Source organism: Bradyrhizobium sp. Arg237L (genome assembly GCF_029990105.1).
Lineage (GTDB): Bacteria > Pseudomonadota > Alphaproteobacteria > Rhizobiales > Xanthobacteraceae > Bradyrhizobium.
Genome location: NZ_JAQMIL010000055.1, coordinates 1 through 55,697 on the forward strand (window position 1 = coordinate 1; position 55,697 = coordinate 55,697).

Here is a 55,697-nt window from a genome sequence, read left to right on the forward strand (position 1 = left end):
GTCTCGATCGCTGCCAACACCACCTATGTCGCGTCCTATCACACAAACGGCGCGTATGCAGCCACCAGCAACTTCTTCACCAACGCGCTCACGAGCGGAGCCCTGACGGCGCCATCCAGCGCTACGTCAGGCGGCAATGGCGTCTATGCTTATGGAGGAACGAACTCGGCCGGACTCTTCCCAACCAACACCTTCAGCTCCTCCAACTACTACGCCGATGTGGTGTTTCAACCTCAGCTCGCAGCGTGAGTTCGCCGATTGAGCCAATCAGCTTCTACGCGCGCAGCGCCGATGTTGGTGAGCCCTGGTCGCACCACTCAGGAGAGGCGCGTGACATCAACGATGATTCGGTTGTGGTTGTCCGGGTCGACCAGGACGGGTAATTCGCACCCGGCGGTGGTGCGCTTTTCGCGGCGTTGGGAACTGCTGAAGGACATGCGGGTCACCGCTTGCCAACCCTGCCCACCGTTCGGGTGGTTCACCCAGAGGACGATGTCCCACGTCCCGCCTGGTGCACTGCTCGGTCCCACCTCGTGCGCGGACAACACTTTCGCCGTGGCCGGCACGAGCCCGAGGGCAGCGGCGCCGCCGGAAAGCGCGATCTCTGTCTGCTGCGGAGTGAGGCCGTTGACCAGCGTCGGCAACGACGCGGCATGCTCCACCTCCCGCCAGACGCGGGGAAACGCGTGATGGCCGGGCGCGTCAGCCAGCCGCTCGCTGAGTTGCCGGGCGCGTAAAGTCTCGGCGAGCCTTTCGGCGGCCTCTGGCCCGGTCGGCACCTGATCCCATTCGATCCTGAACCGGTTCGGATCGGCCAAGTCCACGGTGACGGGGAGCACCGCCCCAGGGCGGGGCCACTTCGGCTTAGGTACCTCGTAGCTGCTGTACTGCACCGCAGTCGCCGCGAGGCGCTCCGCGGTGATCACCCCGTCAATGTCGCACTTGGGACAGAGAATCGCCTCGCCAGCCGCGTCGGGGAACGGCGAACAGGCCACGACCTGCAACTGTCCGCCCACCGGGTTCGTGATCCGCACCCGCTTGCCCTCACTGAACCAACCCATCAACGTTCCCTCCAACAAACGGGCATGTCACGTCCGCTACATCGGATCGAAAGCGCGGATCGGCGGCAGATTGCCGTTGAACCGCTCCACCTCGACAGTCGTGAGCTGGCCGGTGCAGCCTTGCGCGAAGGATGAGGTGCCGATGTCGCGGGTGGGCACATTCGGATTGCCGTGAACGCAGAGCGGTGTCTCTTCCTCCGGATCCATCGGGTCGTACCACGCGCCGGTCGGTAGCTGGACAACACCGGGAGCGATGCCGTCGGTGATGTGCACCGCGGCAAGGCAGGCCCCGCATAAGGCCTGACTTCGAGTCCAGCCTCGCTGTGACGCGCCGAGAACATGCCCCAGTGCGAGGTGTGTGGCTTGAAGCCGTCCGACCGATCGAGGCCGGGATCGGGGTAGCCAATCGTATCGTTCATCGCGTCTTCCTTATGCCCCGGTCGGGCCGTTCCCGTCGCAATTTGCCGGCAAGTATACTGATCCACGCCCCAATGTCGTCGAGATCAGGGCCGACGGAAGCGCTACGATATCTCATCCAATCCTTCGCATGAGGCAGTTCATGAACCCATAGCAGGTTCAGCTCTTGCGCGCTTATGCTAAGGCCATGGCGGCATGACCGCCATCGGCATGAGCACCTTCATCTGTTCCAGCGATCATCTAGCTGGGGCCGTCCGACCCAGGCCCTGTTGAGACATCGGGTTGCCCAGTCGAGTTGCGGCTTTCCTTGTAGTCGCGCTTGCGCTTCCTGGTAGGGACCGACGTACCGAAGGCGAGTCGGTATTTTGGGATAGATGCGTCGTATGCGTGCAAACGCACGTTCGGCGGCTTTCCGGTCACGCTCGTGAGAGGTAAATCCGAAGCCCACGCGCAATCGGTCTGGCAGCAGATGGGCAGTCAGGGCCTGGTACCACTGCGGCGGCCGCAACCATGGCCGTGCGCCGGCAAAGATCTGTCCCGCCAGCTCGCGTGCGGTGGCGCTGACGGACAATGTATCCGATTGCATCATGCTTGTGCTGTAGGCAGCGAATGAAGCCCAATCCGCCGGTAGGTTGGTAGACGTCAGCCCGAACAACGCCCCAAACAGCCGGCTTTCGGCCCAATACCGCTCACGCTCTTCGACCGTGAGGGGAGGCAAGATCAGGTCGTGTACGATGAGAGCGCTCTCGACGAGCGTCGCGTGAACCCAGCGCAACGCTGCGACCTCGTTGGCGCAGTAGATTGAGCCACTCTCGAAGGGACCGATTGCTTCGGGCAAGCGGCCGACGATCGTGGCATGGCGGCGGTGGAGGTACCTTGCAGCAGCAAGGGCGCTGTCGAGTGAGCCGAACACCATTGTAAACATAACGTCAAAGGTCCGATGAAAGCGACCGATCGGATCCGCAAAGGTCCGCGAGTGCTCGGCCACGGCCGCGGCAATCCAGGGATGCGCCAGTTGAAGGAGCAACGCACGACCGGCGCCCAGGAAGATGACGGCCTCCCTGTCGATCCTCCATGTCATCGAGGCCGGACCAAAAATGCCCTCGACCGATCCGGCGGCCCGCGCCCGGAGGAATTCAAGAGCAGCCTCCAGGTCGTTCTCGGAGACCAAATGCGCACCTTTCAAAGCGAGCGTGGATAGGCTTATTCCACCCGTTCTGTGCAGTCTACCGCAATTCAGTAAGTCGAGGCCGCGTAGGCGCTGTCGCATTGCGGGATTTCCTTCCGCTCGAAACACGGCGGCTCGGAATTTCGTCATGCCACACGAAGCAAGGCTGCGATTTGCTGAACCGAGCGGTCGCCCGTTCGCTGAAGAAACAGCCGACGTAAAACGCGCGATCTTTCATCGTTCCCCTCGAGGGCGTATTGTTTCGATCGGCCGAGCTCAATCTGCGGCGCGCGCGTTCAGAAGATCTGTTTCGTCGATCCGAGCAACTATCGAAACCAACACGAGGAACGCTCATGACCGACACAAGGCTGAAACATTACGGTTGGGGGCGCGAAGGCGAAGGCATGAGCGAAGAGGAACGGAAGTTTGTCCTCGGCCGCTATCATGTCAAATTTGGAACTGACGAATTCGACACGGTCGCTGTTCCGGGCCTTGAAGAGCTCTCCTTGCGGGAGCCGCGCATAGTGCCGGCGCCCTCCCTCGCGCCCTTCTGCACGAGCGAACGTTACGATCGTGCCGCGCACACCTATGGCAAGTCCTATCCGGATTACGTTAGAGCAATGCTTGGCAATTACGATAGTGCGCCCGACGTCGTGGCCTATCCGCGTAACGAGTCGGAGATTTCCGCTGTGATGGACTGGGCGGGATCTGTTGGCGCTTCGCTGACACCTTTTGGAGGCGGATCGAGCGTGTGCGGCGGCGTCGAGCCGCGGGTTGACGGCATCAAGCACAAGGCTGCCGTCAGCCTCGATCTGCGCAATCTTTCCAAAGTCATCGAAGTGGATTCGTTATCGCGCGTCGCTTCGATCGAAGCTGGCGCCTATGGTCCGTTCCTGGAAAACCAGCTCAAGCCCCACAACTTCACCTTACGGCATTTTCCGCAGAGCTTCGAATACTCAACTCTGGGCGGCTGGATTGCGACACGATCGGGCGGCCATTTCGCCAGTCTTCATACCCATATCGACGATTTCGTCGAAAGCCTGCGCGTTGTGACGCCCGCTGGCGTGCTGGAGACGCGCAGACTTCCCGGCTCGGGTGCCGGACCGAGTCCCGACCGCATGTTCATTGGCTCGGAAGGGATTCTGGGGGTGATTTCGCGTGCCTGGATGCGATTGCAGCCCCGTCCAAAGTTCCGCGCTGGCGCATCGGTTCGCTTTCCCTCTTTCTTCGATGCCGCGTGCGCTGTGCGTGCGGTCGCGCAAGGCGGCCTCTATCCATCCAATTGCCGGATCCTGGACCCGCAGGAGGCCCTCAACACGGGGGCGGCTGACGGCAGCGCTGCAATCATGGTGCTCGCATTCGAATCGGGCGATCATCCTTTGGACGCCTGGTTCGCGCGTGCACTTGAGTGCTGCGCCGACCACCGCGGGACGCCGGAGCCCGCGACAGCCAGGGACGCGCATCTCCAAGGGGCGGCAGGCATCTGGCGCAACGCGTTTATTCGGATGCCCTATGCGCGCGAATTTCTGACGCCGGCGGGTCTCATCAACGATACGTTCGAGAGCGCCATCACCTGGGATCGGTTCGAAAGCTTTCACGACAAGGTCAAAACAGCAACCGAATGCGCGATTCTGGAAGCAACTGGGATCAAGGGTGAAGTCACCTGCCGCTTCACCCACGTCTACCCGGACGGTCCCGCGCCCTATTTCTCCTTCCACGCGCGCGGTCGCCACGGCGCGCTTCTCGAACAGTGGCAGGCCATCAAGAACGCGGCGAGCGACGCGCTGATCACGGCGGGCGGCACCATCACCCATCATCATGCCGTTGGTCGCGATCATAGACCCTGGTACGACCGACAGCGGCCAGCGCTCTTCGCCGCCGCATTGCGGGCAGCCAAGCGCGAATTGGATCCCCAAGGCATGCTCAATCCGGGCGTCCTGATTGATGCCTAAAGCGTGATGACTTTTCTTCGAATCGTCATCCTCTCTCATCGGCTCCCCACCTTGCCGGATCAAGCGCTCAAGCGTTTCGCGCGCAGTGGAACCGAACCGCACGCGAAAAGGTCCAAATGTCATGGGGCCAAACTACTTGCCCATCCGTTCGACCTTGCCTTTCTCCTTCACGTTCATTTCCTTCACCGTCGGATCGCGGCTGCCTTCGCCGGTGGTTTGGGTTCGCGTGGCTTTCGGCGCATTGCTTGGTACAGAGCTCTGATCCTTCGGCGTTTTTGCCGGCCGTGTAGCAGTGGCCGGCGGCGGGTTAGTCTGAGCGCTCGCAGCTTGCGCGCCCAAAAGAAAGGCGCCCGACAGTAGCGATAGCGCGAGCGCCGCTGAAATCTGTTTCATCGGTCCGTCTCCTGTCCAGACCGATGAAACGGTTGTTGCGAAGTTACGTTCCGCCTCACACTTCCAATTGCTTGCCGATCGGCAACGCCCGGATGCGCTTGCCGGTCGCGGCGAAGATCGCGTTGATCAGCGCCGGCGCGAACGGCGGCACGCCGGGTTCGCCGACACCGCTCGGCGGCGTATCGGGGCTGGCGGGCGGCACGATGTAGACGTTGGTGACCGCAGGCGATTCGTCGATCCGGATCACCGGGAAGTCGTCGTAATTGCCCTGCTGCACCCTGCCGTTCTTGAAGGTGATCTCGCCATGTTTGGCGAGGCTCATCCCCATGATCGCGGCGCCCTCGATCTGCGACTGGATGCGCTCGGGATTGACGTAGGTGCCGCAGTCGATGGCGGTATCGACCCGTGGCACCGTCAACTTGCCCTTGTCGTCGACAGCCACCTCAACGATGGTCGCGATATAGCTGACGAAGCTGCGGTGCGCCGCAATACCAAGGCCGTGGCCCTTGGGCACCTGCCGTCCCCAACCGCCCTTGTCGGCGACCAGCTCGACCACCTTGCGCAGCCGCGCGGTGTCGATCGGATAGCTGTCATAGGGCTCGCCATAGTTCCATAAATCCTTCACCGAGGTGAGGTTGAGGATCCGCGGCGCACCGATCAGCTCCAGCAGCATGTCCTTCGGGTCGCGGTTGGTGGCTTGGGCGATTTCGGCGACCATCGACTGCACCGCGAAGGCGCGCGGGACGTTTGACACCGAACGGAACCAGCCGATGCGGCTGTGCGCGGCCGCTTCCGGGTTCTCGCACTGGATGTTGGCGATCTCGAAGGGCATGTCGACCAGCCCCATGCCGAGCTCGAACGGCGCCTGGTGCACTGTGCCGGCCGCAAAGGTCGAGGCGATGCTTGGCGCGACGCTGCGATGCCGCCAGGCGATCACCTTGCCGCTCTTGTCGAGGCCCGCCTCGATGCGCTCCACGGAGACGGTGTGCAGGAAGCCGTTGCGGATATCGTCCTCCCGCGTCCACTGCACCTTGACCGGCGCGCCGAGCTCTTTCGAGAGCAGCGCGGCTTCGAGCGCGTAATCGCACTTCGACTTGCGCCCGAATCCGCCGCCGAGCAGGGTGACGTTGACGGTCACGTTCTCCTCGGGGATGCCGAGCGTCTTGGCGACGTCCTCGCGCGTTCCGCCCGGGCTCTGCACGGGGGCCCAGACTTCCGCCTTGTCACCCTTGACGTTGGCGACCGCGACCGGCGTCTCCATGGCGACATGGGCAAGATGGGGCAAATAGTACTCGCCCACGATCACCTTGTCGGCGCCTTTCAGCGTGGCTTCGGCGTCACCTTCCTTGCGTACGACGAGGCCGGGCTTGCGCGCCGCTTCCTCAAGCTCGGCCCGATAGGCGACCGAGTCATATTTGGCGTTGGCGCCGTCCTCCCAGGTGATCTTCAGCGCGTCGCGGCCCTTGATCGCCGCGCCGGTGTTGCGGGCGATCACGGCGACCCCGCCGAGCGGCTGGAATTTCGAGGGCCACGGCCATCCCTTCACTTCCATCACCTTCTCGACGCCGGAAACCTTCATCGCCTCCGCGCCGTCGAACGAGGCCACCTTGCCGCCAGTCACCGGCGGGCGGGCGATCACGGCATATTTCATGCCGGGCAACCGCACGTCGGCGCCGTATTGGGCCTTGCCCGTCGTGATGTCGTGGAGGTCGACGATGCTGATCTCGCCCTTGCCCAGGTAACGAAAATCCTTGGGATCCTTCAGCTTCAGGCCTTCAACGCTCGGCACCGACTCCTTGGCCGCATCGGCGGCCAATTCGCCAAAGCCGAGCTTGCGTCCGCTCGCGCTGTGGACGACTTCGTGATTGACGGCCTTTACCTCGGCTGCCGGCACGCCCCAACGTTTTGCGGCGGCCTGCTCGAGCATAGTGCGGGCCGAGGCGCCGATCTGGCGCATCGGGATCAGATAGTGCCGCGTGCTACGCGAGCCGTCGGTATCCTGGTTGCCGAACTTGACTTCGTCGCCGTGCGCCTGCTGGACGCGAACGCGCGACCAGTCGGCTTCCAGCTCTTCGGCGACGATCATGGGCAGGCTGGTGCGCACGCCGGTTCCCATCTCGGCACGGTGCGCGACGATCGTGACCATTCCATCCGGCGCGATCGAGACGAAGACGCGCGGGTCGACCACAGTACCGTGCGGCATCTTCCCCGCGCCGGTCTCGTAGGCAAAGCTCGGCCGCATCATGACCGGTGCGGCGAGCACGAACCCGCCGGCCAGCCCCAAGGTCTTCAGGATGCTGCGCCGCGAAATGTTCTGAACTTTGATGTGCTTCTCGAAACCGCGAAGCTTGTTGGGATTGGTGAGGATATTCATGTCACACTCCCGTCGATGCGAGATGGACCGCGTTTTCGATCCGCTGGTAGCAGCCGCAGCGGCAGATGTTGCCGGACATGGCTTCGCGGATCTGGTCGTGCGAAGGCTTTGGATTGTCCATCAACAACGCCGCCGCCTGCATAATTTGGCCGGTCTGGCAAAAGCCGCATTGCGGCACGTTGAGCTGCCGCCAGGCCTTCTGCACCGGGTGGTCGCCGGTCGGGTGCAGGCCCTCGATGGTGGTGACCTCGCGGCCGCCGACGTCGGACACGGAGGTGATGCAGGCGCGCACGGCCTGCTTGTCGACGATGACGGTGCATGAGCCGCACAGCGCCTGGCCACAGCCGAACTTGGTGCCGGTCAGCCCGACCTCGTCACGGATGAACCAGAGTAGCGAAAGATCGGGATCGCCATCCCAGTTCTGTTCCTGGCCATTAATCTTCACCTTGATCATGATCGTCTCTCCCTCTTCAGACGGAGCCGTCATGAGCGTCTCCTCGAGGTGAGCGAGAACATCTATCCTGGGATATCCCCTCGTATGGCCTCAGGCAAAACTGACCTCGCTGAGAAACCGCAGACTGCACCGTAGGATCTGGTTGATTGTCAGTGTCGGCCCATCCTCCTGTTTTGATTTCGCTTTGTTCAAGGTATGGACTGATGGAAGTCTAGCACAAAGCGCGACCGAATAGGATTCCCAACGCCTTGTTTGCCTTTGTATTTTAGCGAGGGCTGCCTGCTCGGACGGCGTGCTTTTGGTCAAGAGCCCTTACGCAGTGGTCCTCACGAGACGGTTTTTTTTCGAAGAGCTGTATGCGGCTATAAAGATCGACGTATCCTATTTGTGGATGTATTCCGGGCGCTGACAGCTTTTTCCTTCGTCGTGAAGCCGCGCATTTTCAGCGTCTGAATTGGCGGCGTTTCATTCTAAACCAAGCATGCAATGTGGGCTTCGCGGCTGGAGGAGTTGGGAATAGGTGTGACTCTGCGATAGTCGCATTGTGCGCCTACCCTTGCCGCGTTCGAGGGACGCTTCGGATATGCCTACAACGACGATCGGGCTCGCTGTCACGTTAGCTTTCTCGCTGGTTGCCTTCACAATGCCAACGTCGGTTTGGGCAGCCAGTCCGACGTTGACGGTGTCAGCCGATGGCGGCGTCCGTATCTTCGATCGGGACGCGCTGCTTGCCCGCACGGATGTCGTCGAAATCACCACCTCGCGTGATGTCGCATACCGTACTCCTCGGACGTATCGAGCCGTGGCGCTCTCGAAGTTACTTGAAGGAGTTCCCATTCCGCCCGATGCGGTGGTGGAAGCGGCGGCACAAGACGGCTTCGTGACCCAACTTCCTCGCGATCTGGTCTATGCTAGTGACGGCGTCATCGGGTACTTGGCAATCGAGGTCGCCGACACGCCGTGGCCGCCAATTCCAGGTAAGGAAAAGAGCGCAGGCCCCTTCTATATCGTATGGCTCGGCGATCAAGCGTCATCCGTCCCAATCATGAAGTGGCCTTACCAAGTTGTCAGTCTGTCGGTGCAGGATGCGCCAGCCAAGCGGTGGCCCACGCTCGCGGTTGATCCCACGCTCCCTGCGCTCCATCCGGCACGAGACGGCCAAACCATCTTCGTGAACAAGTGCTTCACATGCCATACGATGAACCAGGCCGGATCGGCGTCCGCGGGCCCCGATCTGAATTTGCCGATGAACCCGACGGAGTACTTCACCGATGCCGGTTTGCGCGCGCTGATCCGAGATCCGCGCTCGGTTCGGGTTTGGCCCGAGCAGCGGATGCCCGGGTTTGCCGAAAAGGACCTGAGCGATGAGGAACTCGAGCTGATCTTGGCATATTTGAGTCACATGGCGCATAGGAAGAGCCGAGCAACGGAGGGCGGAAGCGGCAAACGCTAAATCGTAAAGCTCGATTACGGTTGGCGACGAGTGAGGATGATGCCGACGTCGAGGCGCCTCACTGTGCAATTGGACCTGGAGTCTGATCAGGAGGTCACGATGAAAATTGACAGCACCACATTCGGCGCGATTACGATTGAGGGAACGACCTATCAGTACGATGTGGTCGTTCGTCTTTCCGGCGAAGTTGTAAAGCGGAAAAAGAAGCTATCAAAGAACCTCTATGGTACCTCGCACGTGCTTTCAAAAGACGAGGCAAAGTTTCTCTTCGAGAAAGGGTGCAACCAGGTCGTCATTGGTTCCGGTCAGATGGGCAACGTGCACCTGTCACCGCAAGCTGAAGCCTATTTCGAAAGGAAGGGCTGCGAGGTGCTGTTGAGGCCGACACCCGAGGCGATCCGGATGTTCAACCGGTCGCACGCCAGGAGGATCGGGCTCTTTCACGTGACCTGTTGAACGAAATTGCCCGGTGAAGCTGTGCATCTACGTTGGATCGGCCGGTTCGGCGCGCCGCTTATTGCTTTTGTTTTGACCATTGCGCCGTCATTTTCGCCGGCGCACGCCGTTGAGGATGCTCGCAAGGTGAGCGTCGTGTCCTTCGGCCTTTTCGGCGATCAGGGCGTGTTTAGAAACGAGGCAATCGGTGCAGCACGGATCGTAGCGGGCCGTTTCGGGAGCGGCCCGGTCAACGTGCAATACAATTGGAAGAAGGGCGGAGGTGCAACGATTGAAGGGCTGGCTAGGTCCCTGCAGGCAGCGGCCAATGGGATGGACGCCGAGAACGACGTTCTGTTCTTGATTCTCACCTCGCACGGCTCCCCCGACGGGCTTGCAGTCAAAGCGGGGCGGCTTACGCAAACGCTCACGCCGTCCAATCTCGCTGGCATGCTGGCGCGGACCGGTATGCGATACAAGGTGGTGGTCATCTCGGCCTGCTATTCCGGGCTCTTTATCCCTCGTCTCGCGAACCCCGATACGTTGGTCATCACCGCGGCCGATGCCGACCATCCATCGTTCGGCTGCCGGGACAAAGCCAAGTGGACCTATTTCGGCGACGCCTTTTTCAATGTCGCAATCCGGCAGGCTAAACGCCTGAAGGACGCCTTTGTTGTGGCGCGCTCGCTCGTCAAAAGGCGAGAACTGCGCGAGCACTTCGAGCCGTCGAATCCCCTCATGGCAGGCGGCGAAAACGTCCAGCCGTTGCTCGTTGCGCGTCCCTGACTCTTGGGCGCGCCGTTCGTGAAGCGTTCTGTGGGTGGGGGACCGTTGGTAGCGGGGGAGCGAATCGTACGGTTCCCCACCCAATTTGAGCCTTTGTTTTCAAAGGTTTATCGAGCGGCCTGACTGCCCGCACGTCGGGCCGCCCGGGTCTAGGAGCCAGGCACCCTTTTCGCCGTCTCGGCAGCGTTCCAATCGCTGAGCGCCTCGTTTGTCAGATGGGCTTCGACAAGTTCCCGCCAAGAGTGCCCCACCTGACGCCACTTCTCCTTTCGGGCAGGAAGGTTGTTCAGCATTCGTTGAGCGTTGAGAGCGAACCGGGCGGCCTCTGAGTTCGGGTCGCGTGTCGCCTCCGCAATCGTCTCACGGAACAATTCCTCCGAAAGCTTCCAACCGGAGTCGGTGAATCTACCCTCCGCAAAATATTCAAAGCAGGCTCGAAACCTTACGGCGCGGCCTACGGCCCTGTATGAGGGAAGGTGCGGTTCACTTAGCCACTGCTTCACTGCCTGGAGTTGCTCTGGCCCACCGAGCGCCAGAACGCCGTCGGTTTCAAACAACAAGTATGCGGCGCAGCCAGCGACTTCACTTTGTATTTCCGAATCCTGCTTTTCTAACCAACCGACGATTGCTTCCAATGGCGACATGGGACTTTCCTTTCTTCTAAAAAATGGCCGCTTTACTCCGTAGTTCTCATGCAGCTTTCAAAACCAAGGCCTCCGCTGGCGCATGCCAAGATAAGGCTCAACGAGCGGATCGAACTCTTTGTAAAACGCCTGTATCTTGTCGAAGTATTTCCGTCGCCTCTGGATGGCTTCCGAGCGCTCCTGCCCCTGCATGTCGCCATACGTCTCATCTGCTTCGTGGAAGTAGGCTAGTGTTGTGTTTAGCTCAGTGAGATAGCTGTTCACTTTGCTACCAAAAAGAAACTTCGCACCGTCTGCTGCCCGCCAATACTCAAAATGTTGTTCATTCGGAAGCTTGCCACTGCTCACCACTGATCCGATTACAGCTCGAATTTCCGAGTAGACTTTCATGCGGCGCTCAAACAAGTCGAGCACGACTTTTTGGTGGGCCGTTCGCCACTGCAAGACCGCGATTACAATCGCAAGCAACGCTATCGCAGGCGTCGCCAAGGCTTGAGAATACTGCACCCAAATCGGCATCATAATGCCCATTCACTGACGTAAGGGCACAGCGGAAAAGATGATCCTTTGCTCGGGATTCGGAATGCCAACATCCGCGAGAAGCACGGCAAACGCGTCGTAAATCCCTGCCGGGAACTTGGTCGGACCAATAATCACACGTTCAACAAAATCGGATGGAGCAAGTCCGTACAAACCCTCTTCAGGAAAGTCCCTGAGAGGCAATCTGCAAATCGACTGAGGAATACCGTTTATCGATTCAATGGACGATGTGATGCGCTCCGATCTTGCGAAGCGCGGCGAGTAGATTACTCGCCATTCTCGTTCTTCGTGGAAACCTGGATGCTTCGTGCAAAGTATCGCGTACCGTAACGCGGCGAACATGTTCGCTTGAACTTGCTGATCGCCAAGAGACTGCAAAAAATCGCGGTTATCTTCTACGTTGGATAGAATCTGCGCAAGTGCGTCCTCCACTTGACCGTTGTGGAAGTAGGCCACAGGACTGGTATTAGCCCTCAGCGCGTTCGACGGCCGTAGAAGTGGCCCGCCGTTTACGACCAGCGCCACGCCTGCCCCACCGCCGTATGCTCGCCACATGGACAGACGTCCGTGTTGGTCCTCTGAGGGATCATGCTCCGACAAGCAAGTAATGTAGCTGTCCATTCTGAAGTGCGGCAACCAGCTATTGAAGATCGCCTCAAGGCGTTCGCAGAAGCCAGGAAACATGCCGTCAAAAACTGCTTGCATCCGTTGCTTGTTTTTCTTGTAGCTTTCGTTGAGGCCGTCAAAGCCGTGCTCCACCTCTCGATAGTCGTTCATCAGGTGAGACTTGCGCATCCATATCTCGCCATTACGCAAAATCCTCATCGCGGTGTCGGCACTGGTATAATAGACGAACCGCTGATTCCGACGCTGCGCTTCGAGTGTCTTACCGAGCGCGTACGGGTGGAAAATTCCATAGGCGCGAAATTGCTCTTCGCTGATCTGAAGCTCGTTGCTCAACTAGTTTGCTCCTAAAGGGGACTCTTGGCTTGCAAGAACATAGTGAGAACTCATCGGTTTCAGCTAACACGGAATCGATTCAATGTCCAAGACAACTCCGTCCTTCCCACAATCAGACGTGGAGTGGCTGGATACCGCCGCCGATCAGTCATTGCTATTTGCGGCGGTGGCGCGCGTGAAGCTGTGGAGGCGCTGTTGATCGGGGGCGAATTTTTAGAGCGGGAGATGGAAGCGCAGGTATCGCGCGGGTACATTCGAGGGCGGAAGCATGATTCAACACCTATTCAGGACAGACTGTGCGGCCTTCGAGATGACAAAGCAAATTGCACCTACGCTGGATAGCGCCTCGTTCACTTGCCCACACTGCGGCGCTCACGCGAATCAGACTTGGCTTCAACTGAGCACGGGAAAAGGTCCCCTCTTAAGGACGACGGGCGCTCGGATCAGCCCGGATCGCGAACCGTCAATTTTTGGGTCCGGTTCTGGGAACTACAACCTAGAGTTTTTGCAAAACGTGAACCTAACCAAGTGCTTTAGCTGTGAGCGCATGGCGGTCTGGGTCTTCGACAAAATTGTTTGGCCGGCAACTTCCTCACTCATAACTCCGCACGAAGATATGCCCCCAGACGTGCGGCTCGATTTTTTGGAAGCCGTCGCTATCGTCGACACTTCACCACGGGGTGCGGCAGCGTTACTTCGACTCGCTGTAGAGAGGCTCATGCCTCACCTCGATGCCAAAGCAAAAAACATCAACGCGAGTATCGGTCTGCTCGTCGCCAAGGGCCTCGATCCTAGGATACAGAAGGCGCTCGACGTCTTGCGGGTAATCGGAAACGAAGCAGTTCACCCCGGCCAAATTGATCTCAATGATGATAAAGCCACCGCGCTAAAGTTGTTCGATTTGGTCAACCTTATAGTGCAGGCGCTGATCTCGACTCCGAAGCAAATAAACTCAATGTTCGACGCACTCCCTCAGAACGCTTTGGATGGAATTCAGAAGCGCGATGGCAATGCAGGCAAGCAATGAACCGCGCAACTGCGACTGAATTTCTAAGCCGGGATGGAAGCGCGGGTTTCGCAATACGCGTGGTGTAAAGCACGGGTCGGTTCAGCAAAACACAGTGGTCAGGCAAGGGCATTAGATGGCTAATGAAGTCGTACCGGCAACAGGTAGCTTCCTCGACGAACTAAACCTTCCGAAAATCGTAGCGGGTCCGGCAGGTGAAGCTATCTCGCGTTTGATCGGTGGTGCTGTCGATATTCCTGCTGCGTGGCTCGCACAAGTCGCGCAGGGTATCAAGGACAAAACCGAGGCGAAGACGGTTGTAAGTAAGGCCGTTGCTGATGCTGCCGCAAGCATCGCTTGGAATGATCCAGAGGTCATCCAGCGTGCAGCTCACTCCTTGCTGGCGAAGGAGTTGCGTCACCAAACAAATCGCGAAGCGATCGCAAGGAAGGCAATCGAATACCTTGCTGACGAGCCCACGGAACAAACGGCTAAGCCGGACGACGACTGGCTTAATGTCTTTGAACGCTACGCGGAGGATGCCTCGTCGGAGCGACTTCAGGATATATGGGGACGCATTTTCGCGGGTGAATTGCGACGCGCAAAGACATTCTCTCTACGAACGCTGCGCTTCGTTTCGGAATTGGATGAAAGCGTCGTCAATCAATTTGAGAAGTGGTCTGCAAGGGTTGTGGATTTTGACTCCATCCCTTTTCCGCCGACTCAAGGAGTCGAGTTCAGCGAGCTACTTCATTTGCAGGATTGTGGCCTTGTTACAGGCGTGGGCAGTACCCTGCATAAGAAGTTCGACTTAAATAAAGTGCCTGAAGGTCAGCGCGTACCTCTTCGATTCGGCTTCAGACACTTTGCAGTAATCGTCCTCATTGAGCCACCGTTTGAGTTTCAAATTCCAAATTTATTCCTTACGAGTATTGGGCGCGAGATATACTCCATAACTCGCACCACGACAAAACTCGAAACAGTCAGAGCGTTTGTTGAACAATTTCCGAAGAACCATGTTGATCAAATTTTGATTGCTGACTTGGGAAATAACAACCAAACCGAAATATGCTGGTCGAAGTCGCCGTGAACAGCCCACTTGCGGCTAGCAATCTACCCTACCCACGGTGCTGAGCGCGTGCCGCTTTCCACTCTTCGAGAGCGCTCATTCCCTTCATCTCGCTCTGGATGCCGGAAGCCCTATCCAGCCACACGTCAATCGCCTTGCGGTCCCATCGCTGCGTGCCTGGGATAGGGCCTGGTACGATGCCCTTTTGAATCCAGTCGTCAAACGCCGCCTCAGTGCGGCAGCCGCAATAGGCTGCCGCTTCCTCTTTCGTGAGGCCGCGAGGAACGATTTGGTCGAGTCGCAACATCTTAGCTTGGCCGGTTGCTCGGGACGCTCTTGGAAGCTTCGACGAAAGCGCGCCCTACGTCTCCTAGTTCGGGGCCGAACTCAATCTCCAACCGTCCGCTTTGCGTTTTGCGAACACTGACTAGATGACGGCGGCCTTCGTCGAGAGCAGAGGCTAGCTTCTCTTGCATTTGCTCTGCGCTTAGATTTCGTCCCCACACATGCCTCGTAACAACCAGCTCCATCAGACGAACTAGGTCGTCTCGATGACAGTCCGGGAAATCTGCCACGGGCACTCCTGTAGCCACTCAAACACATGCTCAAGACTGTAAGGCTTTTCGACTTCAAGCCCGCCCGGCTCTTCTGGGCCTTCAACCAGAACGAACGAACCGCAGGGCTTTCGAACCATGCGGTCTACAAGCTCCTGTTTGATCCCGAAACAGAAGTAACGACGTGTTGCTATTGTGATGTCTTGCATTGCGTCTGCCCAAATGGAGGGCCTGTTGGCGCAGGCCGCTCCCCCTGTTTGCAAATCAATTTCGGCTCAGTGAGTGTGTCACAACGTTTGTAAGGACGCAACCGGCGCGTGTTATATGACAGTCCTGACAACCTGACAGCATTTAGCCGTTGCGAAGCTCAGTCTTGCAGAACGATCAGGGCCGTCAGAGAGCTTCGAACGGCTCGCTAATTCTCGGATAGCGCGTCTTCAACACCCGCAAACGATGCAGGCCTAACGCCCTTTCGAGCATAAGCTCTCCGCAACACTTCATCAGAATACGGATAGTGCGAGCGGGAATATCCGCACGTCGTGATGCTGCCCAAGTCAGATGGGGCAAGATGCTGTCTGGCAACTCGTCTGTCAGCCGCAGCACGTCGATTGCGTCTTTGCACTGCCGAAGTCGCGCGAGCGAATGAACCAAGATGTCGGGTATATCGGCCTCGACGGCCGCGGTGCGCGGCCGTGATCGGGGAAAGTCAATGACACCCATCACTCTTTCGCCCTTCCGAGCTGCACGACGTGCACGCAAATGCGGGCAACGCTGTCGGGCTTTATGTCCGTGACTTCGAACACTTCGCCCGTGCGGCAGAGCTGTACGCGGTAGCCCTGCAAGATCGGCCAGGGCAACGCGTTGCGATCGAACTCGAAGACGGGCTTGCGAGTCGAGATGAGAGGACTCAACTCGATCCCGCCGGCAACTCTTCCGGCGCTCTTTAAGGTCGTCTCGGCCTTCGCCATGAACACGGCTATAACCGTGACTGCCTTGTCAGGCTCGGGTGTACCTGGGAAATTCGGCTTACCCTTGATGATGGGCGTAACCGTCACCGGCTCGCCCATCGTCTCGTCGATCGCGGCGGACACGTCTTGCATGCCCGCGCGCCAATCGCTGGTTTCTGGAAACAAAGTCATCCTTAGTTCGCTCCCGCTGATGCGTGTCCGCCAGAGCTTACAGCTCCCGCCATGCTAGGCTTCGTTCCGTTATCGCCAGGGCCTTGCATACTCGTGCCGAGACGGCCGTTAAGCGCCATGTTCGCGACGCTTTCGGCGCGCTTGACGACGGATTCCAGATACGCTGTCGGGCGAACGTCCACCGCGATATTCGCGTGAAGCTCGGCCTGACCGCTCACGGTCCCCTGAACGTCAACCTGCGTCGATGTTTTGCCTGGGTCGCCAAAGCCCTTCGAAGGCTTCGTGTCGCCGAGCACGGTTGAGTCCTGCCAGCCTCCCGACTTGCCGATTTCGGCGCCGCCGAGATTGTTGCTCGTATCGGCGTCAAGCGTCACGCGCTTCCGCCGATTGTACGGGACGGTATCGCGACCCCATGTTGCCGGCCCCATTGCAAAGCGTCGACGCCGCTCAAGGTCTGCTTCACTGCCCGGCGTTACGTCATCCCGCGTTGCCCACTCTTCGACGTGAGGCCACGCGATCTCGGCGACCTGCCATGCGGCAATCGCAGCCACTGGCCCCAGCGTGGCACCAAGCGCGGCGGCCCCGGTTTTGAAGACCATGCCCTTCCCCGAACTGCCCAACACGCCCGGCTTTCCGGCCTTCCCCCCTGGTACGCCAGGCACCCCGCCTGCCAACGCCAAGGCCTCCAAGGCAACCGCCGCTTGTCCTGCGGAGGCCGCGAGCGAATTGACGTTGAGCAGGAACTTCCCGAATGCAACGGCCATGCCGCCGCCCGCCGCAACGGTCGCGACGCCCGCGAAGATGCCTGCCGCCTTCTGTACCTCGGGGCTCAGATTTGTGAAGGCAGACGCAACGGCCGTTGCCCCGTTTGCCAAAGGCGTAAGCCAACCGTCGTTCGCCTGAACCATCGTGTTTCGCAGTGCTTCGAACGAAGCGGTAAGCCTTTCGGTTGCCGCCGCTAGGCCTTCATTCATCTTGTTGGCGACGTTCTGAGCAAACCCGTCCGCGTGCGCAAGGTCTCCCTTTGCCTCGTTGTAATGCTCGGCGTTCTGCATCAACGCCACGCCTCGCGCGCCTTGTTTGTCGCCAAGGAATCCCTGCATCAACATCGGATTGCCGGTGGCAATAACGGCATCCATCAAGGCACCGCCGCGAAAGCCCGACTTCGTGAAGTCGAAATATTCGTTAGCCGCTTGAACCAGGTGCTTCCGGTCGGTCTCTGATAGCTTTTCACCGTCTCCGGTTCGCGCCTTGACGACAGCCTTAGCGAACTTTCCTCGGTCGGCCAGTATTTCGCCGCCGTTTTCTTCAAGCTCCTTGTTGAGTGCGGCGATTGCTCCCGAGCTGAGGCTCTTGCCGAACTGCCGGGCAAACTTGTCGCTCAGCCCTTCGCCCGATACGGTCCCGTGGGTCGCGTATTCGTCGATATTGATTCCGTTCTGCGCAAGAATCTCCCGGCCCTTACGCGTCGGCGCCATCTCGCGGGCGTATAACTGACGAGCGAACACGCCGCCCTCTGACCCCACGATGCCGGCGCGTCGCAGTGCCATGCCCATAGCGAGATTCTGCTCCGGCGAAATGTTGACTGCGTTTGCGGCTGCCGCGCTGTACTTCGTATATTCAAGAACGTCCTCGAACGTCATGTTAGATTTCTTGGTAGCCGCAGCGGCAAGGTCGTTTAGGTGCGTGGCCTTTCGCTGAGCGTCTGCGGGGTTATCGAAGTGAACGCCATATTGACTTATCATCGACTCCATAAGCTCGGCGTTCTGTTCGGGCGTAACACCCATAGCCCGCGCGCCAACAGCGGTTGGCGTAGTGATCGCGACGTTAGTGGCCGCGTCGTACTTCAAGCGCCCAAAGGTCTCTTGTGCTTTCTGCGTCGCCTCGACGTTGGCCCCGTACGTTTTAGCCAGCTCGTTTTGCTGCTTGCGCAAAGCCACCATGTCTTTGTCGCTGTAGCCGGTGCGGGCTTGAATAGCCCGGTCTTCGCGAAGGTACGGCAGAGATTCCTTGATCGCCTCGATACCCCCGTGAACTACCCTAGAGGCAGCGTACCCGGCCACGGTAGCGGCGATGGCTTTATGCGCGGAATGGATTTGATGCAGTACGCCGAGATGACCCTTCGCCGCGAGGGTCGCTTGATTGAGGCCGGCAGCATACTTGCCGCCGACGCCCCCGTCGAATGCTTCGCCCGCAAGCTTCTGCGCTTGCTTGAGCGTTGCCATTAGCTCGCGGACTTTTGGCGAAGCTAAATCGGTCGCGCTGATGACGGCTGTCACCGAAGGGTTTGACATAGTGCCCCCTTTACTTCTTTCTGTGTTGCTCGCGGTACGCGTCGAGGTCCGCGAACATGTCCGCATATTTGGTTAGCTTTGGCAGCCTCATGGACTCGACGCTGCGCACGTCGAGCCCACGGTCGCTGATTAACGCTGCGATCAGGCGACGGGCTGCTTTGAAGGGTTTTTGTCGGGCACCGCCGTCAGGATCATGTTAGCGGCAACGCCGCGTAGCCTCATGAAGTCGGAAGCCGACATATCGGCGAGAAGCAAATCGTCGATACCGGTCATATCGCTGAGGAATTGCATCATAGCCTTATTGTTGAAAACGAACTCGAAGCCCTCTTGCTCGCCGTTCTCGTTCTTGATCGGCTTTAGTTGGAACGGATCGTTGTACTTGACGAGCGCGCCAGCGCGCGGCGCTTTGAGCTTCAGTTCGGTGACGTCGCCGTCGTGCGTCTTGAGCGGGAAGGAAAGTGAGAACGTGTCGGACATAGTAGTGATCCTCTCTGCGGGACGTTGGGGTTAGACGCTCTTCGGAAGCATCTTGTCGGTGTCGACGCCGAGCTGAGTAAATAGGCGATGCAGCGGCGTGCCGACGGTTTCGTGGGTGTCCAGGGCGAGTTTCAGCGTCTTAGCTTCCTGGGTGTAGCCCTTGCCGTTCGTCATCAGCGCGCCGAGCCTAATCTCTGCGAGCCGCTTCAGTCGCGAAGGGTCTATGCCATTAAGCGACGGCGCGGCGGCCTTGGCCTTGCCGTTGGAGTACCCGTTGTTGCGGTTCACGGCGGCCATGCTGTTCGCGATCTCGGCCAAGCGTGCTGCCTTCGGGTCTGTGTCGGTCGTCATGGTGGTTTCGTCCTGGGGTTGTTCGTTGGTTTCGACAGGCAGCCCTCTAAGGAAGGCCTTCGCCTGTTCGATGGACAGTGTGTCCTCAGTTCGGTTGGTGAGAAGCTCGGCGGTCGCGGCCGGTCGCTGCAACGCTTCCGGCAAATTCGAGATGACAGCGCGCCAACTCGGCGCGGCGTTCGAGCTACCCCTATGGCCCGGCGTCTCAATCTTGAATCCTGCCCTTACCGCTTCTTTGCGGTCCAGGATTACACCCCGGGCGGCAATTACCCGCTCTGCGTCATGTTGAAGAGGCGCGGCGCTCTTCGCGTGATCGGGCCATGAAACGATAGAAGCACCCTCGATTGTCCTTAATCGATCACGGCTCTCGTAGAGCAGTTCGCTGCCGTCCGGCCTAACATATCGCCCGTGCACTGTCGGGTGAGCCCAATATTCTCTGGTCATGGTGGTTGATCCTTCAGTAGCGGAAACGTCTGTGATGCCGGTGACGCGCTCCGACTTGAACAGCGTGGCCCGTGGCTCCCTCACATATGGCCTCAAGCCTACGCACTTCCCTTTGCAGGGTCTTTGCGTCGGAGCGATGCCAGGTCACCCATTGGTCCCCGTTCCTCACCTCGGCCCGCGCCTGTCCGGCGAGTAGCTGATAGTAGGCGGCCCGCAACTGAGGCAGCATAGCGCAAGGGTTGTCGACAGCGGGAGGAGTGCCCCCGCCGTTCGGTGTGCAATTCGTCATGTCGTCAGTCCTTTTGCGACGCGTCGTCTTCAGCCGTGAAGTCGTCGCGATTCTTCGGTAGCGGGTATGGAAGCCCGGCCGCCTCTAGTTGCTCGCGCTCCGCTTTGCGCTGCGCGACGACTTCCTCGAAGTCCAATCCGCGCTCGCCAAGCTTTGCTTCCAGCGTCGACAGGCCGTTCTCGACTTCGAGAATGTCAGCTTGTGCCGCCTTCAGCGGATCGGCTACCGGCTTGCCTTCACCGCGCCACACGGCCGCGCTATAGGCGTCCGATGCTTCCCAGAATGCGGGCGCGCCCTTCGGGAGCTTGATGCGTCCCGTCTCGCAGGCTTCCTCTAACCATGCGGTAAACGCCGCCTTGTAGAAGGGCTCAACGATCGCAGCACGCCTGCGCTTGTTGATGCGCCAGGGCAGCTCTTGAGCCAGACGCGAAGCACTGAACGACGTTTGACTGTAGTCGCCGCTCACGTCCTCGGCGCTGCTACCGGCCGCCTTCGCCGCTTCACGGCTTAAGCTCTTGTCGAAGGCATCGTACGTTGAATTGGGCGACTGTGTCCGGTGCATGACGAGCTTGTCGCCTTTCATCATGTGGGTGACGACGCCCGGCGTTAGGTTGATCTTCACGGCTTCATAGTACGCCGCGCGAGCCGCCGCCCAATCATCAGGCGAAACGCCCGCAGGTGCGTTTCCGCCTAACGGGTCATCAGCCATAAGCGACTTCAATGCCGTGTTGCGGTCGAGGTCTGACTCTACGGTCGTCGCTACCATTGACTGCACGAGCGCCTGCGCGAGCGCGAACTCCCGAAGTGTTGACTTCGAGTGCGCGGGCGTGAGTGCAGCGGCCAAAGGCGACACGCCGCGAATCTGCCCGGCTGCAATCAGGTCGAAGACATGCCCGACGCGGGTGCGGCCCCACGAAGTGCGCGCCTTGACGAAGATAGCCTGCGGCGAAGTGCTGATGTTGCCAAGCACGAAGGGCCGAATCCAAAAGCCTTCAAGCCGCCCGTTCTTGTCGAACTGCACGCCCTGAAGAATGCTGCCCCCGTTGTTGCCTTCGGCAACGCGGCTAATGGACTGATCGAGCTGACGGCTATCAAGCAGGTTGACTTTCGTGCGCGTCGTCGCTCCGGCGATTTTCTTCCAGTCGAGCAGGAAGACGGACTCGCCTGTCAGCAAGTAGCTTTTGTAAACGGCGGTCGCGAGCTGATGCAGCGTGTGTCGGCCAGAGGCGTCGCACTCGAAAGCGTTACCGGCCCATGCGGCCCATGCTGTTTCGATTGCGTGCGACAGCTCTTGGCTTGCTTCCTTCGAGATGCCGAGCGCCGCATAGTTCGGCCGCGACGACAGCGTGAGTCCGTTGCCGACTGCGTATACACTAAAGCCCTCTACCAAGGCCGCGACGATCGGATTCGAAAAGAGCAGGTCGAGATTGATCGCCGAGACGAGTGCACGCTCCCTGCTAATCTCACTGCCCGGCGTGCCCCAATGCCAGCCTCCGAGATATCCGGCCGTAAACGTGCTTGCGCCATTGTAGCGCGCCCACACGAGTGACTGGCTGCGCCCGTCAGTGGAATCCATGATGCCCGCTTGCGGCGATGCCACGTCGACAGGCGTGAGCGCTATCGGCTCTATGCGCTCTGTAGGACTCGAAGCCGTTGAGCCCCACAGTCCTTTGAACTTATCCATGATGCCCATGTTGGGTTAGTCCTTCGCGGGAAGGCCCTGCGCGCGGCGTCTCTCACTGTTGAACGCCGCCATGTTGGTTTCGATCTCTTTGAGCCGCGCGGCCTTCGGGTCGTTCGACACGTCGAGCGTTGCGGCGCTCAGTCCGATCGGACCTTGCGCATCCATGGCTTGTAGGTAGGGGTTGGCGGCCGGCGCTTCGGCCAGGATGCCGCGCGCCGCGTCGGCGTCGAGCGCCGAGTAGAGTGCAAGCTTTTGGGCCATCGCCGGGTTGCGCTTGCCCTCGGGGCTTTCGAGAATGGCTGCAATGCGCAGGCGTTCGCTTGCAATCGCTGCGTTGTCGTCACCGCTCACAGCGGCGAGAGCGACGGGCTTGATACGTCTGGTCATGGTGGTTTACCTCGTATGTTGAGAGAGCGCAGCCAAGCGTTTGGCTGACTCCGCGAACGTGGGTTTAGGTGTGGTTGGTGCGGGCGGCTTGTGCGCAGTCTGCGCTTCGTTAAGAGCCTTCGCGATGGTTGTCGCGTAGACCAAGCAATCTAGCGGCTCGTTACGTTTCACCGTGCGGTGATACTCATAACGCGGCGAGCCCTTGACGTAGCGAACGCGCAACTCTTCGGACGCAAGGCCCTCGAAGTAATCGGTGTCGAGATGATCGGGCAAACGAATGAAGCCCGGCCCGGAGTCCAGTGCTAAAGCCTTTTGTACCGACAGCTTGACCGTATCGACGCCAACGATCAGCAATCCCATCTGGCCCTTGAGACGGCCGCCACGCACAAGTGGCAAGCGATCGAAGCCGCCTCGGCCTTTCACGGCGTAGACGGCACGCGACTTCCGGCGCTGCGCCTGTACGAACTTCACTACCTGATCGGCGCTGAAGCCCGAGTCGACGGCGCAAATTCGAACGGGAAGCTTTCGGCCGTCGGTGGTGTCGAACGTCATGCCTAGCGCGGCGTCGAGTTGCATCCACACGGCATCGCCTGATGTATCACCCGGGAGCTTCAGATGGTTCAAAACCGTGAACGTCTGGTCGCTATGGTGCGCGAGATAAGTGCACTCAAGCCGATCTCCCTGTACGTCGACGCCAGCCGAAACGAACGCGATGCTCGCGGCGTACGGTTGCACGATGCGCTCGGCGCGCTGTTGTAGCTCGGAGGATGACAACTCGACTTCAGTGCCGGCGTCGTAGGTCTGGGCGAGCGTCGTATTGTAGAAAGCCTGCTTTTGCTCCGGTGTTTTCGCAGCCTCGAATTGCTGAGTCACTGCCGACAGCGAAGAGAACAACGAAGTAAGCTCTGTCAGGTGGTACGAACGAATGCCGGGCTCACCTGTGGCCGTTGCTTCCCATTTGCCTTGTTCTACCATCGCGCGGCGTTGCGCCTCGGTGTGCACCGCTCCGCACTCTTCGCACGCGAGATAGGCTGTCTCGGGTTTGCCCTGCTCCCAATGCAAATTCTCAAAGGCGATCGGCGAACAATGCGAGCAATCGGGACACGTGACGACGAAGCGTCGTTGATCTCCGCGCACAAACCACTGATTGATGCGCGAGCCTAGACGCGAGGTCGGCGTTGAGACGATGACGAGTTTTCGGCCCTTGCCTTCGAACGTCTTTGTTCGCTTCACCGCGAGAGCGATCGGGTCGCCTTCTGGGCCTGCGGACTGCGCGAAACGGTCGACTTCGTCGAGAAACAAAAACCGGATTGCGCGTGCGGCCAACTCGTCAGCTTTGAATGACGACGCGAAGTTTAATTGGCCGCCTGGGAAGGTCTTGGCGCTGACGTTGTTAACGCCGCCCGAACTTCCTTTGCGCGTGTTTTGCCCTGTTCCGACGATCTCGCGCAGCGCAGGCGACGACGCGACAAGCGGGTCGAAGCGCTCGCGCACGAACTCTTCGGATCGTGCGCCCGTTGGCGAAACGTGGAGCATCGGTCCAGGATCGGCCGCAATGCAGTGCCCCATGATGGCGTTGATGATCGTCGACTTGCCGGTCTGCGATGCCAGCATGAGCACGATGATTTCAACGTCGTCGTCAGCTATCGCATCGATAGGCTCGCGTTGATATGCGGTAAGCCGCAGCGGGCCAGGAATGGCGTTCGCCGAGCCCGGCAAGATGATTTGGCTTTCAGCGAAGGTGGTCGGCGCGATTATCGGCGGCGGCGCGAGCGAGCGCAGCCAGCCGCGCGCCAGCTCATGATCGATCATTACTGTCCCGGTGTCCCGTTTAGCTCAGCGCTTCAGCTTGCAGCGCGGCGAAAAATTTCTCTTCGTCGGCGAGCACACCAAGCACGTCGCGAACCTCGGCCTCAACGATGCGTGCGATCTCTCGCGCGTCTGTCTTACCCATGGCCTTGCTTGCGACGCGATGGCCTAACGCGAGTAGCGCGGTGCGAACCTCAGCGATGATACGCGCGCCCGTCGCTGTGACGGCGTCGCGGTCGACTAGGCTTCCTTCAAGCTTGGCGTTCTGTAATTCGAGCTTGCGCGCCCGATGCAACTCGGCCTGCGCTCTGGCCTCGGCGTACGCGTTGCTACTGCCCTCGCCTCTGCCGCTCGCGGCGTGGCCTATAACCTTGGCGGTGTCGGCAATCGCGGTGACAGCCTCAACGGCGTTGTCGAAGTCCGCTTCGGCTTGCGCCTCGGTGATATCGGAAGCTGCTAGCGCGCGGCGCACGGTGGCTTGATCGAGGCCCGCGTCGTCTGCAAGCCTGCGTATGATTCCCTTGGGCCTGCCCATCGTCGTTCTCTGCTATTGAAAATGTTGGCGTTTTGAGCGCGAAAAGTGCGGCAGCGTGCCGCTCGGCGTGCGCGGGGGTGCCTGAAGGGGACCCGAGCGCTTTGCGGCTGACGTGGCGTGAACGGCACATGGCATGTGCCTTTGGCACCTACAGACAGCCGCCCCTTGCATCGCCCGCGCGCCTTGGGCTCGGCTGCGTCTTCCGTGCGCGAAGCACGCGGGACAATGCGGGGTAGGCGCGCACTCGCGAGCACTATGGCTCGGCGTGCCGCCTATCGGTGAATGGTGCGCGCCACGCCCACACGTGATGACTCGCCTAATCATCCGTTGGGGCGTGGCGCGGCTTTACGCACGCGCTTGCGATCGGCACGGCTTCAATGTGACTGTCGACGGTGCGCCACTGAAGCCGCGCTACGCGCGCTGTGCGATCTCCTGTTGTGTTTAGTCGTCGCTGTCGGCGGGGGCGCTATAAGGCAGGCCCTCGGCAACGAGCTGTTTGGCGATCTCGACAGGCAGTCGTTCGGCCAATTGCTTCTCCGCTTCCTTCTGCCACGCGATGCGCGCTGCGCCGTCGTCTTGTCCCATCGCGGTGTTGGGCATTTCAGCATACAGGCCTTTGATAGGCAGCCGTGATACGCCAGGCTTTCTTACCGCAACGAACGTGCCTCCGTTCGCGTGTACCAGGAAGGCGTTCTTCACATTGAGGGACGCACTGCGGCCACCCGTTACCCTGAATGTGCTCGCTCGCAAGCCAGCTCCGCGACTAACCTTCGCGCCTTTCGTGTTCATGATGCCAATGCGCAGCTTACTCGCGGTGAACGAGGCGCTCAGCGAGCCTTGCGTCGTGCGCTTCACCTTTGAGACGCCCGGCTTGATGCGCGCCGCAGGAACGCCCGCGTCTTGCGCGATGATCTTGAGAGCTACCTTGCGCGCGGCAGTTGCGGATTTATCAACAGCTCGGCGAATGGCATTCTTGAGTCCGCGCGCGCTGAGAACTGAAGCCCACTCTTCGAGCTGTCTTGTGTCGAGTTTAACTTCAAGCTGCATGATACTTCCTCGATACGTCTGCGCTGAGCGCGCTCTAATTCGAACTCGCTCAAAGCGCGTTGCTCTTGCGCGTTGCCCATCACTTCGAATCCCGTCGTCGCCAATTCCGCGAAGGCGGTCGTGGCGTTGGGCACGTCGGCCGCGAGTGCGGCATGCATGAACGCCAGCGCGTCAAGCATGATCGGTCTCGCTGGCGTCGGCGTCACAGGCAAACGACTTGTTGCCGTGGCCGCTGCGAATGAAGTTCACGGCCGTGTAGTGCGGGCCGTCGTGGCCGCTGCAAGCTGCATCAGCTCGGCCGATGACTGAGGCGAACAGTCCCGTCAGAGCTTCGACGGCGTCGGCAAGGCGCTCGGTTGCTTCGGTGAGGCGTCCGAGCTTTGCGTCGACAGCCAAGAGAAGCAGGTCGGTGACAGAGATGGTGGTTTCGGCCAGATCGTTCTCGGCCAAGGTGTCGGTGGACATAGGCGATAATCCTTGAGGCGTGCGGCGCTCAAAAGCACCCAATGAGGCGAAGGCAGGTCTGGCGATGCCAGGGCGAACCGCGCGGCCCCCGAAAGGCAAGGGGCTGCCTGCCAAGACGCTTCCCCTCGCTCAGCTTAGGTAAATCGGGCGGGTTGGTCTCCGCGCGGCGCGCTCTTTGGAGCCACCACGCGGGACCGCGAGAGGCCTGCATACCCCGCCGTAAATAAGCCCCTCGGTATAGTGCGAGAGCACAGGTCGAAAATCGCCAAATCTTGCAGTAGATCGGCAAAACTGAAGCTAGACCAAATACTTTGACAAACAGCGGTCTCGCGCGCGGGCGCATTGCGGGTGTTTGCCGGCTCTGGATGCCGGCCCCAACACTCGCGCCCGGCAGTCGGCAAGGCCGCAACCGCGAAGCCCTTCAGCTCTGTTGCCCCCGTGTTTGCTTAGTGCCCTGCTTCAGCCGTTCAGTCGCTCCGCAAACCCCCGCCCACAGCATGTCACCCCGTTCTAAAGAACGGGGGTGATCATGCATGATGATGGGAAATGGGTTGCATGATCATGCATGATCTCTGCATGATAATTCTAAGGCCCTGAAATCGTTAGACAATAATCATGCAGAGATCATGCAAAGATCATGCAGAGCGATCATGCACATGATCATGCAATGATCATGCAAGGCCCTTCGGCTGCATGATCATTGCATGATCGATTTTGTCCGTTTGTGTAGTCGTGTTTCGACCCCCGGCTGCCAGTCCTGCCTGCCCGACTGAGAGCCCTTTCGACCGAGCGCCCTTCGGCTGCCCGTCTTGTTGTCGCCCGATCTGACGGCCCGTAGCGCCCGCCCCGCTCGCCCCGGCTCTCATCTCCGTGGTTGCCGCCATCGCACCGTCGCGCGACTCGGTGAGGCTGTCAGCCGTTCGGCGATCAGGCGCTCAGCCGTGGGCTTCTGCGTTCGCTGCCGCCAGCCAGGCCGCTCGCACGGCTTTGGACGAGCGAGGAACGTGGGAGGGTCGGGCCTCTTGGCAAGCCAGGAATCGCCGTAGCTTTTTCCCGTGCCGTGTTGCTTCGAGTAGTACCTGCCAAACGAAAAGAGCGGCCCGGTTGCCCGCGCCGCTCCTCATTAACAGGGGCTGTCAGACTGCCAGCCTGTACGCCATTGACCTTCGGTTCTCACCTTCCCGCACAAGGTCGCCTCGCTCTACCAGCACGGCCAGCATTCGAGACACGGCCGACTCTTCGGTGATTGGCTTCAGGCCCCATCGCTCGCGGTCGATGTTGAGCGCCTTGTGTATGTCACGCCGCGTCAATCTGATCTCTCCGATAGTGCCGCCGCCTTCGTCGAGGATGCGTGTCACCTTATCCCGGATCACGCGTAGGGTTGCCTCAACGCGGTCGGAAGGATTGTCAGGCATCGGCACGTCGGTGTCGGTGTCATCGCCTTCAGTGACAAGCCCCATCGCGCCGCCGACTGCCGACTCGATAGCGATGATCACGGTGCGGTCCTCGCCTTCCTCGTCTTTGCCCACGACAACCGGGTGCAGCTTGTAACCGAAGTTCACCTTGCGCGGGTCGCCAACGCGGAATTTCTGCGCCGAGGCTTTGATCGTGCCGACGCCTGTCGACGTGTCCCGTGCGAGCAGCACAACGCCGTCGGTGTTGCCTTGGAACGCACCGTCGCCGCGCACTTCGTCCCCGGCTTTGGTCGGGTGATGCAACGCCGTCACGTTGGCGCCTGTCGCGTTGGCGATGCGCTGCATCGATCGCACGAACAGGCTCCCGTGCTCGCGATCGTTGCCGGGAAGAATGGCCTGAGCGACAGTATCGATAACAACCATCGCAACCGGCAGGCCAAGCTTTTTCGCAGTGTCGTTCGCAAGCTTGATGATGCTCTTCTCTTGCTCGGTTGCTTTGTCGCGTGGGTCGAACAGTGAGCAGTCGCCACGGTACAGAACGAAGCTCGGCTCGAACTGTCCTTCAGGCATATTCCGCTTACACCACGCGCGAATGCGGGACTGAACGTCCTTCGGGTTTTCGAGCGCGGCATAGACGACGATACCCTTCTCAACCTTCCGGTCACGCCACGGCATGCCGTGGGCGATGTGAAGGGCGATGTCCAAATAGACGGCGGTCTTGCCCGTGCCCCAGCGGCCCGCCGCAATGATGGTCGTATTGAAAGCCACGAAGTGCTTCACAACCCATTGCGTGTAGGTCTCCGGCTCGGCGAGCAAATCGGGAAGGTTGACGTAATCGATGCGTCCGCCCTTGGCGACCTTGGCGGCTTGCTTCTGCACGTTCCTTAGCTGCTCTTCGAGCGCGTCGACTAACAGTTCATCGCCTTCGAGGTCCGCGTTTGCAATCGCCGCTTCGAGGTGCTTGGTCAGCACGTCGAGCTTCGATAGCGCGGCCTCGCTCTCCGCGCGCTCTTCGGCCTCTTCAATGCCTTCGACGTTGCCGAACTTCACCCCCGTCGACGGCCCTTTGTCGTCAGGCTTGACGGAAGGCGCAGCCCGCTTGAAGTCGCGAACGATGTTGCGCCAGTTGTACTCACCGCCGTCAGGCGAAGGCTTTTCGTCTTCAACGAAGTCGCCCACGTCATCACGTGCGATCAGGATCGCGGCGAACTCCTCAACCGTAAGGCTCGGCCGCTCGGTCTTCAGCGCGACAGCTAGATTGAAGCGGATGTCTGAACGCGTTGCGTCATCCAGCGCGGCGCGCAGCTTGGGGTATCGGCCCGCGATCTCCTCAATGTCGAAACCGCCTTTAGATGGATCAAGCAAGTCGTCCCCGTCCGGCAAGTCCGCAACGCGCAGCGACGCGATGCCGTCCTGAACGTCCCGCTCCGACGTGGTGTTGCTCTCGTGCTCCGACTTGGCGCCGATCGCGTCCGAGATAAACGAAGGCACGGGAATCAGCGCGTTTTGCTTGTAGGCGGATATGAGCGCGTCGAGATTTTCCCGTGTGCCGTAGGCTCGGCCGTCGTGAATCCGAACCGACGCAGGCGCGATGACATACCCGCCAACGCCCTTAACATCGGACTCGCAGTCTCGCTTGAGGCGGCCCGCGCTACAGCCCCGCTCTTCATCGTTCTTGAAGTAGATGTGGCGGCCTTTGTTACGCGACGGCACGATGACAGCGCGTTCAGGGATGCCGCCATGCGGCTCACAGAAGGAGTCGAACAGCTCGACGCCGTTGCGAAGCACGCCGTTACGCGGCTTGATGTCGTTGTCTACGACGATAAGCCCCGCAGGCCCGCAAGAGATAGCGGCCAGCGCGTCGGGCTTCTCTCTAAACATGCGGCGCACTTCTTTGCGGTCCAGGGTGGCGCCGACGTGGAGCGTGTGAAATCGGTGCTTGTCGTAGAACGCCCGACGCGATGCTTCTTTCTCAGCCTCCGGTATCTCGGAGTCGAGTCGATTGTGCATCGTCGGGTACGGCCTCTTGGTCTCCGGGTTGGTGAGGAACACGGGAATGCCCGCCGCAATCAAATCGAGCGCTACTTGCTTGTTCAGCTCGCGAGTCTTGTCAATCCTTGCCTGCTCCCGTACCGCCTGTTCAGCGGCGGGAAGCTGGACAACGTTAGATTTGATCATTACGCCACTTCCGTGTCTTCAGTCGCCGTGAACTCAAATTCCATTTCGGCCAGTCCAGCCGCCCGCATCGTCGACAGCGCCATGTGGTACTTGTCGGCGTCTAGCAGCATCTGCCCTTTGTAGAACGTTGCCGGTACGATAAGCACGTAGGTAGCGCCATCGGAGTCCGTGAAGGTCGCGGTGGCTGTTCCGTGCTGGGGTGTATCGCTCATTGGTTCGACTCCAGTAACTCAAAAAGCGTAAGATCGGCGTCGCGATGCCGCGTCAAGTTATTGCAAGCGATGCGGCTTGCGGTGTCCGCGAGCTTCGCCACGCGATGCCGTTTAATTTTATCTGACAGCAAAACGTCGACAGGGCCGATGATCTCGAAGCTAGCGCCGATCATCTCTAAGAGCTTGTCAGCATGGCGCGCGGCCTTTGCGATTGCGAGCGCTTGCTCGCCGGTCCCATCAGCCACGATTTGCTTAATGAAGCCAAGCTGAGCGCCGAGGGTTCGCGCCAGGATCATGGCCGCACGTCTGAACGTCGTCGCCTCGGCGCCAAACGGCTGCGGCAGCACGAGCACGCGATGCACGTTGTACATCCGCTCGCCAAGCGCCCTTATGATTGCGTTGATGGCCCTTATCACGTCGTCGGGATCGGGCAGCGTATTCGATAGGTCTATGACCTCGCTCGCGCTGGTAGCCGCGGCGAAGGCTAGCGTCAAATCGTTGGCGACGATTAGGGTATGCTCGGCGTCGCGCCCGTGGATGGGTGTAAGTAACATGGTTAGGTCCTTTCTTAAGCAGCGGCACGTTTCGTGCGCTTCGTGCGCTTCGGCTTCATCCGGTGTTGGGTGAGTAGCTTCTCGAATGCGGCCTGATAGTCCTGAACGGCTGCCTCACACGGCGGCACGTCTGCGTCCGTTATTCCGTCAACTGCGTCGCTAACCCACTCGCTTACGATCGCGCGCCGTTCCGCCGCGCTGCGCTTCGCCAACTGCCTGCGCGTCGTTGCGTCGTTGCGCTCAACTGCATCGAGGTCGTCAAGCATTGAGTGCGAGAGTTTTTGCAGTCCCTCTTTGTCGTCCAACCCTTCGCGCGCTTCGAGGTCGGCGAGCGCGACACGGCGCTCAATCTCCCGTGCGATCAAGGTCTGGTCCTGGGCGCTCAGTCGTGAAATCGCTTCGAGGCAAGCCTTGAAGTCGAACAGTGATCGGCGGCTCGCTTGACGCAAGTTGGGTTTCGCGCCCCTGGGCATAAGCGACTGCACGACGGCAAGGCTTTGCGTCGGAAGCGCGTGCCGCAACACGTCGGCGATCAGTGCGCGGCCATCGGCGAGCACGGTGTAGGCTGTCCGCACGCTCACGCGAAGCGCATGAGAAAGCAGGTCCTCGACGTGATAGCGGCGAGCGCCAAGTGCTGTCAGGTCTGCGTCGACACTCGCGGTAATCAACGCTCGCTCGTCATAGGAGCGAACCTTGTGGAGCCGACGCAACGATGTCTGAACGCGGGCGAGCCGTTCGGAGGGCGCGCACTGTGCTAACAGGCGTTCGATGAATTGGCGGCGCTCCGCATGCTCCCGCAGGCGAAGGCGTTTAGCCTCGACAGCCCGTTCAGGGTTGTGCAATGACACGTCGCGATCGGCACCGCTGCGCAGCGCCGCGTCGTCAAGCCATTGCGGGTTCGCGTCGTCGCGGGTCTGTGTCACCCGCTTGCACGCTTTCATGATGTCGTCGACGCCTTCGCCGAGCGGCTGAGCGTTCGCGGCGAAGCCGCGCTTTTCGAAAAAGGCTGTCGCGGCATCGCGCGGTGCGCCCCCGTCGTCAATCTCGGTGACAGGGGTGTCGTCTTGGTGGATGGCAGGCATAGTGTGAGTCCCCCAACGGGGTTGGTTAGGTCTTTTCGGTGATGCGTGCGGCCAGGGTGAGCGCGATCTCGCTGACGGTCGGCCGCTCGGCGGAATAATCCATCAGCAACGCGAGCGGCATCGGGCAGTCGCGGCGGTCGGTGCCAAGGCCTTGCAGCCATGTCGTGAGCCGAACAGTTGCGCCGTTGCTCCAGATATGCGTGGGCAGCGGCAGCCCATCGGCGTGACGGCGCACAAGGCGCGAGAGCTTTTCGAGGTCGGATGTCATCAGGCCGCCTTCCCGTTCTGCGCCGCTTCAGCAAAGCGAGCTTCATCCATCGCTATGACGGCCTTGCGGGACCAAACGCGCTTGCCGCCGAACATCGTCGACGGCGGGATGTCGCCGCGCTTCTGAGCGTCGTAAATGAACGATCGCGATGCCGGCTTGCCGCCGCTCGCGTAGTGCGCCCGCAGGTCCGCCATGAACATGTTGTCGGAAATCATACGTCGTGCTCCGTCGTTGGCGCGCGGAAGCTCTCGGCCTTCCAGGCGCGCACCGATTAAAAGGGTTGTCGATTTTGGCTGTCTCTGCCCTGCCCGGAGCAGGAGCTTCTCTCCGGGATGCTCGCTGGCCCGGCCCTCACGGCAGCCCCTTGGCGGGGCACGGAGAAGCGTTCATAGGCCTACGCGAGATGACTGCCGGCATATCGGCTGAAGGGTAGTAACCCACGGCTCAAATCGAACCGTCAATTAAATCGCGCTTCGTTCGACGTCCGACATATTCATTCAACTCACTCGTTCGGCGAACGCGGCAGCGGTTACAGAATTATTTTTGAATTATGTACCGATCCGCATAAAAATATGAAGCGAACACCCCTCCCCCGGTAGGCGTTTTAATTGACAAAATTCGGCCATCCGGGGTTTGTGGGGCCACAGGGTCAATTGGAAAAGCCTCATGGCTCAAAGCAAAAAGCGCCCGGCCTTGCCGGGCTAGATCAATTTCGCCTTGCGAAAGAGAGCCTATGCCTGTTTTCTGTGGACCGGACCGCGAGCCGGTACCTCGAAAGGGCTTACCGGGGGACTCCGACCCCGCTAAACTTGACCCTGATCTAATCGCGTTCGTGGAAGCCCTCGCCCGTTACGCGGCACGCCGAGACCATGAGGCCGCACAGAGGAAGTGATGCTTCGCGCCGCCATCTATGCCCGCTTCAGTTCTGAGAATCAGAACGAGAAGTCGACCGAAGATCAGATAGCCCTATGCCAAGAGCTGTGCGAGCGCGAGGGCTTTAAGGTGGTCGCGGTCTTCCAGGATCGCGCCATCTCCGGTTCGTCGGCGGCCAATCGCCCCGGCTTTCAAAAGATGATGCGCGCCGCTGAGAGCAAGGGCTTTGACGTTCTTGTGGCGGAAGACATCGATCGCATCTCGCGCGATCAGGGCGATTGGCATGCCGCGCGCAAGCGCTTCGAGTTTCTCGGCATCTCCGTCCACACTGCAACGGGCAAAGTCACGAAGCTCGACGGCGCTCTACGCGCGCTCATGGGCGAAATGTTCATAGAGAACTTGGTGATCCACACACGTCGCGGCATGGAGGCCGTACTTCGCGACGGCAGGCGTGCAGGCGGGAAGGCGTACGGCTATCAGACCGTGCCCGGCAAGCCGGGCGAGCTTCGGATCGTTGACGAACAGGCCGAAGTTATCCGCCGCATCTTCAAAGAGTACATCGAAGGCCGCACCGTTCGCGACATCGCGGGACGCTTGAACAAAGACAAGATCGCACCGCCTAGCGGATTGCGTTGGAACGCCTCAACGATCCAAGGCAGCGCACAGCGGGGCAACGGCATACTGCAAAACGAAATCTACGTCGGGCAGATCGTCTGGAACAAAGTCGGCATGGTCAAAGACCCGACCACGGGCAAAAGACTGTCGCGTCCCAATCCAGCGTCGAAGCACAAGCGGGTTGCCGCTCCCCATCTTCGTATCGTCAGCGATGACACGTGGGCGGCTGTGCGCGCAAAGCGTCGGGCCATCGTCAAACCGACAATGCACCGCGTGCCGCGCTTGCTGAGTGGACTGCTCCGTTGCCCCGTGTGCGGTGGAGGGATGGGCTCTGTAGGCCTGCACCGTAGCGAGCCGCGCGTTCAGTGCTCGACATACCGCGAGAGCGGTTCGTGTCCGAACAGCCGCATGGTCAACCGCAACAAGATTGAAGCCGCTGTGCTCGACGGACTGCGGGAAGTGCTGAAGGACCCCGGATATTGGAAGCACTATCTGAAGGTCTACAACGATGAACGCCGTCTGCTCGCGAGCGGCGCGGCCAGAGACCGCGCGAAACTCGAACGCCGTGCCGGAGAGATTAAGCGCGAGACTGAACGTCTGGTCGACGCTATCGCCCAAGGTGCACGGACCGACGCGCTCATTCCCCGGCTGAACGCCTTAGAGACTGAGAGGCTGTCAGTCGAAGAGCAGCTCGCCGCTGCGGACGATAAGGGCAAGCCGGTCGCTATCCACCCGGCCGCGATCAAGAACTATATGGACGACGTTGCAGCTATGCGCAGCTCGCTCGACGACGCGGACGCAAGCGAGCGCCCCGAGCTGATCGCTCCGCTGCGGCGGCTGATCCATAGCGTCGTGGTGCACGCGCAACCAGGCGTCAAAGGTGCGTTCGACGTGGAGATTAAAGGGCGCTTGCAGGAACTCTTGGGCGCGCCGTTCGTGAAGCGTTCTGTGGGTGGGGGACCGTTGGTAGCGGGGGAGGGACTCGAACCCCCGACCCCAGGATTATGATTCCCGTGCTCTAACCAGCTGAGCTACCCCGCCACGGCGACGCCGTTGCGGCATGGAAATGCCGCGGCGCGAATGCGCGGCATATAAGGAGTGGGCGGACGGCCTGTCAAGCAAAGCAGGCTGTCGGCCAAGTCCCCTGCCAAGGTGCTGCGAAACGGGGGCTATTTGGGCCGGACGGAGGGATCGCCGCCGGGGCTGCCGGGTGGCGGGATCACCGGTGTATTGCCGCCGTCCGGGGCCGGCGCGTGCATTTCCGGGTCGACCCCCGCGGGCGGGCACAAGACGCCGTCGGAACGCGCGAGCTTGTCGCCGAGCGGCTCGGATCGCTGGCCGGTGGTGGTATCCGGCGTGGCGTTGGGGTTCGCCGGACGTTGCATCGGCGTACAATTCTCGCCGCGTGGCGGCTGGGGCGGCGCGGTCTGCGCCGGGGGTGTCGTCGGCGCAGGCGGGGCCTGTGCGACCACCGCACCCGACACCGCCATCAGCACACCGAAAAAGAGAAGTGACTGGTTCATCCGCATGCAAAGAAAACGGCGGGCGCGCGCGGAGGTTCCGCACCAGCCAAGAGCTCATTCACGATTTGCGGAAGCGGATCAGCGAAAAATGCCCCATCGGCGGCATCGGGCGCCGCTCGGCAAGGGTGACGCCGCCGTGTTTCCTGGCCCAGTTGGCGAGCCGCGCCCATGGAAATTCCGGCCGCCAGCCGAGCCTTCGGGCAAGCGGCGCAAATGCCAGTTCGAACAGGCGCCGCGGCCCGCTTTCGGCGCCGATGTGGTTGACCAGGATCAGCTCGCCGCCAGGCTTCAGCACGCGGATGAAATCATCCAGCGTCGCCTCGGGATCCGGCACCGCCGTGATGACATATTGCGCTACCACCGCGTCGAAGAATGAATCCGGGAACGCGAGGTTCTTGGCGTCCATCACCGCCAGCGTCTCGACATTGGTCAGGCCCAGCGCGCGCACGCGCTGCTGCGCCCGCCGCAGCATCGGCTCGGAAATATCAACACCGCAAAGTCTGGTGCTCCGCGAATAGTCCGCCAGCGACAGCCCGGTGCCGACGCCGACATCGAGCACACGGCCGCCGATCCGGTCGGCTTCCGCGATCGTCGATTGCCGGCCCTGATCGAACACCTTGCCGAACACGAAATCGTAGATCGGCGCCCAGCGCCCATAGGCCTTTTCGACCCCCTCGCGGTCGATATCCGCCGCCATCCCCCTGCCCCGAATTTATGTCAGCGCACGGCCTCGGCGAGAGGCCGCGCCATCGCAGCCACGTTCCTCGCGGCTGCGCTCTTGATGAATCCGCCGCCGAGCACACGCGCCTGGCCGGACGGCGTGTCGTAGAACACGCATGCCTGCCCGGGCGATACGCCCTCTTCACCGGCGACGAGCTCGACCTCGTAGCCCCGATCGGTCCCGCGCAGCCAGGCCGGCTGCGGCGCGCGCGTCGAGCGCACGCGCACGAATAGCTCGATGCCCTCGCCGATGACGCGATCGAGCGCGCCATCGCCGATCCAGTTGACGTCGCGCAAGAGAATGCGATCCATGCGCAGCGCCTCGCGCGGGCCGACGACGACACGGCGGCTCGCCGCATCGAGCCTCACGACATAGAGCGGCGCGCCGGTCGCGATCCCCAGCCCCTTGCGCTGGCCCACGGTGAAATGAACGATGCCCTGGTGCTGGCCGATCACCTTGCCGTCGAGATCGACGATGTCGCCGGGCGCAACCGCGTTCGGCTTCAGGCGGCTGATGATGTCGGTGTAGCGGCCGGTCGGCACGAAGCAGATGTCCTGGCTGTCCTGCTTGTCGGCGATCTCGAGACCGAAGCGGCGCGCGAGTTCGCGAACCTGCGGCTTGGTCATGTCGCCGAGCGGAAAGCGCAAATAGTCGAGCTGCTCGCGCGTGGTCGCGAACAGGAAATAGCTCTGGTCGCGATCGGCGTCGGCGGCACACACCATCGCCCGCGATCCGTCGGCGAGGCGCCGCGAGGCGACATAATGCCCGGTCGCGAGCACGGCGGCACCGAGCTCGCGCGCGGTCGCGAGCAGATCGCGAAACTTGATCGCGCGGTTGCACTCGATGCACGGCACCGGCGTCTCGCCGAGCGCGTAGCTGTCGGCGAAATTGTCGATCACCGATTCGCGGAAACGACTCTCGTAGTCGAGCACGTAATGCGGAATGCCGATCCGCTCGGCGACATTGCGGGCATCGTGGATATCGCGGCCGGCGCAGCAGGCGCCCTTGCGATGGGTCGCGGCGCCGTGGTCGTAAAGCTGCAGCGTGATCCCGACCACGTCGTAGCCTTCCGACTTCAAGAGCGCAGCCGTCACCGAAGAGTCGACGCCGCCGGACATGGCGACCACGACCCTCGTATCCTCGGGACGGCCTTCGAGATCGAGACTGTTGCGCATGAAAGAGGTCATCGATTTCTATCGCGAGCAGCCATTGCCCCCGCGACCAGCGTTAAGAAGCGGACTTTGCCCAGAAGGCTTTGGAGCATCGCCGAAAAAGGCTGATTTGCCTCGTCGGGGCGCAGGAAAAGCCACCCTTTAATATAGGCCGTATCGCCGCGAAGCAATCAACCGTGCTTGGAAGAGATATAGACGGCAAATCTTGCCGCCGGGCAAAAAGCGAACCGCAGCGCCATTGTTCCAAATCCGGCACCATCCTTGTAAGATATTGTAATATAAAGGTCTTTTTTCGCAGACTTGCTGGCCCGCTCCTTGCTGATGGGGAACTGAAGTTCCATCCCGAGGGTCGGTTGTGGTCAAGGTCGCGCAAGAAGCATTGGCAGGCATGTCGTTTCAGGCCAATTCGCCGAGGTCGGCGCGGCCCGATTCCGGCCCCGCGCCCGGAAATGACAGTTTTGCCGCGCTGGTCGACAGCAACACGGCGGCCCGCGACGATCGGCCCGACGACAGTTCCCGTCCTCCGCCGGCACCGGCGCGCCGGAACGATGATCCCGCTCCGGCGGCGGACACGAGGTCGCGCGATGACGGCGCCGGCCCTGACCGCCCTGAGCGAAACGATGTCGATGCGCGCAACGACGCCGGCTCCAGCGGCCGGGCCGACAAGCCCGATCACGCTGATTCGAAGTCCGACACGCCAAAATCCGATTCGGCAAAGTCGTCGAAACCGAAGGACGATGCCCCGGCCAAGGATGATGCCAAGGACGGTGATGAATCCAAGCAGGACGACGGCACCGCTGCAACCACGGTGATCGCCGCGACGGCTTCCGCAGTCGTCGCCAGCCCCGCCAATGCAGCGCCCCCAACACCGCCGGTCTCGGACCCGGCCACCGCTCCGCTCGCGACGGCAGCCGCGGCAATCGCGGCTGTGGCCTCGGTCGCCGGTACAGCTCCCGCAGCGGCCGATGCGGTCAAGGCCGATGCCCAGGCCGAAGCGCAGGCGGACGCCAAAGCCGTAGCCGTTTCCGATAGCGCGGAGGCAGTTGAAGGCACCGCGATCGGCATCGCGCTGTCTGCAGCCGCCCCTTCGCCGACACCGCAGACGAAGGCCACAACCCAGTCAAAGCCGACGCTGACCGCAAAGGACGCCATCCCCACGTCGAGCGCGCAAGACAACGCGACAGACTCCGCGCCGGCCGAAACACCGACTGGCATTGTCCCGGATATCGCCCCGCCAGAAGCGGCCGCCGGCAAGCAGAAAGCCGAGCACGCCTTTGTTGACGCGGTGAAGGCGGACGCCTCAGGCAATTCCGCGCGGACGCCGGCTGCGCACGCCGCAAGCCATGTGGAGTCGGGCGCCGCGAACCCCGCGCAAACGCTGGCCGCTGCATCCGACAACGCTGCGCAGGCGGCCGCCATGATCCAGCCGCAGATGCCATCCACGCCCACAACGCCGTCGGCCAATGCGCAACTGACCGTGACCGCGGCAACAACCCATGGCAACGCGGTGCCGGTCAGCGGCCTCGCGCTGGAGATCGCGGCCTCGGCCAAGAGCGGCAAGAGCCAATTCGAAATCCGGCTCGATCCACCCGAGCTCGGGCGCATCGATGTGCGCATCCATGTCGACAACCATGGCCAGGTGACGTCGCATCTGACCGTCGAGCGGCCGGAAACGCTGCAGATGTTGCGCCAGGACGCCAACCAACTGCAGCGCGCGCTGGACAATGCCGGCCTCTCGACCGGCAATAGCGGATTACAGTTCAGCCTGCGCGACCAGTCGTCGTCGGGGCAGAACGGCGGCAACCAATCCAATCCCAATGCACATCGCCTGATCGTCAGCGAAGAAGACAGCGTGCCGGCGACCGTCGCCGGCCGCAGCTATGGCCGCATGCTCGGCGCGAGCGGCGGCGTCGATATAAGGGTCTAGAAGGAGCGCACCATGGCAACTGACGTATCCATGCCGTCGCCGGTGGTATCGGCACCCGGGACCGGAACGGCCTCGGGCAACAACACGGCGTCAACCCAGACGAAGGGCATCGCCGACAACTTCCAGACCTTCCTGACGCTGCTGACGACGCAATTGCAGAATCAGAACCCGCTCGATCCGCTCGACACCAACCAGTTCACCGCGCAACTCGTGCAGTTCGCCGGCGTCGAGCAGCAACTCAAGATGAACGACCAGTTGAGCTCGATCGTCGCCCTGGAGAAGAGCGCGCAGTCGACGCAGGCGCTGATCTATGTCGGCAACACCGTTGCGGTCGACGGCAGCAAGGCGAATTTCAACGTCTCGGCGACCTGGAACATCAATGCGCCGAAGGAAACCAACGCCACCATCACGATCAGCGACTCGACCGGCCAGACCGCCTATTCCGGCAATTTTTCGCTGAAGACGGGCGGCTCCAGTTTCGTCTGGGATGGCAAGGGCAATGACGGCAGGCAATGGCCGCCAGGCAGCTACACGCTGACCGCGACGGGCAAGGACTCGTCCGGCAACAACGTCGCAATCTCGACCGAAGTCCAGGGCGTGGTCGATTCGGTCGACCTGACCGCCACGCCGCCGCTGCTCTCGATCGGTGGCCAGACCTATACAACCGACCAGATCAAGCGAGTGATCCGCCCGAGCACTGGTAACGGCGGCAATGACTCTGGTTCAGGGTCCGGCGATGGCTCCGGCTCCGATTCCGGCTCGACCTAGAGCTTCGGTTCTGATGGAATCAGAACCGAAGCTCTAGATTCTTTGTTTTGACGCGTTTTCTTCACGCGAACCGGTACCCACTTCGCTCGAAAACGCTCTAGCTGTGGTCTTTCAGGAGGTTGTCCATCTGGTCCGAACCGAGGAAGCTGAGGTTGCGAAGCTTCAGTGTTCCCCGGAGCGACCAGATGAACAGCCACAAGAATGCGCGTTTGACGCCCAAAGGTCGAGAGGCGATGGTACGCAGCGTGGTGGAGGGTGGGCCAGGCCGACGCGGCCTACCAGTTCAACACGACACCGAAGACGGTCGCCAAATGGGTCGAGCGGTTCCGCGCCGAAGGTGTGAATGGGTTGCGCGACCGTTCCTCAAGGCCCCTTTCATTGCCAGGCCAAACAGCGCCCGCCACATGCACGATGATCGAGGCGTTGCGCCGGCAGCGCCACACCGGCAAGCAGATCGCCGCCGAGGTCGGTGTCTCGGCGGCGACCGTCAGCCGCGTCCTGCGGCGGCTGGGATTGAACCGGATGCGCGACCTGGCGCCGGCCGAGCCGGCCCGGCGCTATGAACGCGCCGCGCCCGGCGAAATGATCCACCTCGATATCAAGAAGCTCGGCCGTTTCGCGCATGTCGGCCACCGCATCACCGGCGATCGCACCGGCCAGAGCAACCGCCGCGGCGTCGGCTGGGAGTTCGTCCACGTCTGCATCGACGACCACTCCCGCATCGCCTTCTCCGAGATCAAGCCCGACGAGACGGCCGACAGCGCCGTTCCCTTTCTCAAGGCGGCGGTGGCTTATTACAAAAGCCTCGGCGTCACCGTCACCCGCGTCATGACCGACAACGGCAGCTGCTACAAGGCCTTCGCCTTTCGCGATGCGTGCCGGGACCTCGGCCTCAAGCACATCCGCACCAAGCCCTACACGCCCAAAACCAACGGCAAGGCCGAGCGCTTCATCCAGACCGCGCTCCGCGAATGGGCTTATGCCCAAGCCTATCCCACCTCCGACCGTCGTGCCGACGAGCTTCCGATCTGGCTGCACCAATACAACTGGCATCGGCCTCACGGCGGGATAAAATCTCAAACACCGATCAGCAGACTCGGTCTCACCGAGGACAACCTCTTGAGGCTCCACAGCTAGAGCGTGATGACTTTTCTTCGAATCGTCATCCCGCTCTAGCTCTTTGTTTGAGCATGATCTTTTTCGGAAAACCGGTCTCCACTTTTCCGGATCATGCCCTAGTCCGCCGCGATGGCGGCGATGAAAAGCGCGCAGGCCGCCGTGGAGGCCACCGTCCGCACGTGATTCCAGAATGTCCATTCCTTGAGATACCGCGCCCATATCGAAGCTGCCTCAGTGCTAGCCGGATCGGCCGCGGCCAGCGCATTGTTGAGCGGCACGTTGAAGATCATCGTCACGACGAACATGCCGACGACGTAGAGCACCCCGCCGGCGAGCATCGCCGCCGCGCCGGGCTCGCCCAGGCGGAAGACCGCAAGGGCGGCGAGGATCGCGCTCACCAGCGTCGTGCCGAGGAAGAGCGGCATGAACGGCGAGCGGACGATGTCGACATTGATCGCATTCATGGCCGCAATGCCGGATGCCCGCTCGATGCGGCCGAGTGCCCTCATCACGAAGGTCGAGAACGCAAAATAGAGCCCGGCAAGCAGGCCACAGCCGATCGCCGCGAACCAGAGCAGGATCGGCACTACAATCTCGCCCACGGGCGACCTCGCTTCCGCTGGGTTGTGATTCGGCCCCCACCAAGCGCCCGTCGGCTCCGGCCTGGCCGCTTTTCCCACACTGGCACAGGTGCCGGGACGGAGCCACCTTACCGGCATTTCCAACGCGATTCGTATTGCAGGATTGTGCTTAGGCAAATTTTAAGCCGACACGCGTAGGTTGGCAGAGTGAGTTCAGTGGTCGAGAGTTTGTGAGTACGCCATGACAGAACCCCATCGCCCGAGGGTGAAATACGTCATCGGGCCTGACGGCAGTCCGCTAACCATTGCCGACTTGCCCGCGCCCGGTACAAAACGGTGGGTCATTCGCCGGAAGGCTGAAGTTGTTGCCGCAGTGCGCGGCGGTCTGCTCTCCCTGGAGGAAGCTTGCAGCCGCTACACGCTGACGGTCGACGAATTCCTTTCCTGGCAATTTTCCATCGATCAGCACGGCTTGGCCGGGCTGCGCACCACCCGGATCCAGCAATATCGACAGTAAGCCCTCGAAACCAATCGAATTTGATGAAAACCGGCCTCGCTTTGCGAAGCCGGTTTTTTTCATGTCCTACTTTCTGCCGCGGTTCTTAACCGTCGTTAACCGGATGGAAACCATACCCTAGGCAATAATTGCCCAGTCGGACCCTCCGAGGGCCGAATCCCCTGGGGGCGGTTGGTGCAAAGTCTGGTTGCTTTCCTGAAGGGCCTGGGCGCGGCCCGGTTGGCGGCGATGGTGGCGGTCACCGCCGCGCTCATCGGCTTCTTCGCCTTCGTCATCTTGCGCGTCACCACGCCGCAACTGACGACCCTGTTCACCGATTTGAGCGTCGAGGACTCCTCCGCGATCGTCAAGGAGCTCGAGCGGCAGGCGATCCCGTTCGAGCTGCGCAATGACGGCACCGTCATCATGGTGCCAAAGGACAAGGTCACGCGCCTGCGCATGAAGCTCGCCGAGGGCGGCATGCCCAAGGGCGGCGGCGTCGGCTACGAGATATTCGACAAGTCGGACGCGCTCGGCACCACGAGCTTCGTTCAGAACATCAACCATCTGCGCGCCCTGGAAGGCGAGCTCGCCCGCACCATCCGCGCCATCGACCGCATCCAGGCCGCCCGCGTGCACCTGGTGCTGCCGGAGCGGCCGCTGTTCTCGCGCGAGACGCCCGAGCCGTCCGCTTCCATCGTGGTGCGGGTGCGCGGCACCCTCGAACCGCAGCAGATCCGCGCCATCCGCCACGTGGTCGCCTCCGCCGTCAACGGGCTGAAGCCGCAGCGGGTCTCGATCGTCGACGAGGCCGGCCAATTGCTCGCCGACGGCGCCACCAGCGATGCCGACAACGCCGTCGGCGACGAGCGCCGCGCCGCCTTCGAGAAGCGGATGCGCAAGCAGGTCGAGGACATCGTGTCCTCCGTGGTCGGCCAGGGCCGCGCCCGCGTCCAGCTCTCCGCCGATTTCGACTACAACAAGATCACCCAGACCTCCGACAAGTTCGACCCCGAAGGGCGCGTGCTGCGCTCGAGCCAGACCCGGGAGGAATCCAGCCTCTCCGCCGACAATAGCGGCCAGGTCACGGTCAACAACGAGCTGCCCGGCAACCAGAACCAGGACAATGCCACGCGCGCCCGCGACCAGAGCAAGAAGAGCGAGGAGACCAACAATTACGAGATCTCCCGCACCACCAAGACCGAGGTGACCGAAGCCGGCCGCGTCAACCGCATCTCGGTCGCCGTCCTCGTCGACGGCAGCTACGCCAAGAACGAAAAGGGCGAGATGGTCTACCAGGACCGTCCCAAGGAGCAGCTCGACCGCATCGCCGCCCTGGTGCGCTCGGCGATCGGTTTCGACCAGAAGCGCGGCGATCAGGTCGAGGTCGTCAACCTGCGCTTTGCCGAGGGCCCCTCGGTCGCCCCGCTCAACGAGCCCACCGGCCTCCTCGGCATGCTGCAGTTCACCAAGGACGACGTGATGTATGTGATCGAGCTCGGCGTGATGATGCTGCTTGGCCTGGTCGTGCTGTTCATGGTGATCCGCCCGCTCGTGAAGCGCATCCTGGCCAACGAGGTCGTACCCGGCCGCGCCGAGGCCTCGGTGCCCGCGCTGGCCGACGCCAGCGCGCAGGCCGGCAGCGAAGGCGGACAGGGTCAGGCGCTCCTGACCGGCGGCGGCGCCGCGCACATGATCGACGTCGCCCAGATCCAGGGCCAGGTCCATGCCCAGGCCGTGAACCGCGTGGGCGAACTGGCCGAACGCAATCCGAACGAAACCGTCTCCATTGTTCGCCAATGGCTGACCGAGCCTGCGGAGACCTGAGATGGCCAGCGTCCCGCAAACCGCAAACGCCAACGACATCACAAGCGTCATCTCGACGCTGTCGAGCCGCCAGGGCGACCGTCCGAAGAGCAAGCCGATCTCCGGCCCGAAGCGCGCGGCGATCCTGATGCTGGCGCTCGGCGAAAAATACGGCGGCAAGGTTTGGTCGCTGCTCGACGACGACGAGGTGCGCGAATTGTCGATGGCGATGTCAACGCTGGGCACCGTGGAAGCCGACGTGGTCGAGGACCTTTTGCTCGAATTCGTCTCGCGGATGTCGGCCTCGGGCGCACTGATGGGCAATTTCGACGCTACCGAGCGGCTCTTACAGCAATATCTGCCGGCCGACCGCGTCTCCGGCATCATGGACGAGATCCGCGGGCCAGCGGGCCGCAACATGTGGGAGAAGCTCTCCAACGTCCAGGAAGAGGTGCTCGCCAATTACCTCAAGAATGAATATCCGCAGACCATCGCCGTGGTACTGTCGAAGCTGAAGTCCGAGCACGCCGCGCGCGTGCTGGCGATCCTGCCCGAGGACATCGCGCTCGATGTCGTCGGCCGCATGCTGCGGATGGAGGCGGTGCAGAAGGAAGTGATCGAGCGCGTCGAGCAGACGCTGCGCACCGAGTTCATGTCGAATCTGTCACAGACCCGCCGCCGCGACGCCCACGAGGTGATGGCCGAGATCTTCAACAATTTCGACCGCCAGACCGAAACGCGCTTCATCACCTCGCTGGAAGAGGAAAACCGCGAATCCGCCGAACGCATCAAGGCGCTGATGTTCACCTTCGACGACCTGGTCAAGCTCGATTCCGGCTCGGCCCAGACGTTGATGCGCCATGTCGACAAGGAGAAGCTCGGCATCGCGCTGAAGAGCGCCAATGAGGAGGTCCGCAACTTCTTCCTGGGCAACATGTCCTCGCGCGCCGGCAAGATGCTGATGGATGACATGGCGGCGATGGGACCGGTGCGCCTGCGCGACGTCGACGAGGCGCAGGCGCTGCTCGTCAATCTCGCCAAGGATCTCGCCGCCAAGGGCGAGATCATGCTGACCAAGAATCGTGCCGACGACGAACTGGTGTACTGATGGCCGCGCCCGCAAAATTCCTGTTCGATACCGACTTCTCGGCGCCCGCCAAGTCGCGCGAGCGTGCCGCAACCGCCGCCGAGATCGCCCAGAAGGTCGCGGAAGCCGAGGCGCGCGCCTATCGCAACGGCTACGATGCCGCCCAGCGCGAGGCGAAGGTGGAGAGCGACCGCCGCGCCGCGCTCGCGCTGGAAGAGATCGCGCTCGCGATCAAGAACATCGCGTCACGCTTTTCCGGCATCGAAGCGCGGATGGAGACCGAAGCCGTCGACGTCGCGGTCTCGGTCGCGCGCAAATTGTGCGGCGAAATGATCGCGCGCGAACCGCTTGGCGAGATCACGGCGCTGGTCTCCGACTGCTTCTCGCATCTGGTCTCGACCCCTCACATCGTCGTCCGCATCAATGATGCGCTCTACGAGGGCGCGCGCGAAAAGATCGAGCGGCTGGCCACACAGAGCGGATTTCAGGGCCGCCTCGTGATCCTGGCCGAGCCGACAATCGCGACCGGCGACTGCAGGATCGAATGGGCCGACGGCGGCATCGTGCTGGAACGCGCGACGATCGAAGCCAAGATCAACGAACTTGTCGGACGCTACATGGCGTCCCGTGACCAACGGCCATGAGGATTGAGCCAAAGGATCGACGATGAGTGACACCGACACACATGTCCCGCTCCCCGACCTCAACTCGGCGGACGCGCCAAGGGACGACGATGTGGGCTATAACGAGGACGAACACGCTTCGCGCATCGCCTCCGACCTGGAAGCCGTCTTCGACGTGCCGGTGCAGGTCTCGGCCGTGCTCGGCCGCTCCAAGATGGATGTCGGCCAGCTCCTGAAGCTCGGCCCTGGCACCGTGCTCGAACTCGACCGCCGGGTCGGCGAAGCCATCGACATCTACGTCAACAACCGCCTGGTGGCGCGCGGCGAAGTGGTACTGGTCGAAGACAAGCTCGGCGTGACCATGACCGAAATCATCAAGACAGAGCGTAGCTAGAGCATGATCCGGAAAAGTGGACACCGGTTTTCCGAAGAGATCATGCTCAAGTAGTCACTTTTAACGGATGCGCGCGCGACGGACGCGCGGGAGACAGGAGACACTCATGCGGCTTCTCATCGTCGGCACCCTGAGGGGGCAGCTCACGACCGCCACCAAGATCGCGATGGACAACGGCGCCTCCGTGACGCACGCGGAAGGCAACGAGCAGGCGATGGCGGTGTTGCGCAGCGGCAAGGGCGCCGACCTGCTGCTGGTCGATGTCGCCCTCGACATCCGCGACCTTGTGATGCGATTGGAAGCCGAGCACATCCACGTGCCGATCGTCGCCTGCGGCATCTCCAACGATGCCCGCGCCGCGGTGGCGGCGATCCGCGCCGGCGCCAAGGAATACATCCCGCTGCCGCCCGAGCCGGAGCTGATCGCCGCCGTGCTCGCCGCGGTCGCAAATGACTCCCGCGACCTCGTCTACCGCGACGAGGCGATGGGCAAGGTGATCAAGCTGGCGCAGCAGATCGCGGGCTCGGACGCCTCCGTGATGATCACCGGCGAATCCGGTACCGGCAAGGAGGTGCTGGCGCGCTACGTGCATTCCCGCTCGGCACGCGCCAAGCGTCCCTTCATCTCGATCAATTGCGCGGCGATCCCCGAGCATCTCCTGGAATCCGAACTGTTCGGCCACGAGAAGGGCGCGTTCACCGGCGCAATCGCTCGCCGCATCGGCAAGTTCGAGGAAGCGACCGGCGGCACGCTGTTGCTCGATGAAATCTCGGAAATGGACGTGCGGCTGCAGTCGAAATTGCTGCGCGCGATCCAGGAGCGCGTGATCGACCGCGTCGGCGGCACCAAGCCGGTGCCGGTCGACATCCGCATCATCGCGACCTCGAACCGCAATCTCGCGGACGCCGTGCGCGCCGGCACCTTCCGCGAGGACCTCTTGTTCCGCCTCAATGTCGTCAACCTGAAGATCCCGCCGCTGCGCGACCGGCCGGCCGACATCCTCGAACTGGCGCAGCATTTCGCGAAGAAATACGCCGAGGCCAACGGCGTGCCGGCGCGGCCGCTGTCGGCCGAGGCACGGCGGGTGCTGACCACGAACCGCTGGCCGGGCAATGTCCGCGAGCTCGAAAACACCATCCACCGCTCCGTGCTGATGGCGCAGGGCGACGAGATCGGCCCCGAGGCCATCCTGACCCCTGACGGCGACCGCCTCGACCTCGCCAAAACAGCGCCGGCGGTCGCTCACGCCACCCTCGCCGCCGAGCAGGTGACGCGCGCGCTGGTCGGCCGCACGGTCGCTGACGTCGAGCGCGACCTGATCCTGGAGACGCTGAAGCACTGCCTCGGCAACCGCACCCATGCCGCCAACATCCTCGGCATCTCGATCCGCACGCTGCGCAACAAGCTCAACGAATATGCCGATGGCGGCCTGCCGATCCCGCCGGCTGGATCTGGCACCCCCGACTACCAGCGATTGGCGACGACGGGGTAGTCGTCATCACCGTCATTGCGAGCGAAGCGAAGCAATCCATCGTGCCACACGCGGAGACATGGATTGCTTCGCTGCGCTCGCAATGACGGCGTGATGCGACTGCGTTCGCATCGCAATGACGCCTGGAGCTACGAATAACTCGGCGCGTCGGGCTTTCGGAAAATGTGAATGGGGTCGCCGGGCGTAAAGTCACGCCCGGTGAAGGCGACATAGGCATAGAGCGCGAGATAGGCGATCGCGAGCGCACCGATGCCGTAGAAGACCCAGGTTGCAAGACGTTTCATCAAGCCCATGACGCGCTTCGTTCCTTCCGGCAATAGATAAAGACCGACGCCTTCTATTGCGCGAGGAGACAAAACGCCACGGCTGGCGACATCGTTCCCGGAACAAGTAGCCCGGGTGAAGCGCAAGCGTAACCCGGGACCGCTCCCGATCGCCGACGCAAAGCCCCGGGTTGCGCGTTCCGCACCACCCGGGCTACGAGCTGATGTCAGCGCAGATGCACGCCGCGTGTGGGCACGCTGACGTCGGCCAGCTTGGCCGCATCCTCATCTTGATCGACGGCGACATAGCGGCCCTGCCAATAGGCGAGCGCCGCGGTGCGCGAGGAGACCTGCACATCGAGCACGCGCCCGATGACGATCGCATGCGAATGGCGCTCCAGGATGTCCTCGACCTCGCAATCGATCGCCGCCAGCGCGCCGACCAGAAGCGGCACGCCGGAGGCACGTGTCGTCCACTCCGCGCCGGCGAAGCGCTCGGCGCCTTTCAGCCCGCCTTTGCCAGTGAAGCGCTCGGCGATCTCGACCTGGTCCGAGCTCAAGATGTTCACGCCGAAAACGCCGTGGCGCTTGACCAGCGGCCAAGACGATGCGGCGCGATTGAGGCTCACGATCAGCGAGGCTGGCTCGACCGACAATGAGGAGACGGAGGTCACCGTCATCCCGGAGATGTCCTTGCCGCGCCCCGCCGTGATGACGCTGACCCCGCCGGTCAGATGGCGCATGGCGCCGCGAAACTCGTCGGAGGTGACCACGGGATCGATCGCGATGTCGCGGACGGCGGGGTTCATGCGGGCCTCACAGATCATCGGAACTGTCTTCGGTGCCTTCCAGCAGATTCTTCAGGATCGCGCCCTCGAGTGCCGCGAGTTCGGCCGAGCCGCGCTCGCGCGGGCGCGCGATGTCGACATTGAAATCGTGCGCGATGCGGCCGTTTTCAATGACCAGCACCCGGTCGGCCAGCGCCACCGCTTCCGAGACGTCATGCGTCACCAGGATCGCGGTGAAGCCCTGATCGCGCCAGACCTGCTCGAGCAGCCGCTGCATCGAGATCCGCGTCAGCGCGTCCAGCGCGCCGAGCGGCTCGTCGAACGCGAGCACCCGGGGCTGGCTGACCAGCGCGCGGGCCAGCGCGACGCGCTGTTTCTGGCCGCCCGAGAGCACCGAAGGCCATTGCCCGCGCTTGTCGCCGAGACCGACCTCGACCAGCGCCTTCTCGGCGCGCGCCTGCGCATCCGCGGACGACCGTTCGCGCCCAAGGCCGACTTCGACATTCGACAGCACGCGCGCCCAGGGCAGGAGCCGCGGCTCCTGGAACATCACGCGGATATCCTCGGCGCGCGCCTGCTCGCCGAAACTGATGCTGCCGGCAGTCGGCTTCTCCAGCCCCGCGATCAGCCGCAACAATGTGCTCTTGCCGCAGCCGCTGCGGCCGACGATCGCGACGGACTGGCCGGCAGGAATGTGCAGGTCGATTCCGCGCAGCACCTCATTGTCGCCGAACGATTTGCGCAAGCCGCGGATGGTCAGTGACAGCCCGCGCGACGGCACGTCGGGAGCACGGCGAAATTGGCGCGCCTCCTCGACAAAATCCTCGCGCGCGACGGCCTCAGCACCGAGCGGGCGAAAACGAAGGACTTCCTGCATGTCTGTTCCTTAATTCCTCAATGTTTCTGGAAGGCCGGGTGCCAGGACAGCGTCAGCCGCTCCAACGCGCGCGATGCGCTGTCGGCAAGCTTACCAAGCAGGGCGTAGATCAGGATCGAGAGCACGACGACATCGATCAGCATGAATTCGCGCGCCTGCATCGCCATGTAGCCGAGCCCCGAGGACGCCGCGATGGTCTCGGCCACGATCAAGGTCAGCCACATGATGCCGAGCGCAAAGCGCAGGCCCACGAAGATCGACGGCAGCGCACCAGGGAAGATCACCCGGCGGAACAATTCGCCGTCCGTCATGCCATAGATGCGGCCCATCTCGATCAGTTGCGGATCGACGGTGCGGATGCCGTGCAGCGTGTTGAGATAGATCGGGAAGAATACGCCGAGCGCGACCAGGAACAGTTTTGCCGACTCGTCGATCCCGAACCACAGGATGACCAGCGGGATCAACGCCAGATGCGGAATGTTGCGCACCATCTGCAGCGTGGTGTCGGTCAGTTTCGCGGAGAGCTGCGACAGGCCGTTGGCGAGGCCGAAGGCAAAGCCGATGCCGCCGCCGATCAGAAAGCCGATGCTGGCGCGCCAGAAGCTGACCCAGATGTTGCGGATCAGTTCGCCTGACAACAAGAGCTTCCATCCTGCCAGCGCGACGTCGGTCGGCGCCGGCAGCACGCGCGCGGGCACAAAGCCGGTGACGCAGGCGAGCTGCCAGATCAGGATGATGGCGAGCGGCACGATCCAGGGGATCAGGCCGTCGGCCCGCGGCAATTTGGGCGCGCGGACGCGCGGGAGGCTGTCGATGAGGCTCATGACTCCGATACCTGCTTTTGCGGCCGATAGTCGTTGCCGATGGTCTCGCCGAACGGCCCGGTGTTGACGCGGATCGGCGTCACGTTGTCCGACCGCTCGAGCGCGAGCAGCGGGAACACCAATTCGGCGAAGCGATAGGCTTCTTCGAGATGCGGGTAGCCCGACATGATGAAGGTATCGATGCCGAGGTCCTGATACTCCTTGATCCGCGCCGCCACCGTCTGGGCATCGCCGACCAGCGCTGTGCCCGCGCCGCCACGCACCAGGCCGACGCCAGCCCAGAGATTGGGGCTGATCTCGAGCTTGTCGCGGCGGCCGCCATGCAGCTCTGCCATGCGCTGCTGGCCGACCGAGTCCATGCGCGAGAAAATCTTCTGCGCCGCCGCCACCGTGTCGTCGGTGACGTACTGGATCAACTCGTCCGCGGCCTTCCAGGCTTCCGCATTGGTCTCGCGTACGATCACGTGCAGGCGGATGCCGAAGGAGATCTTCCGGCCGCGCTTGTCGGCAACCGCCTTCACGCGCGCGATCTTCTCCGCAACCTGCTCCGGCGGCTCGCCCCAGGTGAGATATTTGTCGACAGTATCCACCGCGACATCAATGCCGGCGTCCGAGGAACCACCGAAATAGAGCGGCGGCCGCGGCGACTGGACCGGCTGGAACAGCAGCCGTCCATCCTCGATGCGGATGTGCTTGCCCTCGACATTGACGGTCTTGCCGGCGAGCAGGTCGCTATAGACGTTGAGGAACTCGCGCGTCACCTCGTAGCGCTCGTCGTGCGCCAGGAAGATACCATCGCCCTTGTTCTCGACGGGATCGCCGCCGGTGACGACGTTGATCAGGAGCCGTCCGTTCGAGAGCCGGTCCAGCGTCGCGGTCATGCGGGCGGCGACGGCAGGCGACTGCAGGCCGGGCCGCACTGCCACCAGATAGCGCAGCCGCTCGGTCTGCGGCGCGACCGCGGAAGCGACCACCCAGGAGTCCTCGCAGCTTCGCCCGGTCGGCAACAGCACGCCGTAATAGCCGAGCTGATCGGCGGCCTGCGCGATCTGGCGCAGATAGTTGAAGTTCACCTCGCGTCCGCCGATGGAGGTGCCGAGATAACGGCCGTCGCCATGGGTCGGCAGGAACCAGAGGATGTTGGCGTTGGGTTGTTTAGTCACGATCCGGACCTCCGCGCGACGTCTGAAATCTTGATGGCTTTCGGCAACAGGCCGAGGGCAAAGAACGTGTCCGCCACCTGCTGCTGGTCGGCGATCACGGAATCGGTGAGCGGCTTGATGCCGTAGGACTGGCGCTTCAACGCAACCTCGACCACCGGCACCGAAAGGCCGATCGACGGCGCGAGCTGCTCGGCAACCGCATGGATGTCGCCCTTGGCCCAGTCATCGACCTCGCTCAGTTGCGCGAGCACGAGATCGACGATCTTCGCATCGCTCTCCAGGAACTTCTTCGAGGAAAAGTAGAATTGGTAGTTCGAGACGATGCCGGTGCCGTCGGCGAGCGTGCGCGCGCCGGTCGCAGCTTCCGCCGCGGCCTGGAACGGATCCCAGATCACCCAGGCATCGACCGCGCCGCGCTCGAAGGCCGCGCGCGCATCGGCGGGCGCGAGAAACGCCGGCTCGATCTCGGAATATTTGACGCCGGCTTTCTCCAGGGCCTTCACCAGGAGATAGTGGACGTTCGAGCCCTTGTTCAGCGCGACCTTCTTGCCCTTGAGGTCGGCGACCGACTTCAGCAGGCTGTCCTTCGGCACCAGGATCGCCTCGCCTTTCGGCGCCGGCGGCTCATAGGCGACATATTGGATGGGCGCACCGGCCGCCTGCGCGAAGATCGGCGGTGCTTCGCCGGTGTTGCCGAAATCGATCGCGCCGACATTGAGCGCTTCGAGCAGCGGCGGGCCGGACGGGAATTCGGTCCACGCCACCTTGTAGCCGATCGCTTTTAATTTCTCCTCGAGCGTGCCCTTGCTCTTGAGCAGGACCAGCTTGCCGTATTTCTGGAAGCCGATGCGGACGGTCTTCTCCTGTCCGTACGACGCACTGACGGCGGCGGCGACGATGCTGACTGATAGCACCGCGCTGGTGATCCAGCGTTGAATGATACGTCGCATAATGACCTCTGCTTGGAAATGAACTCAGCTCTGGGGATTGCGCCAGACGATGTCGCGGATCGCGATCTCTTTCGGGATCAGCCCGAGCTTGAAGAAGCGGTCGGCCACGCCCTGCTGGGTCGCAACGATATCGTCGGTGACGGGTCCGATCCTGAACGCGGCCCGATTGGCGGCGATGGTCTGGATATCCAGCGGGATTCCGGTGACGGTGCTCAGCGATTTCGCGACCTCGTCGCAGTGCGCCTCGGCCCAATTCGCCGTTGACGCGAGGACGTCGATAATCTGTTGCAGCACAGGTCCGTGATTCCTCGCGAAGTCACGGTTGGCGATGAAGAACGAGTTGGTCTTGGTGATCTCATGGGCGTTGACCAGGATGCGGCCGTTCTGCTTGGTCTCGCCGATCGCGAAATAAGGATCCCAGATCGCCCAGGCGTCGATGCTGCCATTGGCGAACGCCGGTCCCGCGTCGGGCGGCGTCAGATAGACCGGGGTGATGTCGCTATAAATGAGGCCGGCCTTTTCCAGCGTCTGCACCACGATGTTGTGGGCGCTGGAACCCTTGGTGAAGCCGAGGCGCTTGCCCTTGAGATCGGCGATCGTGCGGATGGCCGAATTCTGCGGCACCAGGATGCCCTGGCCGTTCGTAATGGGCTGGCCGGCGGCATAAACGATCGCCGCACCGGCAGCTTGCGCAAACACCGGCGGCGAGTCGCCGACCGCACCGAAATCGACGCTGCCGACGTTCATGGCTTCCATCATCGGCGGACCCGACGAGAACTCGACCCATTTCACCTCGATGCCGGCCGACTTGAAATGATCTTCCAAAGTCGCGCGCTGCCGCGCGATAACCAACACGCCGTTCTTCTGATAGCCGATACGAATTTCCTTCACCGCCGCTTCGGCCCGCGCGCGCAACGGCAGCGCAGCGACGGCTGCAGAGCCGAGCGACAACTTGAGGAACTCGCGGCGCTTCATCACAAAATTCTCCTGACGATCGAGCGCGTTATCGGCGCGCTATCATGCGACGTGAGGGAATGATGGGGGGCGCGAATGAGGCTGTCGAGGACCCCGAAAAAATAGCGATGCCCGCACTGCCATGCGGGCACCGGACGCGCGGTTTCTTTTAAGGCGCAGATTGTGCGTAGCGAAATATTTTCTTCACGAAATCATGATGCGAGCAGCAGCTCTCCGCTGTCATCGTCCGCGAAGGCGGACGATCCAGTAACCACCAGCGCCGGAGCATTGGCCGAGATGCCGCGGAGTGCTGGATGCCCGCCGGAGCCTGTCATCGGGCGGCGCTTCGCGCCGACCCGTTGGCGGGCATGACGGGGGAGCTGCCTAGAATCTCGTCAGCCGCTCGCTGCTGCTGCTTTCTCCGCCTGCGAACCAGGGTTGATCGACAGTTTGCCGTAACGATCCCTAAACGCTTCGGTGTCGATTTCCTCGAGCTTGATCTCGCCGCTCATCACGCCTTGCTTCCACGCATCGTGTTCGGGATCGTGCTGGAACTCCGGCAGCACTTCCCTGGCGAACAATTCGAGCGATTCGCAGATGTGTTCATGCGTGTTCTTGCCGGCTTGATTGAGCAGGATCACCTGGTCGATGTGCGAGGTGCGGAAGCGGCGCAGCTTCTTGCGGATGGTTTCAGGCGATCCGATCAGACCGCCGCGCAATGCAGCTTCCTGCGCTTCCGGATTGTCGCGCTTCCACCTGTTGTACTCGTCCCACATGTTGACGGTGCCGGGCGCCGGCCGCTGCCGGTTCTGCGACGCGCCATAATAGCGCAGCGCGAACTGGAAGAAGGTGGCGCCGTCGGCGCGGGCGCGCGCCTCCTCGTCCGTCTTGGCGCACATGAAGAACGACACCAGCGCCATGTTCGGATTGATCCGGTAGTCGGCGAGCTTCTTCAGCCGCTTGGTGATCGCATTGTAATAGGCATGCACCCAGGCATGCGCCGCGTCCGCGCTGACGAACTGAAAGCCGAGCGCGCCGAAGCCGTGCTGCCCGGCGCGCTCGATGGTCGGCAATTGCGAGCACGCCATCCAGAGCGGCGGATGCGGCTTCTGCACCGGCTTCGGCACCACGTTGCGCAGGGGGATGTGGAAATATTTGCCGTGATGCTCGGCGCCGACCTTGGTGAACATCGGGAAGATCGCCGCGACAGCCTCTTCGAACACCTCCCGCTTGGTCTCCATGTCGCGGCCGAACGGCGTCAGTTCGGTGATCGAGGCGCTCTCGCCCATGCCGAACTCGCAACGGCCGTTACTGAGGAGATCGAGGACTGCCACCCGCTCGGCGACACGCGCGGGATGGTTGGTCGTGAGCTGCAGGATGCCGTGCCCGAGCCGGATGTTCCGGGTGCGCTGGCTTGCCGCAGCCAGGAACGATTCCGGCGCCGGCGAGTGCGAGTACTCCTCGAGGAAATGATGTTCCACGACCCAGGCATAGTCGTAGCCGAGCCGGTCGGCGGTCTCGAGCTGCGTCAATGCGTCCTGGTAGAGCTTGAGTTCGTCGCGCTCGTTCCATGGACGCGGCAGTTGCAGCTCGTAGAAGATGCCGAATTTCATGGCGTCGCTCCCGTACGTCTTGTTGTTTGCCTCAGTGTATTGCCGGGGCGCGCGAAGTCCAGCCTATGCCAATTCCGGATGGCGGAACATGCGCACTGCAACCAAACAGTAACCTTGCCGGTTGCCGCGCCGCCGAATCCGCTTCGCCCGTATACAATGTTGGCGCGCATTGATTTAGATCAGTGCAAAAATGTCCCGGTGACATTACTACGTTAGGAAGGCAACGAGGCCTTCCCCCACACAATCTGAATTGAAGCGAGACGACGTATGTCGGCAACCAGCGACGATGCGAGCGCGAGGCCGCGCCGTAGGCGCATGGAGATCTTCGCGTTTCTTTTTCTTACGGCAATTGTGATGCCTGCTTTGGCCGTGGCCACGGTGGGCAGCTACGGCCTTGCTGTGTGGATCTATCAGATGATCGCGGGCCCGCCGGGCCCTCCCCCGCCACATTGATCAGCCGACCACTCAAGGAACAGCCGCCATGATCAGAGCTCAGACTACCATCGATCGCCGAGCGCTCATCACGGGCCGCGTCCTGCAAACCGACCCTGTCGTGCCGCCGCCCGGCGGCGAGATCGCCAGCATCCTCGTGCAGACCCGGCCTGACCGGCTCGATGCCACCGAAGCTGCGATCACGGCGCTGCGCGGCTGCGAGATTTACGGTCGCGATGAGAAGGGAAAGCTCGTGGTCGTCGTGGATGCGCCCGACGCGGGCTCGCTCGGCGCGACCCTCAACACGATTTCCGCACTACCTAACGTCTATTCCGCCTCGCTCGTGTTCCACGCCGTCGATCCGGGTGCTGCCTGATGTCGCGCGATCGAAGGCCCCTCAACCAAAGGGAAGGAAACACCATGACCGCCTCCAAGCTGGATCGCCGTCAGGTCCTGAAACTGGAAGCCGCCGCGATGGCGGCGCTCGCCGGAGGCATGCCGGTTGCGGCAGGTGCCGCCAACCTCGTCACCGAGCGCGCCGACAGCGAACTGAAGTGGGACAAGGCGCCGTGCCGCTTCTGCGGCACCGGCTGCAGCGTGATGGTCGCGACCAAGGACAACCGCGTCGTCGCCACCCATGGCGACATCAAGTCGGAGGTCAACCGCGGCCTGAACTGCGTGAAGGGCTATTTCCTCTCCAAGATCATGTACGGCCATGATCGCCTGACCAAGCCGATGCT

The 55,697-nt window shown here is 61.8% G+C and carries 58 protein-coding genes, 1 tRNA gene and 2 pseudogenes (1 of these 61 running past the window's edge); 19 read left to right on the plus strand and 42 right to left on the minus strand.

Going from position 1 to position 55,697, the window contains the following annotated elements; all coding sequences use genetic code 11:
• Positions 1 to 249, plus strand: a 249-nt coding sequence (locus OZ411_RS28610; RefSeq protein WP_282530647.1) for a DUF4082 domain-containing protein, incomplete at its 5' end; no start/stop codon positions are given.
• A 68-nt stretch (positions 250 to 317) separates the two neighbouring features.
• Here the strand turns inward: OZ411_RS28610 and OZ411_RS28615 are convergent.
• The 3 genes and pseudogenes from OZ411_RS28615 to OZ411_RS28625 all read right to left on the minus strand — a co-directional run bounded on the left by OZ411_RS28615 (position 318) and on the right by OZ411_RS28625 (position 2,649).
• Complete coding sequence (locus OZ411_RS28615; RefSeq protein WP_282530648.1) at positions 318 to 1,061, minus strand: hypothetical protein; 744 nt, start codon at positions 1,059 to 1,061, stop codon at positions 318 to 320.
• A 36-nt stretch (positions 1,062 to 1,097) separates the two neighbouring features.
• Positions 1,098 to 1,352 (minus strand): annotated as a pseudogene (locus OZ411_RS28620) (molybdopterin dinucleotide binding domain-containing protein); the annotation flags it as partial.
• Between the two features lie 346 nt (positions 1,353 to 1,698).
• Positions 1,699 to 2,649: an oxygenase MpaB family protein gene (locus tag OZ411_RS28625; protein WP_282530649.1), complete on the minus strand. Its 951-nt coding sequence runs from the start codon at positions 2,647 to 2,649 to the stop codon at positions 1,699 to 1,701.
• A 350-nt stretch (positions 2,650 to 2,999) separates the two neighbouring features.
• Between OZ411_RS28625 and OZ411_RS28630 the strand changes: the two genes are divergently transcribed.
• Positions 3,000 to 4,598, plus strand: a complete 1,599-nt coding sequence (locus tag OZ411_RS28630; RefSeq protein WP_282530650.1) for an FAD-binding oxidoreductase — start codon at positions 3,000 to 3,002, stop codon at positions 4,596 to 4,598.
• A 132-nt stretch (positions 4,599 to 4,730) separates the two neighbouring features.
• On the opposite strand, the gene OZ411_RS28635 is transcribed toward OZ411_RS28630, so the two are convergent.
• Genes OZ411_RS28635 through OZ411_RS28645 form a run of 3 tightly spaced genes read right to left on the minus strand, consistent with a single transcriptional unit; the run spans position 4,731 to position 7,819 of the window.
• Entirely contained in the window at positions 4,731 to 4,991 is a 261-nt protein-coding gene (locus tag OZ411_RS28635; protein ID WP_282530651.1) for a hypothetical protein, read from the minus strand.
• Between the two features lie 55 nt (positions 4,992 to 5,046).
• Positions 5,047 to 7,365 (minus strand): molybdopterin cofactor-binding domain-containing protein, encoded by a 2,319-nt coding sequence (locus OZ411_RS28640; protein ID WP_282530652.1) that lies wholly within the window; start codon positions 7,363 to 7,365, stop codon positions 5,047 to 5,049.
• A 1-nt stretch (position 7,366) separates the two neighbouring features.
• On the minus strand, positions 7,367 to 7,819 hold the full coding sequence (locus OZ411_RS28645) for a (2Fe-2S)-binding protein (RefSeq protein WP_282530701.1): 453 nt from the start codon (positions 7,817 to 7,819) through the stop codon (positions 7,367 to 7,369).
• Positions 7,820 to 8,402: 583 nt separating this feature from the next.
• Here OZ411_RS28645 and OZ411_RS28650 point away from each other — a divergent pair.
• The 3 genes from OZ411_RS28650 (at position 8,403) to OZ411_RS28660 (ending at position 10,493) form a co-directional block, all read left to right on the plus strand.
• On the plus strand, positions 8,403 to 9,272 hold the full coding sequence (locus OZ411_RS28650; RefSeq protein ID WP_282530653.1) for a cytochrome c: 870 nt from the start codon (positions 8,403 to 8,405) through the stop codon (positions 9,270 to 9,272).
• 99 nt (positions 9,273 to 9,371) lie between these two features.
• Positions 9,372 to 9,728: an MTH938/NDUFAF3 family protein gene (locus tag OZ411_RS28655; protein ID WP_282530654.1), complete on the plus strand. Its 357-nt coding sequence runs from the start codon at positions 9,372 to 9,374 to the stop codon at positions 9,726 to 9,728.
• Positions 9,729 to 9,734: 6 nt separating this feature from the next.
• Positions 9,735 to 10,493, plus strand: coding sequence for a C13 family peptidase (locus tag OZ411_RS28660; protein WP_282530655.1), 759 nt, complete (start codon positions 9,735 to 9,737; stop codon positions 10,491 to 10,493).
• Positions 10,494 to 10,642: 149 nt separating this feature from the next.
• Here the strand turns inward: OZ411_RS28660 and OZ411_RS28665 are convergent, their stop codons facing one another.
• The 3 genes from OZ411_RS28665 to OZ411_RS28675 are packed head-to-tail and all read right to left on the minus strand — an operon-like array spanning position 10,643 to position 12,637.
• On the minus strand, positions 10,643 to 11,137 hold the full coding sequence (locus OZ411_RS28665) for a hypothetical protein (RefSeq protein WP_282530656.1): 495 nt from the start codon (positions 11,135 to 11,137) through the stop codon (positions 10,643 to 10,645).
• 57 nt (positions 11,138 to 11,194) lie between these two features.
• The gene (locus OZ411_RS28670) at positions 11,195 to 11,659 is read right to left on the minus strand and encodes a hypothetical protein (RefSeq protein ID WP_282530657.1); all 465 of its coding nucleotides are present in this window, start codon (positions 11,657 to 11,659) and stop codon (positions 11,195 to 11,197) included.
• A gap of 9 nt (positions 11,660 to 11,668) precedes the next feature.
• On the minus strand, positions 11,669 to 12,637 hold the full coding sequence (locus OZ411_RS28675) for a DUF2971 domain-containing protein (protein ID WP_282530658.1): 969 nt from the start codon (positions 12,635 to 12,637) through the stop codon (positions 11,669 to 11,671).
• Positions 12,638 to 13,184: 547 nt separating this feature from the next.
• On the opposite strand from OZ411_RS28675, the gene OZ411_RS28680 reads away from it, so the two are divergent.
• Together OZ411_RS28680 and OZ411_RS28685 are read left to right on the plus strand one after the other, a co-directional pair.
• Positions 13,185 to 13,664 (plus strand): DUF4145 domain-containing protein, encoded by a 480-nt coding sequence (locus OZ411_RS28680; RefSeq protein WP_282530659.1) that lies wholly within the window; start codon positions 13,185 to 13,187, stop codon positions 13,662 to 13,664.
• A gap of 115 nt (positions 13,665 to 13,779) precedes the next feature.
• A complete protein-coding gene (locus OZ411_RS28685; RefSeq protein ID WP_282530660.1) occupies positions 13,780 to 14,733 on the plus strand; it encodes a DUF2806 domain-containing protein in 954 nt (317 codons plus the stop codon).
• Positions 14,734 to 15,250: 517 nt separating this feature from the next.
• Here OZ411_RS28685 and OZ411_RS28690 read toward each other — a convergent pair.
• The 24 genes from OZ411_RS28690 to OZ411_RS28805 form a co-directional block, all read right to left on the minus strand.
• Positions 15,251 to 15,475, minus strand: a complete 225-nt coding sequence (locus OZ411_RS28690) for a hypothetical protein (protein ID WP_282530661.1) — start codon at positions 15,473 to 15,475, stop codon at positions 15,251 to 15,253.
• 510 nt (positions 15,476 to 15,985) lie between these two features.
• Complete coding sequence (locus OZ411_RS28695) at positions 15,986 to 16,357, minus strand: hypothetical protein (protein ID WP_282530662.1); 372 nt, start codon at positions 16,355 to 16,357, stop codon at positions 15,986 to 15,988.
• Positions 16,358 to 16,407: 50 nt separating this feature from the next.
• Positions 16,408 to 18,699, minus strand: a complete 2,292-nt coding sequence (locus tag OZ411_RS28700) for a phage tail tape measure protein (RefSeq protein WP_282530663.1) — start codon at positions 18,697 to 18,699, stop codon at positions 16,408 to 16,410.
• A 141-nt stretch (positions 18,700 to 18,840) separates the two neighbouring features.
• Positions 18,841 to 19,176 (minus strand): phage tail assembly protein, encoded by a 336-nt coding sequence (locus tag OZ411_RS28705; RefSeq protein ID WP_282530664.1) that lies wholly within the window; start codon positions 19,174 to 19,176, stop codon positions 18,841 to 18,843.
• Positions 19,177 to 19,206: 30 nt separating this feature from the next.
• Positions 19,207 to 19,971 carry a hypothetical protein gene (locus tag OZ411_RS28710; RefSeq protein ID WP_282530665.1) on the minus strand — a complete coding sequence of 255 codons (765 nt, stop codon included), beginning with the start codon at positions 19,969 to 19,971 and terminating at the stop codon, positions 19,207 to 19,209.
• 293 nt (positions 19,972 to 20,264) lie between these two features.
• Positions 20,265 to 21,953, minus strand: coding sequence for a phage portal protein (locus OZ411_RS28715; protein WP_282530666.1), 1,689 nt, complete (start codon positions 21,951 to 21,953; stop codon positions 20,265 to 20,267).
• 6 nt (positions 21,954 to 21,959) lie between these two features.
• The gene (locus OZ411_RS28720; protein ID WP_282530667.1) at positions 21,960 to 22,295 is read right to left on the minus strand and encodes a hypothetical protein; all 336 of its coding nucleotides are present in this window, start codon (positions 22,293 to 22,295) and stop codon (positions 21,960 to 21,962) included.
• 42 nt (positions 22,296 to 22,337) lie between these two features.
• The gene (locus tag OZ411_RS28725) at positions 22,338 to 24,143 is read right to left on the minus strand and encodes a terminase gpA endonuclease subunit (RefSeq protein ID WP_282530668.1); all 1,806 of its coding nucleotides are present in this window, start codon (positions 24,141 to 24,143) and stop codon (positions 22,338 to 22,340) included.
• A gap of 19 nt (positions 24,144 to 24,162) precedes the next feature.
• On the minus strand, positions 24,163 to 24,675 hold the full coding sequence (locus OZ411_RS28730) for a hypothetical protein (RefSeq protein ID WP_282530669.1): 513 nt from the start codon (positions 24,673 to 24,675) through the stop codon (positions 24,163 to 24,165).
• A gap of 441 nt (positions 24,676 to 25,116) precedes the next feature.
• Positions 25,117 to 25,722, minus strand: coding sequence for a hypothetical protein (locus OZ411_RS28735; protein WP_282530670.1), 606 nt, complete (start codon positions 25,720 to 25,722; stop codon positions 25,117 to 25,119).
• A gap of 171 nt (positions 25,723 to 25,893) precedes the next feature.
• A complete protein-coding gene (locus tag OZ411_RS28740; RefSeq protein WP_282530671.1) occupies positions 25,894 to 26,187 on the minus strand; it encodes a hypothetical protein in 294 nt (97 codons plus the stop codon).
• 1,136 nt (positions 26,188 to 27,323) lie between these two features.
• Positions 27,324 to 29,780: an AAA family ATPase gene (locus OZ411_RS28745; RefSeq protein WP_282530672.1), complete on the minus strand. Its 2,457-nt coding sequence runs from the start codon at positions 29,778 to 29,780 to the stop codon at positions 27,324 to 27,326.
• Complete coding sequence (locus OZ411_RS28750; RefSeq protein ID WP_282530673.1) at positions 29,780 to 29,992, minus strand: hypothetical protein; 213 nt, start codon at positions 29,990 to 29,992, stop codon at positions 29,780 to 29,782. The genes OZ411_RS28745 and OZ411_RS28750 overlap by 1 nt, the downstream gene beginning before the upstream one ends.
• Positions 29,989 to 30,546, minus strand: a complete 558-nt coding sequence (locus OZ411_RS28755; protein ID WP_282530674.1) for a hypothetical protein — start codon at positions 30,544 to 30,546, stop codon at positions 29,989 to 29,991. The genes OZ411_RS28750 and OZ411_RS28755 overlap by 4 nt, the downstream gene beginning before the upstream one ends.
• 14 nt (positions 30,547 to 30,560) lie before the next feature.
• Positions 30,561 to 31,628, minus strand: coding sequence for a hypothetical protein (locus tag OZ411_RS28760; protein ID WP_282530675.1), 1,068 nt, complete (start codon positions 31,626 to 31,628; stop codon positions 30,561 to 30,563).
• A 25-nt stretch (positions 31,629 to 31,653) separates the two neighbouring features.
• On the minus strand, positions 31,654 to 31,896 hold the full coding sequence (locus tag OZ411_RS28765; protein ID WP_282530676.1) for a hypothetical protein: 243 nt from the start codon (positions 31,894 to 31,896) through the stop codon (positions 31,654 to 31,656).
• The gene (locus OZ411_RS28770; protein ID WP_282530677.1) at positions 31,896 to 32,096 is read right to left on the minus strand and encodes a hypothetical protein; all 201 of its coding nucleotides are present in this window, start codon (positions 32,094 to 32,096) and stop codon (positions 31,896 to 31,898) included. Before OZ411_RS28770 ends, OZ411_RS28765 begins: the two co-directional genes overlap by 1 nt.
• 766 nt (positions 32,097 to 32,862) lie before the next feature.
• Complete coding sequence (locus OZ411_RS28775; protein ID WP_282530678.1) at positions 32,863 to 33,054, minus strand: hypothetical protein; 192 nt, start codon at positions 33,052 to 33,054, stop codon at positions 32,863 to 32,865.
• A gap of 357 nt (positions 33,055 to 33,411) precedes the next feature.
• A complete protein-coding gene (locus tag OZ411_RS28780; RefSeq protein ID WP_282530679.1) occupies positions 33,412 to 34,002 on the minus strand; it encodes a hypothetical protein in 591 nt (196 codons plus the stop codon).
• 346 nt (positions 34,003 to 34,348) lie between these two features.
• A tRNA-Met gene (locus tag OZ411_RS28785) sits at positions 34,349 to 34,425 on the minus strand.
• A gap of 128 nt (positions 34,426 to 34,553) precedes the next feature.
• Positions 34,554 to 34,913: a hypothetical protein gene (locus OZ411_RS28790; RefSeq protein ID WP_282530680.1), complete on the minus strand. Its 360-nt coding sequence runs from the start codon at positions 34,911 to 34,913 to the stop codon at positions 34,554 to 34,556.
• A gap of 52 nt (positions 34,914 to 34,965) precedes the next feature.
• On the minus strand, positions 34,966 to 35,604 hold the full coding sequence (locus OZ411_RS28795; protein WP_130580310.1) for a class I SAM-dependent methyltransferase: 639 nt from the start codon (positions 35,602 to 35,604) through the stop codon (positions 34,966 to 34,968).
• A gap of 20 nt (positions 35,605 to 35,624) precedes the next feature.
• Complete coding sequence (mnmA, locus tag OZ411_RS28800; protein WP_282530702.1) at positions 35,625 to 36,803, minus strand: tRNA 2-thiouridine(34) synthase MnmA; 1,179 nt, start codon at positions 36,801 to 36,803, stop codon at positions 35,625 to 35,627.
• A gap of 167 nt (positions 36,804 to 36,970) precedes the next feature.
• Positions 36,971 to 37,141, minus strand: a complete 171-nt coding sequence (locus tag OZ411_RS28805; RefSeq protein WP_282530681.1) for a hypothetical protein — start codon at positions 37,139 to 37,141, stop codon at positions 36,971 to 36,973.
• Between the two features lie 47 nt (positions 37,142 to 37,188).
• Here OZ411_RS28805 and OZ411_RS28810 point away from each other — a divergent pair, with 47 nt between their 5' ends.
• The 3 genes and pseudogenes from OZ411_RS28810 (at position 37,189) to OZ411_RS28820 (ending at position 40,632) form a co-directional block, all read left to right on the plus strand.
• Positions 37,189 to 38,727: a flagellar hook-length control protein FliK gene (locus tag OZ411_RS28810; protein ID WP_282530682.1), complete on the plus strand. Its 1,539-nt coding sequence runs from the start codon at positions 37,189 to 37,191 to the stop codon at positions 38,725 to 38,727.
• A gap of 12 nt (positions 38,728 to 38,739) precedes the next feature.
• Complete coding sequence (locus OZ411_RS28815) at positions 38,740 to 39,495, plus strand: flagellar hook capping FlgD N-terminal domain-containing protein (RefSeq protein ID WP_130580308.1); 756 nt, start codon at positions 38,740 to 38,742, stop codon at positions 39,493 to 39,495.
• Positions 39,496 to 39,680: 185 nt separating this feature from the next.
• Positions 39,681 to 40,632, plus strand: a pseudogene (locus OZ411_RS28820) (IS481 family transposase).
• Positions 40,633 to 40,730: 98 nt separating this feature from the next.
• Here OZ411_RS28820 and OZ411_RS28825 read toward each other — a convergent pair.
• On the minus strand, positions 40,731 to 41,216 hold the full coding sequence (locus tag OZ411_RS28825) for an anthrone oxygenase family protein (RefSeq protein ID WP_207234708.1): 486 nt from the start codon (positions 41,214 to 41,216) through the stop codon (positions 40,731 to 40,733).
• Positions 41,217 to 41,436: 220 nt separating this feature from the next.
• On the opposite strand from OZ411_RS28825, the gene OZ411_RS28830 reads away from it, so the two are divergent.
• From OZ411_RS28830 to OZ411_RS28855, 6 genes are all read left to right on the plus strand, one after another.
• Positions 41,437 to 41,712, plus strand: a complete 276-nt coding sequence (locus OZ411_RS28830; RefSeq protein ID WP_002714638.1) for a DUF1153 domain-containing protein — start codon at positions 41,437 to 41,439, stop codon at positions 41,710 to 41,712.
• A gap of 174 nt (positions 41,713 to 41,886) precedes the next feature.
• The gene (gene fliF, locus OZ411_RS28835; protein WP_282530683.1) at positions 41,887 to 43,518 is read left to right on the plus strand and encodes a flagellar basal-body MS-ring/collar protein FliF; all 1,632 of its coding nucleotides are present in this window, start codon (positions 41,887 to 41,889) and stop codon (positions 43,516 to 43,518) included.
• Between the two features lies 1 nt (position 43,519).
• Positions 43,520 to 44,605, plus strand: a complete 1,086-nt coding sequence (gene fliG, locus OZ411_RS28840) for a flagellar motor switch protein FliG (RefSeq protein ID WP_028165359.1) — start codon at positions 43,520 to 43,522, stop codon at positions 44,603 to 44,605.
• Entirely contained in the window at positions 44,605 to 45,228 is a 624-nt protein-coding gene (locus tag OZ411_RS28845) for a FliH/SctL family protein (RefSeq protein WP_282530684.1), read from the plus strand. The genes fliG and OZ411_RS28845 overlap by 1 nt, the downstream gene beginning before the upstream one ends.
• Positions 45,229 to 45,250: 22 nt before the next feature.
• Complete coding sequence (fliN, locus tag OZ411_RS28850) at positions 45,251 to 45,601, plus strand: flagellar motor switch protein FliN (protein WP_282530685.1); 351 nt, start codon at positions 45,251 to 45,253, stop codon at positions 45,599 to 45,601.
• A gap of 106 nt (positions 45,602 to 45,707) precedes the next feature.
• Positions 45,708 to 47,093, plus strand: coding sequence for a sigma-54 dependent transcriptional regulator (locus tag OZ411_RS28855; RefSeq protein ID WP_282530686.1), 1,386 nt, complete (start codon positions 45,708 to 45,710; stop codon positions 47,091 to 47,093).
• A gap of 128 nt (positions 47,094 to 47,221) precedes the next feature.
• Here OZ411_RS28855 and OZ411_RS28860 read toward each other — a convergent pair whose 3' ends face one another.
• The 8 genes from OZ411_RS28860 to OZ411_RS28895 form a co-directional block, all read right to left on the minus strand.
• The gene (locus OZ411_RS28860) at positions 47,222 to 47,386 is read right to left on the minus strand and encodes a hypothetical protein (RefSeq protein ID WP_165421318.1); all 165 of its coding nucleotides are present in this window, start codon (positions 47,384 to 47,386) and stop codon (positions 47,222 to 47,224) included.
• 197 nt (positions 47,387 to 47,583) lie between these two features.
• Positions 47,584 to 48,165 carry a flavin reductase family protein gene (locus OZ411_RS28865; RefSeq protein ID WP_282530687.1) on the minus strand — a complete coding sequence of 194 codons (582 nt, stop codon included), beginning with the start codon at positions 48,163 to 48,165 and terminating at the stop codon, positions 47,584 to 47,586.
• A 7-nt stretch (positions 48,166 to 48,172) separates the two neighbouring features.
• The gene (locus OZ411_RS28870; RefSeq protein ID WP_130581250.1) at positions 48,173 to 49,021 is read right to left on the minus strand and encodes an ATP-binding cassette domain-containing protein; all 849 of its coding nucleotides are present in this window, start codon (positions 49,019 to 49,021) and stop codon (positions 48,173 to 48,175) included.
• Positions 49,022 to 49,038: 17 nt separating this feature from the next.
• Entirely contained in the window at positions 49,039 to 49,845 is an 807-nt protein-coding gene (locus tag OZ411_RS28875; protein ID WP_282530688.1) for an ABC transporter permease subunit, read from the minus strand.
• Positions 49,842 to 51,008: an FMNH2-dependent alkanesulfonate monooxygenase gene (gene ssuD, locus OZ411_RS28880; protein ID WP_282530689.1), complete on the minus strand. Its 1,167-nt coding sequence runs from the start codon at positions 51,006 to 51,008 to the stop codon at positions 49,842 to 49,844. Before ssuD ends, OZ411_RS28875 begins: the two co-directional genes overlap by 4 nt.
• Positions 51,005 to 51,958 (minus strand): sulfonate ABC transporter substrate-binding protein, encoded by a 954-nt coding sequence (locus tag OZ411_RS28885; RefSeq protein ID WP_282530690.1) that lies wholly within the window; start codon positions 51,956 to 51,958, stop codon positions 51,005 to 51,007. The genes ssuD and OZ411_RS28885 overlap by 4 nt, the downstream gene beginning before the upstream one ends.
• Before the next feature lie 24 nt (positions 51,959 to 51,982).
• Positions 51,983 to 52,933, minus strand: coding sequence for an aliphatic sulfonate ABC transporter substrate-binding protein (locus OZ411_RS28890; protein WP_282530691.1), 951 nt, complete (start codon positions 52,931 to 52,933; stop codon positions 51,983 to 51,985).
• Between the two features lie 374 nt (positions 52,934 to 53,307).
• The gene (locus tag OZ411_RS28895; protein WP_282530692.1) at positions 53,308 to 54,525 is read right to left on the minus strand and encodes an LLM class flavin-dependent oxidoreductase; all 1,218 of its coding nucleotides are present in this window, start codon (positions 54,523 to 54,525) and stop codon (positions 53,308 to 53,310) included.
• 267 nt (positions 54,526 to 54,792) lie between these two features.
• Between OZ411_RS28895 and napE the strand changes: the two genes are divergently transcribed.
• The 3 genes in view from napE to napA are tightly spaced (at most 44 nt apart) and all read left to right on the plus strand, a layout consistent with a single transcriptional unit that may run on beyond the window.
• Positions 54,793 to 54,978: a periplasmic nitrate reductase, NapE protein gene (gene napE / locus OZ411_RS28900; RefSeq protein ID WP_282530693.1), complete on the plus strand. Its 186-nt coding sequence runs from the start codon at positions 54,793 to 54,795 to the stop codon at positions 54,976 to 54,978.
• Positions 54,979 to 55,006: 28 nt separating this feature from the next.
• Positions 55,007 to 55,333 (plus strand): chaperone NapD, encoded by a 327-nt coding sequence (locus OZ411_RS28905; protein ID WP_130581257.1) that lies wholly within the window; start codon positions 55,007 to 55,009, stop codon positions 55,331 to 55,333.
• Positions 55,334 to 55,377: 44 nt separating this feature from the next.
• On the plus strand, positions 55,378 to 55,697 hold the 5' end (the start) of the coding sequence (napA, locus tag OZ411_RS28910) for a periplasmic nitrate reductase subunit alpha (protein WP_282530694.1). The gene runs 2,194 nt beyond the window's last position; the window shows 320 of its 2,514 coding nt (coding positions 1–320); its start codon is at positions 55,378 to 55,380; the stop codon falls past the right edge of the window.

Coding starts and splice junctions, on each gene's coding strand:
- OZ411_RS28615 (WP_282530648.1), bottom strand. CDS start 1,061: ATGGGTTGGTTCAGTGAGGGCAAGCGGGTGCGGATCACGAACCCGGTG.
- OZ411_RS28630 (WP_282530650.1), top strand. CDS start 3,000: ATGACCGACACAAGGCTGAAACATTACGGTTGGGGGCGCGAAGGCGAA.
- OZ411_RS28635 (WP_282530651.1), bottom strand. CDS start 4,991: ATGAAACAGATTTCAGCGGCGCTCGCGCTATCGCTACTGTCGGGCGCC.
- OZ411_RS28640 (WP_282530652.1), bottom strand. CDS start 7,365: ATGAATATCCTCACCAATCCCAACAAGCTTCGCGGTTTCGAGAAGCAC.
- OZ411_RS28645 (WP_282530701.1), bottom strand. CDS start 7,819: ATGATCAAGGTGAAGATTAATGGCCAGGAACAGAACTGGGATGGCGAT.
- OZ411_RS28650 (WP_282530653.1), top strand. CDS start 8,403: ATGCCTACAACGACGATCGGGCTCGCTGTCACGTTAGCTTTCTCGCTG.
- OZ411_RS28655 (WP_282530654.1), top strand. CDS start 9,372: ATGAAAATTGACAGCACCACATTCGGCGCGATTACGATTGAGGGAACG.
- OZ411_RS28665 (WP_282530656.1), bottom strand. CDS start 11,137: ATGTCGCCATTGGAAGCAATCGTCGGTTGGTTAGAAAAGCAGGATTCG.
- OZ411_RS28670 (WP_282530657.1), bottom strand. CDS start 11,659: ATGATGCCGATTTGGGTGCAGTATTCTCAAGCCTTGGCGACGCCTGCG.
- OZ411_RS28680 (WP_282530659.1), top strand. CDS start 13,185: ATGGCGGTCTGGGTCTTCGACAAAATTGTTTGGCCGGCAACTTCCTCA.
- OZ411_RS28685 (WP_282530660.1), top strand. CDS start 13,780: ATGGCTAATGAAGTCGTACCGGCAACAGGTAGCTTCCTCGACGAACTA.
- OZ411_RS28690 (WP_282530661.1), bottom strand. CDS start 15,475: ATGCAAGACATCACAATAGCAACACGTCGTTACTTCTGTTTCGGGATC.
- OZ411_RS28700 (WP_282530663.1), bottom strand. CDS start 18,699: ATGTCAAACCCTTCGGTGACAGCCGTCATCAGCGCGACCGATTTAGCT.
- OZ411_RS28705 (WP_282530664.1), bottom strand. CDS start 19,176: ATGTCCGACACGTTCTCACTTTCCTTCCCGCTCAAGACGCACGACGGC.
- OZ411_RS28710 (WP_282530665.1), bottom strand. CDS start 19,971: ATGACCAGAGAATATTGGGCTCACCCGACAGTGCACGGGCGATATGTT.
- OZ411_RS28715 (WP_282530666.1), bottom strand. CDS start 21,953: ATGGGCATCATGGATAAGTTCAAAGGACTGTGGGGCTCAACGGCTTCG.
- OZ411_RS28725 (WP_282530668.1), bottom strand. CDS start 24,143: ATGATCGATCATGAGCTGGCGCGCGGCTGGCTGCGCTCGCTCGCGCCG.
- OZ411_RS28730 (WP_282530669.1), bottom strand. CDS start 24,675: ATGGGCAGGCCCAAGGGAATCATACGCAGGCTTGCAGACGACGCGGGC.
- OZ411_RS28735 (WP_282530670.1), bottom strand. CDS start 25,722: ATGCAGCTTGAAGTTAAACTCGACACAAGACAGCTCGAAGAGTGGGCT.
- OZ411_RS28740 (WP_282530671.1), bottom strand. CDS start 26,187: ATGTCCACCGACACCTTGGCCGAGAACGATCTGGCCGAAACCACCATC.
- OZ411_RS28745 (WP_282530672.1), bottom strand. CDS start 29,780: ATGATCAAATCTAACGTTGTCCAGCTTCCCGCCGCTGAACAGGCGGTA.
- OZ411_RS28750 (WP_282530673.1), bottom strand. CDS start 29,992: ATGAGCGATACACCCCAGCACGGAACAGCCACCGCGACCTTCACGGAC.
- OZ411_RS28755 (WP_282530674.1), bottom strand. CDS start 30,546: ATGTTACTTACACCCATCCACGGGCGCGACGCCGAGCATACCCTAATC.
- OZ411_RS28760 (WP_282530675.1), bottom strand. CDS start 31,628: ATGCCTGCCATCCACCAAGACGACACCCCTGTCACCGAGATTGACGAC.
- OZ411_RS28765 (WP_282530676.1), bottom strand. CDS start 31,896: ATGACATCCGACCTCGAAAAGCTCTCGCGCCTTGTGCGCCGTCACGCC.
- OZ411_RS28770 (WP_282530677.1), bottom strand. CDS start 32,096: ATGTTCATGGCGGACCTGCGGGCGCACTACGCGAGCGGCGGCAAGCCG.
- OZ411_RS28775 (WP_282530678.1), bottom strand. CDS start 33,054: ATGCCAATCGCCCTGATCGCGCGAGATGCGATCGATGTCTTCCGCCAC.
- OZ411_RS28790 (WP_282530680.1), bottom strand. CDS start 34,913: ATGCGGATGAACCAGTCACTTCTCTTTTTCGGTGTGCTGATGGCGGTG.
- OZ411_RS28795 (WP_130580310.1), bottom strand. CDS start 35,604: ATGGCGGCGGATATCGACCGCGAGGGGGTCGAAAAGGCCTATGGGCGC.
- mnmA (WP_282530702.1), bottom strand. CDS start 36,803: ATGCGCAACAGTCTCGATCTCGAAGGCCGTCCCGAGGATACGAGGGTC.
- OZ411_RS28805 (WP_282530681.1), bottom strand. CDS start 37,141: ATGGAACTTCAGTTCCCCATCAGCAAGGAGCGGGCCAGCAAGTCTGCG.
- OZ411_RS28810 (WP_282530682.1), top strand. CDS start 37,189: ATGTCGTTTCAGGCCAATTCGCCGAGGTCGGCGCGGCCCGATTCCGGC.
- OZ411_RS28815 (WP_130580308.1), top strand. CDS start 38,740: ATGGCAACTGACGTATCCATGCCGTCGCCGGTGGTATCGGCACCCGGG.
- OZ411_RS28830 (WP_002714638.1), top strand. CDS start 41,437: ATGACAGAACCCCATCGCCCGAGGGTGAAATACGTCATCGGGCCTGAC.
- fliG (WP_028165359.1), top strand. CDS start 43,520: ATGGCCAGCGTCCCGCAAACCGCAAACGCCAACGACATCACAAGCGTC.
- OZ411_RS28845 (WP_282530684.1), top strand. CDS start 44,605: ATGGCCGCGCCCGCAAAATTCCTGTTCGATACCGACTTCTCGGCGCCC.
- fliN (WP_282530685.1), top strand. CDS start 45,251: ATGAGTGACACCGACACACATGTCCCGCTCCCCGACCTCAACTCGGCG.
- OZ411_RS28855 (WP_282530686.1), top strand. CDS start 45,708: ATGCGGCTTCTCATCGTCGGCACCCTGAGGGGGCAGCTCACGACCGCC.
- OZ411_RS28860 (WP_165421318.1), bottom strand. CDS start 47,386: ATGGGCTTGATGAAACGTCTTGCAACCTGGGTCTTCTACGGCATCGGT.
- OZ411_RS28865 (WP_282530687.1), bottom strand. CDS start 48,165: ATGAACCCCGCCGTCCGCGACATCGCGATCGATCCCGTGGTCACCTCC.
- OZ411_RS28870 (WP_130581250.1), bottom strand. CDS start 49,021: ATGCAGGAAGTCCTTCGTTTTCGCCCGCTCGGTGCTGAGGCCGTCGCG.
- OZ411_RS28875 (WP_282530688.1), bottom strand. CDS start 49,845: ATGAGCCTCATCGACAGCCTCCCGCGCGTCCGCGCGCCCAAATTGCCG.
- OZ411_RS28885 (WP_282530690.1), bottom strand. CDS start 51,958: ATGCGACGTATCATTCAACGCTGGATCACCAGCGCGGTGCTATCAGTC.
- OZ411_RS28890 (WP_282530691.1), bottom strand. CDS start 52,933: ATGAAGCGCCGCGAGTTCCTCAAGTTGTCGCTCGGCTCTGCAGCCGTC.
- OZ411_RS28895 (WP_282530692.1), bottom strand. CDS start 54,525: ATGAAATTCGGCATCTTCTACGAGCTGCAACTGCCGCGTCCATGGAAC.
- napE (WP_282530693.1), top strand. CDS start 54,793: ATGTCGGCAACCAGCGACGATGCGAGCGCGAGGCCGCGCCGTAGGCGC.
- OZ411_RS28905 (WP_130581257.1), top strand. CDS start 55,007: ATGATCAGAGCTCAGACTACCATCGATCGCCGAGCGCTCATCACGGGC.